Raw genomic sequence first — 56,942 nt, 5'->3', positions numbered from 1 at the left:
GCGGCACGGAAAGCTGTGGCACCTCGGCCCCCTGTGGTTCATGTCCAACGCGCAGATCGCCACACTGGCGGTCGGCCTCATCAGCATCACCGGGGGCGGCAACCTCCTCTGGTCGCTGATCGCGATCGCCGCGGGCACCATCCTCGGCACGTTCTTCATGGCCTTCCACTCCGCGCAGGGACCGCAACTCGGACTGCCGCAGATGATCCAGTCACGGCCGCAGTTCGGCTACGTCGGAGCCCTGCTGGTGTGGCTGTTCGCCTATGTGCAGTACGCCGGATTCAACGTCTTCAACACGATCCTCGCCGGTGAGGCCCTGCACAGCACGGTGCACGGCGGGGTCAAGCCGTGGGTCGTCGTCGTCACGCTCATCGCGTTCGTCATCGCGCTGGTGGGCTACGACGTCATCCACCGCGCCGAACGGGTCCTCACCTACGCCTTCCTCGTCATCTTCGGCGTCTTCACGGTGGGCATCCTGGTCACCCTGCACTATCCCGCCGGCTCCTTCGACCTCGGCGGCTTCAAGTGGACACCCTTCCTCGCCCAGTTCGGCGTGGTGGCCGGCTACCAGATCAGCTGGGCCATCTACGTCTCGGACTACTCCCGCTATCTCCCGCCCGATGTGACCGTCCGCAAGACGTTCTACTGGACGTACTTCGGGTCGGCGCTCGGCGGTATCTGGCTGATGACCCTCGGCGCACTGCTCGCCGGATGGGCGGGCAAGGACTTCGAGACGATCCGCTCGATCAACGCGGCGGGCGACAAGGTCTTCAGCGGGTTCGGCGCGATCGTGCTGCTGTTCGCCGCCCTCGGCCTGATCTCGGTGACCGCGCTGAACATGTACGGAGGGTCCCTCACCCTCATCAGCGCCATCGACTCGTTCAAGAGGGTGCGTCCGACCGTCGCCGTACGGCTCGTGACACTCGGACTCACCGCCGCGCTCTCCGTGGTGGGCGCGCTGGCCGCGACCGCCCACTTCCTGGAGAACTTCAACGACTTCCTCCTGCTGGTGCTCTACCTGTTCATCCCGTGGACGTCCGTGAACCTGATGGACTACTACGTGGTGCGCCGCGGCCACTACGCGGTCGCCGAGATCTTCAACCCCCGTGGCATCTACGGCCGCTGGGGCTGGCACGGGATCGTCGCCTACCTCGTCGGCTTCGCCGTCATGGTGCCGTTCTTCTCCGTCGGCACGCTCTACGTCGGGCCCGCCGCGCACGCCCTCGGCGGCGCGGACATCTCCTTGTTCATCGGGCTGCCCGTCGCCGCGGTGCTCTACTGGCTGTTCACCCGCGACATCGACGTCGAGGCCGAGACCCGCCTCGCCGAACAGGAGCTCACGGCACTGGAATCGGCGGCCCACGACCACCGGGAGCCATGACCTCGGGGACCATGACCCGCGCCTTCGACCGCCGCCGACGCGTCAGCTCCTCGCCGTCCTCGCCCCCCCGATTTCCGGGAGACGACGCCTGCGCTATGCTCGGTCTTGAGCTTCCCGGCCGAACTCCGGTCGCGGCTCGATGCGTTGGTGGTCCAAGGAAAGATGCCCCGCTTCCTGCGGGGAGATGCAGGTGCGAGGCCTGCCCGGCGCTCCACACGACCCCGTCTCCGGTGTTCCGGAGGCGGGGTTCTCGCTGTTCCCCGTTCCGGTCAGCCGGGTCGCCACGGCGCGGGAGCCGAGCGGGTCCGCCCGTGCCGGTGTCGAGAATCATCGTGACGTCCTCCGGACTCAACCCCGGCCCGGAGCGCGCCAACACGGTCCCTGCGGGCCGTTCGGGTGGCGATGCGCGGGAGGCCGGACGCGCTCGCGCAGACTGGCCCCGCCGACCGCGACCGTTCGGCACACGACAGCCCCGAAGGAGCCTTCATGCCGCACGTCCCGAACGAGCTGAAGTACACCAGGGACCACGAATGGGTACGGGTGACACGTGACGGCGTGGTGCGTGTCGGCATCACCGACCACGCCCAGAAGGAACTCGGCGACATCGTCTTCGCGGAACTCCCCGCCAAGGGCACCGGCCTCTCCGCGGGCGAGCCGTTCGGCACGCTCGAGTCGGTCAAGGCGGTGACCGAGGTCTACGCGCCCGTGTCGGGCGAGGTGACCGCCCTCAACGACGAGCTCAACGACAGCCCCGAGATGGTCAACACGGAGCCCTACGGCGACGGCTGGCTCATCGAGATCGCGTTCACCGACAGAAGTGAACTCGACCGTCTGCTCGACGACGACGGCTACGAGAGCTACATCCGCGAAGGCGCCGAGTAGGTCCGCGGACGGACATGAGCGCGGTGACGGGCGCGCTGTACGGACGCGCGCGCGTCACCCGTGAACGTCACCGCTGCCGGCACCGCCCCGGCGGCCGTACGCGACGTACGCCGCCCCGGCGGCCGGCCGTACAGGGCCTACGTCGTCGCGACGCACGCTGCCGCCGCACAGTACCTGAGCGTCCCGAAGCGGACCGGGACCCCGGGCGGACGATCCGGGTCCGCCGATCACCGCGCGGGGTCCCCGTCCTTCTTCCTCAGGACGCCTCGACCGCGGCCTTGATCCGCTGTCCGAACGCGTCCGCGTCCTTGCGCGCCGCACTCAGCGCGAGCCCCACCAGAAGCTTCCCGATGCCATGGCCCTCCAGCACGTTGAAGATCCGCACGTGGGTCGTTCCCGCGCCGGTGGACTCGAGGTCGTAGCCACCCTGGTCGGCCGTCACGACGTTCTTCGAGGTCTCCGTCCAGCGGATCCGCCGCGGCGGGTCGAACTCGGTGATCCGGAACTGCCGTGCCGTCTTCATGCCCGCGTCCTTGACCGTGCTCGTGAAGACCGTACCCACCGCTGTGGGGCCCTCCGGCGTTTTCTTGATCTCCTGCACCCTGGGGCTGAACTTCGGGTCGTTCGTGCCCTCGCCCAGGAAGGCGAAGACCTCCTCGACAGGGCGGTTGATCTCGGCTGTCGCCTCGAACTGACCGGCCACGGTTCCTCCTGTGCTGCGATCGCCGGGGCTCCGGCTGAGTGCGCGCGAGCCTGCCGAGCGGCCTCAGCCTACGGGCCCGGTCCCACCAGCGCGTCCTGTTGCCGGAGCGAGCCCGTCGATCAATGACCCGGCGGGTCCGACACACCCGAGAGAGCCTGGTTTGACCCCCGGCCGGTCCGCAAAGGGTAGTAATGGCTGGATGCACGTATCTGGCTTCTGCCACACCTGTGACCGTCCTGTCCCGGACGCCGGCTCCCGGGCGGGCACGTCATGGCCGGGCCGGTGAGGCCGCCGGGCAGGGTCACGCCTCCCACGGACCGAGTGGAGCGCTCCGGGCGCGCGGAGGCTGGTGTGACGCTCCCCACGAGGCCGGAATGAAACATGACGAACAGGCAACGCTCCCCCTCATGCTTTCCACGAACACCGCTCGGCCGGTGACGCGATGACACCGGCGACCGGGACGACCCGGCCGCCGGCCCCGACAGCGACCACGGCCGAGTCCGCCTCCACGACTCGGCCGTCCTCACTGCCCTCGCTCACCGGACTGCGCTGGGTGGCGGCGTTGCTGGTCTTCGGACTGCATGTGCACAACTTCGGCTATTTCGGAGACACCGGCGGCCGCATCGTCGCCTGGGGATTCGGGGCGGGCGCCAACGGCGTCTCGTTCTTCTTCGTCCTCTCGGGCTTCGTGCTGATGTGGTCGGCACGGCCGCGCGATCGCGCGATGGCCTTCTGGCGACGGCGCGTCGCCCGGGTCTACCCGGTCCACCTCGTCACCGCCGCGATCGCGCTGCTCATGGGATTCACCCTGTCCCGCCAGATGAGGCCCACCCTGAACTCGGCACTGGCGAACCTGCTGCTGACGCACTCCTGGTGGCGCCCGTGGTGGCAGACGCTCGACCCCGTCAGCTGGTCGCTCGCCTGCGAGGCCTTCTTCTACGCGGTCTTCCCGCTGCTGGCCCTGGGACTGCGCCGACTCGGGGCGCGCGGAGCGACCGTCGTGGCCGGGCTGTCGGTGCTCGCGGTGGCGGCCCTGGCCTGGTCGGACGCGCACCACTGGCTGAGCCAGCCGGTGTACTCCTTCCCGGCGGCCCGCCTCCCCGAATTCGTCCTCGGTGCCGCCGTCGCCCGGGTAGTGTCCCTGGGAAGGTGGCGCGGACCCGGCATGGAGGCCTCACTCGCGCTGACGATCATCGGCTACTTCCTCGTTCCCCAGGTCACCCCGGGGTATTCGGCCACCACCTGCACCATCGTCGGCTTCGCCCTGCTGATTCCGGCGGCGGCCGTGGCCGACCTGCGGGGCCTGCCCTCGCTGTGGCGGCACCGCCGACTGGTGCGGCTGGGTGAACTCTCCTTCGCCTTCTACATGATCCACCTGCTCGTCCTGCGGGCCGGCATCAATCTGCTCGGTAAGTCCCCGCACTTCGGGGTGGCGGCCGGGCTGACCGCCACCGCCGTGGCGTTCACCGTGGCGCTGGGACTGGCCTGGCTCCTGTACGAGGGTGTCGAGTGCCCGGCCCGGGAACTGCTGCTGCGGCGCCGGAGCGGGAAGCCGCGGCCGCCCGTGACCGAGCGGGACAGGGGCGTCGTCCGCGGCTGACCGGGGACCGTCCGGGACGGACGGCCACGGTGGGACTAGACCGGCTGGGTGAAGCGGATGTTGTTGCCGAAGGGGTCACGGAGACCGCAGTCGATGCCGTACGGACGCTCGGTGGGCTCCTCGGTGAACTCGACGCCCCGGCCGAGCAGCGTCTCGTACGTCTTGCGGCAGTCGTCCGTGCTGAAGATGAGCGAACCGCCGGTGGCGCCCTTGGTCACCAGCTCCCGGACCTGCTGCGCCGTCTCCTCGGACAGGGCCGGGGGTCCCGGCTTCTCCAGCAGGATCTGTCGATCGGGGTGTCCCGGGACGTTGACGGTCAACCAGCGCATGAAGCCCAGGTCGACATCGGCGTTGACCTCCAGGCCGAGCTTGCCCACGTAGAAGTCGAGGGCCTCGTCCTGGTCGAGGACGTAGATCTGTGAGTGCGTGATGGCGTTGAACATGTGCGTCACGCTACCGGGCGGGCCGGACGAAAACTTGTCCAAAACTGCTCAGCCGGCGGGCCGCATCCACGCCATGGTGAAGCACGTCGGCACGTTCGCCGGGGTCGCTTCCCTGCGGTACGTCCTCGGTGACCGGCCGACGATGTCGCGGAACGTGCGGCTGAAGGTTCCGGGGCTGCCGAAGCCGACCGCGAAGCAGATGTCCGTCACAGCGCGGTCGGTCTCCCGCAGCAGGAACATCGCCCGCTCGACACGGCGGCGCTGCAGATAGCGGTGCGGTGTCTCGCCGAACGTGGCCCGGAAGGTGCGGGTGAAGTGGGCCTGGGACACATGGGCGATCCGGGCCAGGGCCGGGACGTCCAGCGGCTGCGCGTAGGCGCGGTCCATGGCGTCCCGTGCCCGCAGCATGCGGCGGTTGGTGTCTTCGGCGGCGCGGCTCACGGCGTCATCACACCACGATTCTCCGTCGTCCCTCACCTGTCCGGCGGCGGCCCCGGGCCGTCGGCCCCATCGAGGGGCGGGTCGTCCCGGCGGTCACTCCGGCCCCGCCAAGAGGTCCGGGCCGGCCGGCGCGAGGGCCGGCCGGCCCGGACATCAGGCGTCAGGTGCGCTCAGGTGTCAGACCAGATCGAACCGGTCGAGGTCCATCACCTTGCTCCACGCGGCGACGAAGTCGTTCACGAACTTCTCCTTCGCGTCGTCGCTCGCGTACACCTCCGCGAGCGCGCGCAGCTCCGAGTTCGATCCGAAGACGAGGTCGGCACGGCTGCCGGTCCACTTGACCTCGCCCGTGGCGGCGTCGCGGCCCTCGAACGTGTTCGCGTCCTCGGAGACCGCCTTCCACGTCGTCCCCAGGTCGAGCAGGTTGGTGAAGAAGTCGTTGGTCAGCGACCCGGGGGTCGTGGTGAAGGCACCGAGCGACGACTGCTGGTAGTTCGCGCCCAGCACGCGGAGGCCACCGACGAGGACCGTCATCTCGGGAGCGCTCAGGGTCAGCAGGTTCGCCCGGTCGAGGAGCAGGTACTCGGCCGGGAGCCGGTTGCCCTTGCCCAGGTAGTTGCGGAAGCCGTCGGCGGCCGGCTCGAGCGGAGCGAACGCCTCGACGTCCGTCTGCTCCTGCGAGGCGTCCGCGCGGCCGGGCGCGAACGGGACCTCGACGTCGAAGCCGGCGTCCTTGGCGGCCTGCTCGACGGCGGCGCCGCCGGCCAGCACGATCAGGTCGGCGAGCGAGATCTGCTTGTCGCCGGTCCGGCCCGAGTTGAAGGCGCTCCGGATGCCCTCCAGGGTGCGCAGCACCGTCGCCAGCTGGTCGGGGTCGTTGACCTCCCAGCCGCTCTGCGGTTCGAGGCGGATGCGTGCGCCGTTCGCGCCGCCGCGCTTGTCGCTGCCGCGGAAGGAGGACGCCGACGCCCAGGCGGCGGAGACGAGCTGGGCCACCGACAGGTCGGAGGCCAGGATCTCGCTCTTGAGGGAGGCGATGTCCGCGGCGTCGACGAGCTCGTGCGTGACCGCGGGCAGGGGGTCCTGCCACAGCAGCTCCTCGGACGGCACCTCGGGACCGAGGTAGCGCACGACCGGGCCCATGTCACGGTGGGTGAGCTTGAACCACGCGCGGGCGAAGGCGTCGGCGAACGCGTCGGGGTTCTCGAGGAAGCGGCGCGAGATCTGCTCGTAGGCCGGGTCGACGCGGAGCGACAGGTCGGTCGTCAGCATCGTCGGGGCGTGGGTCTTCGACGGGTCGTGGGCGTCGGGGACGGTGGTGGCGCCGGCACCGTCCTTCGGCCGCCACTGGTTCGCGCCCGCGGGGCTCTGGAACAGCTCCCACTCGTAGCCGAACAGGATCTCGAAGAAGCTGTTGTCCCAGGTGACGGGGGTGTTCGTCCAGATGCCCTCAAGGCCACTGGTGATGGCGTCGCCGCCCTTGCCGGTGCCGAAGGAGTTCTTCCAGCCGAGGCCCTGCTCCTCGAGCGGGGCGGCCTCGGGGTCGGCGCCGACGCTGTCCGCCGGGCCCGCGCCGTGGGTCTTACCGAAGGTGTGGCCGCCCGCGATGAGCGCGACGGTCTCCTCGTCGTTCATGGCCATCCGGCGGAACGTCTCACGGATGTCGCGGGCCGCGGCCAGCGGGTCCGGGGTGCCGTTCGGGCCCTCGGGGTTGACGTAGATGAGGCCCATCTGGACCGCGCCGAGGGGGTTCTCCAGCTCCCGGTCGCCGGTGTAGCGCTCGTCGCCCAGCCAGGTGGTCTCGGGACCCCAGTAGACGTCCTCGTCGGGCTCCCACACGTCCGCGCGGCCGCCGGCGAAGCCGAACGTCTGGAAGCCCATCGTCTCCAGGGCGACATTGCCGGTGAGGATCATGAGGTCGGCCCACGAGATGCTCTGCCCGTACTTCTTCTTGACGGGCCACAGCAGCCGGCGGGCCTTGTCGAGGTTGCCGTTGTCCGGCCAGCTGTTGAGCGGCGCGAAGCGCTGCTGTCCGGCACCGGCGCCGCCGCGGCCGTCGCTGATGCGGTAGGTGCCCGCGCTGTGCCAGGCCATACGGATCATGAACGGGCCGTAGTTGCCGAAGTCGGCCGGCCACCAGTCCTGCGAGTCCGTCAGCACCTCGGCGATGTCCCGCTTCACGGCGGTGAGGTCGAGGCCGTTGAACGCCTCGGCGTAGTCGAACTCCTCACCGAGGGGGTTGGCCACGGCCGGGTTCTTGGCGAGGATCTTCAGATTGAGGCGGTCGGGCCACCACTGGCGGTTTCCGCCGCCCTGGGTCGGGTGCGTGGCGCGTCCGTGTGCGACGGGGCAGCCACCTTCCCCCTCCGTCTTCGCGTCTACGACGATTGCATCATGGTTCTCAGACATGGGAATCCTTCCGGACCAGGCGGGTCGTTGTGCTCAGGCACTGCGGGTGGGGCAACGGTCGGGGCACGGGTCCGAGGGGACGACCCCGGGCCTCGTCGGGCGGGAGGCGGTGGTCGCCGTACGGGTTCGGGCGGGGCGCCGGCGCGTCGGCCGGTCCGATGGGACGGACGGGCCCTGTCGCGTCGAGGGCGGGGAGGTCTTCGCCGGCGGCCCGGGCGGAGGCGAGGCCCACGTGATCGCGCGTCCCGGTGGCGGCCGTCCCGATGCCGGGGCGGTCACCTGCCCGGACGGCCGCGAGCCGTGCGGCGCGGGCGGCACCCACCCGGGGGCCGGCACCGCGCGGCTTCACGGCGGTGGTCCCGTCACTTCTCAGTCTCATGCCGTTCCGGAGTCTTCCTGTCCCTTGGCCAGCGCCAGAACCGATCCTACGATGGACAGAGTCTTAGTCAAGAAGCGCGCCAAACCCGTATCCAATAGGAGCCCGGACGTTCACTGGTAAAATTCGGGTATCCCGCCGAACCTGAATAGGTGAACCGATATGAGTGACCTGCTGGAACGACTGCGAGCGCGCGGCTGGCGGATGACCTCCCAGCGGCGTGTCGTCGCGGAGGTCCTCGACGGCGACCACGTCCACTTCACGGCCGACGAGGTGCACGCCCGTGCCGCGCGGCGGCTGCCCGAGATCTCCCGGGCGACCGTCTACAACACCCTGGGCGAGATGGTCTCCCTCGGTGAGGTCATAGAGGTCTCGACGGACGGCCGCGCCAAGCGCTACGACCCCAACGCCCACCACGCCCACCAGCACCTGGTGTGCTCCCACTGCGGCACCATCCGGGACGTCCACCCGACCGGCGACCCGCTGGCCGACCTCCCGGCGGTGGAGCGGTTCGGCTTCCAGGTGTCCGAGGTCGAGGTCACGTACCGCGGGCTCTGCCCTTCCTGCGCCTGAGAGCTCTCCCGTGATCCACGGGGGCGCGGTGACGGCCCGTGGCGCCGCGCCGCGTCGTCGGGGCCGCGAACGGGCGGGTGTGTTGCCCGCGCCGCGCACTCGGCGCACGCTTGACGTATGGGTGCTCAGGACGGCCCCACGCTCATCGCGTCCGTGCAGAGAGCCTTCCGCCTGCTGGAGGCCGTGAGCGCGCACGAGAACGGCGCTCCGGCGAAGCAGCTGGCGCGGGCGACCGGTCTGCCGCTGGCCACGGCGTACCACCTGCTGCGGACGCTGGTGCACGACGGATACCTGCGGAAGCTCGAAGACGGCGGCTTCATCCTCGGTGACAAGCTCCAGGCACTGCACAGCACCGCTCGTGGCCAGACGCTGCTGAGCCGGATCCGGCCCACGCTCGCCGCACTGCGGGACGAGCTCGCGACCCCCGCCTACCTCACCTTCTACGAGGAGGGCGAGATCCGGGTCGCGGAGATCGTCGACGGTCCCCGGGCGCCCCGGGTCGACCTCTGGGTGGGATTCGAGGACGCCGGGCACGCCACCGCCCTCGGCAAGTCCGTGCTGCGGGAACTGGACGACGCCGGCCGCAACGACTACCTCTCCCGGCACTCCCTCGCCGACCTCACCCCGCGGACCGTGACCAGCTCCTCGGAGCTGCTGCGGCGGATCGACTCCTCACCCGTGGCTCCGGCCGTCACGGACCTGGAGGAGTACGCCCTCGGCACGGTCTGTGTCGCCGTGCCCGTGTACTGCGGGGACACCCTGGGCTCGCTCGGCGTCTCGCTGCCCGCGGAGCGCGTCTCCCGGCTCGGGGACGTCGCCGCACGGCTCCTCCCGACCGCAAACCGCATCAGCAGGAGCCTCTCTCTCACTATCTGAAATCCGTGTCCTTGTGGGGCCCGAGCGGAACGCGTTTCCTGGATGAAACGGACATACCGGGAATGCGATCCGGCATACAGGTGAGGACTGCGGACGAAACATGAGTCAGGCCCGAGACGATGCCGACACCCACAGGCCGTCGAGGCCGATCAGGGAGCGGGTCGCGCCCCTCAGGGCATTCGCCCAGCGGCGCGCCACCGCCCAGCTCGCCGCCGGAGTACCCGTACTGCCCCTGCTTTTCGTCTCCCTCATCGTGCTGGTCGACCTCGTCGGCGGAGCCGGCATGATCTGGCTGTCCCTGCTCGCGGCCGCTCCCGCGCTGGCCGCCACGACGAACGGGCCGCGCGGAGTGCTCTGCACAGGTGTCCTCGCGGCCGTACTGGGCGTGCGGCTCGGCATCAGGGACGGTGTGCCCTCCAGCGAACTGGCGGCCGTACTGTCCGCGCTGGCGGCCGTCACCCTGGCGAGTGCCCTGGCCAGCTCGCTGCGGGGACGGCGCGAGCGGGTGCTCGCCGCCGTCCGTTCGGTCGCGGAGGCCGCGCAGCACGCGCTGCTCACACCGATACCGGAGACCGTCGGCCCCTTCCGGGTCGCGGTCCGCTACAGCGCCGCCGCGGCGGAGGCCCGGATCGGCGGAGACCTCTACGCCCTGGTGTCCACCCCGTACGGCGTCAGGCTGATCGTCGGCGACGTGCGCGGCAAGGGACTGCCGGCCGTGGGAACCGCCGCGCTCGTGCTCGGTGTCTTCCGCGAGGCCGCCTACGACGAGCCTGATCTGCTCGACGTCGTCGCCAGGATCGAGCGGAGCCTGGCGCGCAACCTCGGCGGCGACGACTTCGTCACCGCGGTGGTCGCGGGATACGGGCGGGCGGGGCATCTGGAGGTCGTCAACTGCGGGCACGCTCCTCCGCTGCTGGTACGGGCGTCCGGTGACGTCGTACCGGTGGAACCCACCCACCCCGCCCCGCCCCTCGGGCTGCGCGCCCTGTCGGGCGAGGTCCCCAGTCTCCAGGTGCTGCCCTTCGCCGACGGGGATCAGCTGCTGCTCTACACCGACGGGGTCACCGAGGCCCGCAACCACGATCGTGAGTTCTATCCGCTGGCCGAAGGGCTGGCGCGTCACGTGTCCGACGAGCCCGCGCGCACCCTCGACGCGCTCCACGACGAGCTGCTGACGTACGTGGGCGGCCGACTGCACGATGACGCCGCGCTGCTCCTGCTGCGCAAGCCGGCCGCTTCCCGGACGGTGACCGCCGGGCGGGCCGCGCCGGATCCGGCCACCTCCGCCTCGGCCACCTCCGCCTCGGCCTCCTCCGCCTCGGCCTCTTCCGCCTCGGCCGTGACCGCTCGGACCGCGTCCACCTCTGCCGCGACGTCCCCGGCTTCGACCGCGTCCGTTTCCGCCGCGCCGGCTCAGGCGGCCCCGGCTTCGGCCGCGCCCGCTCAGCTCGCGCCGGGCGTGAACCGCACGTCCGGTCCGGCCGCGATCGGTCCGGCCGTGTCGGGCGCGCGGGTGTCGGATCGGGGTGCTTCGGATCTGGTGGTCCGCCGTCCCACGGGTGTGGGCTCGAACCGTTTCTGACCGTTCCGACCGCGCGGCCGTGTGACGCCGGGCGCGATCCTTCCCCTGTGCGTGAAGTGCGTGAAGTGCGTGAAGGTGTCGGGTGACGGGTGCGCGGTGGGCGGGGCCGTCGGCTGAGGGCGGTGGTGACGCCGTCGGCGGAGTCGTCGGCCGAGGGGCGCTACGCCGTCGGCGGAACCGTCGATCGAGCCGCCGGGTCGGAGGCGCGACACCGTCGTCGGAGGCCGGTCACGGGTAATCCATGGGCGCGGGCCCCGGGCCGCGCGCTCTCACGTACGCCCGCTCCTGTTCACTCCGCGACGAGATCGGCCCACCGGGTCACTCCACCGGGGTGGAACCGGATCCCGTACCGGGTCGCCAGGGCCTTGACGATCTCCTCGCCGCGGCCGTGCTCGTCGGGGTCGATCCCCTCGAGGTCCTGCCCCGCGGCGCGCGCGGGTCCCGCGTCGGTGACCTCGACGCGCAGGGTGTCGAGTCCGGCCTCCCGGATCCAGGACAGCCGCAGCTCCGCCGGGGGGAGGGCGTGCACGATCGCGTTGGTGAGGAGTTCCGAGACCACCAGCAGCGCGTCCTCGAAGATCCCCGGACAGACGCTCCAGTCGGTGAGGACCGTGCCCGCGCGTCGGCGGACGGCCGAGACGGCCCCGGCGACGGGCGGCAGCGGGAAGACGTACTCGACTGCCTCTCGAAGCCTTGTATCCCGAAGCCCCGTGTTGAGCTGTAGCGCCATCTCTTCTCCTCCGGGGTGAGCGCTGTCGGCCGGTGGCCGGAACCTCAGCGCGTTGCCGGGCCTCATCGCACGTTAAGGACCGAAATGAGGTGGGTCAATGAACGGCGGTCGGCATTACCGAACGCCCGATCCGGTGCGGCTCCGAACCGTCTCCCCGGCACGTCAAGCGGACCCTCCACAGCGGTAATAGGCTCGGATCATGGCCGGCCCAGTCCAGTCCATCGAACGGGCGGCTGCGATCTTGCGTCTGCTCGCCGGTGAGCCTCGCCGACTAGGGCTGGGCGAGGTGGCGGCCTCGCTCGGGCTGGCCAAGGGCACCGCCCACGGCATCCTGCGCACACTCCAGCACGTGGACTTCGTGGAACAGGACGCGGAGACCGGGAAGTACCAGCTCGGAGCCGCTCTGCTGCACCTCGGCACCAGTTACCTCGACATCAACGAGCTGAGGTCGCGCTCCATCAACTGGGCCGACGCGCTGGCCGCCCGCAGCGGGGAGTCGGTCCGCCTGGGCACGCCCCTGGAAGGCATGGTGCTCGTCGTCCACCACGTGTTCCGGCCGGACGACACGCTCCAGACCCTGGACGTGGGCGCGCTGCTGCCGCTGCACGCCTCCTCGCTCGGCAAGGTGCTGCTGGCCTTCGGAGCGGTGACCGTCGAACCGGTCCTGGAAGCCGGTCTCGAGGCGTACACCCGGCACACCCTGGTCACCCCGGAGAGGCTCACCCGGGCACTGGCCGAGATCCGGGACCTGGGCTGGGGCTCCGAGGTCCAGGAGATGAGCATGGGTGAGGCGGGCATCGCGTCGCCGATCCGGGGGCACGGCGGACTCGTGGTCGGCGCGATCGGCCTGTCCGGCCCGGTCGAGAGGATCTGCGACGGTCACGGCCGTCCCCGGCCGAGGCTGGTCACCCTTCTCCGGGAGGCCGCACGGGCCGTCTCCAGGGAGCTGGGGGCAGCTCGCTGGTGACACCACCGCCTGACCGACACATCGGAAGGCAGAACCCGATCATGGTTGAACGGTACGTAATGTCCATCGACCAGGGCACCAACTCCACCCGATGCATCCTGTTCGACCACCACGGGCGGTTGGTGTCGGTCGCCCAGCGCGAGCACCAGCAGCACTTCCCCCGCCCCGGCTGGGTCGAGCACGACGCCGTCGAGATCTGGCGCAACCTGCGGCGCATCGTCCCGGAGGCGCTGTCCGACGAGGGTGTCGCGGCGGAGGTGGCCGCCATCGGTCTCGCGAACCAGCGGGAGACGACGGTGGTCTGGGACCGGCGGACGGGCGTCCCGGTGGGCAGGGCGATCGTCTGGCAGGACACCCGTACCGCGCCGCTCGTCGACGACCTCAGAAGCGACCCCGGAGACGACTTCTTCCTCGAGCGCTGCGGTCTGCCCCCCTCGACCTACTTCTCCGCGCTGCGGATCCGCTGGCTGTTCGACCATGTCAACGGGCTGGAACGGCGCGCCGAGGACGGTGAGGTGCTGTTCGGCACGATGGAGAGCTGGCTGATCTGGAACCTCACCGGAGGCGTGGACGGCGGCCTGCACATGACGGACGCGACGAACGCCAGCCGCACCATGCTGATGAACATCCGCACGCTGGAGTGGGACGACGAGCTGCTGGCGTTCTTCGGGGTTCCGCGCCCCATGCTCCCGGAGATCCGGTCCTCCGCGGAGAACTACGGCGAGGCCCGCTCACTGCTCCCCGGCGTCCGTATCACGGCCGCTCTCGGTGACCAGCAGGCCGCCCTGTTCGGCCAGACCTGTTTCTCGCCGGGCGAGGCGAAGTGCACCTACGGAACGGGCAGCTTCCTGCTGCTCAACACCGGAACCGACGTCGTGCGGTCGCGGCACGGACTCCTCACGACCGTGGCCTACAAGATCGGGGACGAGCCTCCGGTCTACGCGCTGGAGGGTTCGATCGCGGTCACCGGCTCACTGGTCCAGTGGTTCCGTGACCGACTGGGACTGATCAGCAGCGCGCCCGAGATCGAGACCCTCGCGCGGACGGTCGAGGACAACGGCGGGTGCTACATCGTCCCCGCCTTCTCCGGTCTGTTCGCACCCCGCTGGCGCAGCGACGCGCGCGGGGTCATCGTCGGTCTCACCTCGTACATCACCAGGGGGCATCTGGCGCGGGCCGTCCTGGAGGCCACCGGCTGGCAGACGCGGGAGGTCGTCGACGCCATGAACGCCGACTCCTCGGTGGCCCTGAAGCAGCTCAAGGTCGACGGCGGTATGACCGCGGACAACCTGCTCATGCAGTTCGTGGCCGACGTGCTCGACGTGCCCGTGGTGCGGCCCATGGTGGCCGAGACGGTCTCGCTCGGCGCCGCCTACGCCGCGGGCCTGGCCGCCGAGTACTGGCCGGACCTGGAGATCCTGCGCCGCAACTGGCACCGGGCGGGCCAGTGGCTGCCGGACATGGACCCCGAGCGCCGTGACGCGGAGTACGACAACTGGCAGCGGGCCGTCGAGCGGTCGCTGGGGTGGATCAAACCACCGGGGTCGACTTGACGGAGGCCGGACGGACGCCACCGGCGGCCGGCGCGGAACCCGCCGGCCGCCGGCCCGTGTCACTTGCCGAGTCACCGAGTCGCTGTGCTTCCGAGGCACTGTGTTTCCGAGGCACTGAGTCAACGACCGGCTGCGGTGCCGGGTGCCGGGGTCCTGCTACGCGGTCTTCGGCGCCGCCTGCTGCACGACGTCGAAGGACCACAGCGTGGACCCGGCGGCGGCGGGCCTGGGGCGCTCACCGCTCTCGCCCGCGCCCTGGTGGGCCGCCTTCATGGGGCCCTCCATCCAGGCCTGGAAGGACGCCTCGTCGCGCCAGCGGGTGTAGACGAGGTAGCTTTCGGTGCCCTCGACCGGGCGGAGGAGTTCGAACCACTCGAAGCCGTCGGAGTTCTCCACGGCGTGAGCCCGGGAGGCGAAGCGCTTCTCCAGCGTCTCGCGCTGCTCGGCGGGGACGGTCAGTACGTTGATCTTGACTACGCTCATGACCTCATCCTGCCGCATCCCGGAACGGGCCTCGCCGTCGCCGCCTCGGTGTCGGTGTGGGTGTGGCTTGAGGCCGTTCGGTGTCCGGGCGGGCGCGGCGGCGGCTCTGGGAGGTGAGGGGCGGGCGGCCCGTCAGCTCGTCTGGTTCTGTCGACGGGACGGCGCGGGCCCCGACCAGGACGCGAGGAAGTGGAGTGCCTCCTGGGAGTCGGATCCGGCGGCCGCGGTCATGACCATGAGCTGCTGGTCGGGGTCGGTGGTGCAGCCGAGCATCTCCCAGTCGACGGTGAGGGCTCCTACGACGGGGTGGTCCAGTGTCTTGGTGCCGCACGTCTTGTGCGCCACGTCGTGCGCGGCCCACCATTTCCGGAAGTCCGGGTCCTTGACCGAGAGTTCGCCGACGAGGGCGGCCAGTCGGGGGTCGTCCGGATGATGCGCGGCGTCCATTCTGAGGTAGGCCACACAGGTACGGGCCGTCGTCTCCCAGTCGGTGAAGAGGCGGCGGACGTCGGGATCGACGAATGCAAGTCGCAGGTAATTCCGTTCCTGTCGTGGCAGAGCGGTGAAATCCGTGATGAGGGCGGCGGCGAGTGAATTCCAGGCCAGAATGTCCATATGGCGTCCGAGGACCATGGCCGGGGCGTCGGTGAGCTGGTCCAGCACGCGCTGCAGCTGCGGGCGGACCGGCTGGGGAGCCTGTCGCGGGGCCCGACCCTTTCGCTCGGCGACGAGCCCGCGAACGTAGGCGGTCTGGTCCTCGTCGAGCCGCAGGGCCCGCGCCAGCGCGGTCAGTACGGGTGCCGACGCCTGGAAACGGCCCTGCTCCAGACGGGTGTAGTAGTCGGCGCTGATCGCCGCCAGCTGGGCCACCTCCTCCCGGCGCAGCCCCGGCACCCGCCGTGGGGCTCCGGAGTCCGGGAGGCCCACCTGGCCGGGGGTGAGCTCGGCGCGCCGGGCCTTGAGGAACTCGCCGAGCTCGTTGCGCTGTGCGTCTGCTCTACCCATGGGTTCAGTGTCGCAGGCGACCGGCGTTCTGTGAGGGGGAAGAATTCTACCCAGGAAGGGGAATTCCCCGGAAATACCTCACCCTTGTTCCTCCCCGCTCGCGGTGTGAGTGTGGACGACGGAAATCAGTGGAACGTGACGCCGGTATAGCGCCAGGCGTCGGAGAACAAGGAGAGAGATCGGTATGCAGTCTGTTTCCGTGACATTCAAGAGCAACGGACTTTCCCTCGCGGGGAACCTCTTCCTCCCCGAGGATCACACCGAGGGGGACCGCCGGCCCGCCGTGGTCACCTCGCATCCCTTCGGCGGGGTGAAGGAGCAGACGGCCGGTCTGTACGCGGAGAAGCTGGCCGCGGAGGGCTTCGTCGCGCTGGCCTTCGACACCGCCCACCAGGGCGACAGCGAGGGAGAGCCGCGGGGCCTGGAGAACCCGTTCGCGCGGGCGGAGGACATCAGGAGCGCCGTGACCTACCTGAGCACGTGCGAGCAGGTCGACCCGGAACGTATCGGCGCGCTGGGCATCTGCGCCTCCGGCGGATACGTACCCTTCGCGGCGACGACCGACCACCGGATCAGGGCGGTGGCCACCGTCAGCGCCGCGGACATCGGCGCCCTCTTCCGCGAGGGGCTGGGCGGCGGGCAGGACCCCCAAGTGCTCGCCGGCATGCTGGAGGCCTCGGCCCGGGCCCGTACCGCCGAAGCGGCGGACGGCGTCCTCCGGTACGACCCCGTGGTGCCCGAGACGCCCCAAGAGGCCGAGGGCGCGCCCACGCTGTACAGGGAGGGAACCGACTACTACCGTACTTCGCGCGCCCGGCACCCGAACTCGGCCAACCGGTATCTGTTCCGCAGCGTGGACCAGATGGCGCAGTACTCCTCGTTCGACCTCGTCCATCTCATCGCGCCACGACCGCTCCTGATGATCGCCGGAACCGAGGCGGACACCGCCTACTTCAGCCGTGAGGCCGTCGAGAAGGCGCGGGAGCCGAAGGAGCTCTTCTGGGTGGAGGGCGCCACGCACATCGACCTGTACGACAAGGACGCGTATGTGCCGACCGCCGTGGCGAAGCTGGCGAGCTTCTTCAAGGAGCACCTGGCGTCCGTCTGAGCGTCCGTCTGAGCCGGTGCCCTGGACGACGGCGGACGATGACGCGCGGCGGGTCGGGCCCGGTCCCCCCGGGGCGGGCCCGACCCGTTCTCCTTCTCTCGCGCCGTTCGGCCGAGGCCGGTGGAGAACTCCGGCGGACGCCGTCGCTCAGGACGTGTCCGGCTCAGCGGCTCCCGGCCGGCTCTTCCGGCTGCCGGGCCGCCGCTGCCTCTGCCGCCCGTGCCGTGACGTCGGCGGCCGCGCGTGCGGCGCGCCCGGTCACCTTCCAGCCGACCATGCGCAGGGCGGTGGCCGGGGCCGGCGGGAAGACGCCGAGCTGTCCGAGCATGGTGATGTCGTCCCGTACCGCCTCGTGTCCGACCACCTTGCCGTCCCGCAGGTCGAGCACGTGGATCTGTTCGAAGTTGATCTCGCGTCCGGTGGGAGGTATCGCCTGGTCGAGGGCACCGTCGCGGAAACGGACGAACGCGCCCGTGTGGCGGCCCCGCATACGCAGCCGTACCCAGACCTGCTCGTCGTTCCCGGCGGTGCCGATCACGGGGAAACGCAGGTCACTGAAGGCCGACCGCATCCACGCGCTGGAGGCGAGGACCCCCGCCGGTCCGGGGATCGAGCAGGCGGGGGGTGCCACCGCCGCCTCGCGGTTGTGGAAGTCCTCGCCCACCACCTCGGCGGCCAGTGCCGGGTCCCCGGTCTCGAGGATGCGGAAGAGCCCGCGGGCCAGGCCCGTGGTGTCCATGCCCATTGCGTCCGTACCTTTCGCCGGTTCTCACCGGCTGTGCGATCTGTGCGGCGACGTCAGTCGGCCCGGGGCCGGAGGCGGCGCGCGGTCCGCGCCGGGTGTGTCCGCCGAGCGAATATTGAGGTTACAGGGGACCTAATGAATAGGGAAACCGTGTCCTGACCCTGACTAGGATGTCCGAATGCCCTCCAAACGCCCCTATGTCTCTCCACTGCGGGAGCAGGCCGCCGCGCGGACCCGCGCGCTGATCCTGCGGCGCGCCGCCGAACTGTTCGCCGGACGTGGCTACGGGCGGGTGACCGTCGCGGACATCGCGACCGCGGCCGGTGTCGCCGCGAAGACCGTCTTCGCGAGTGTCGGCAGCAAGAGCGACATCCTGGACCGGATCGTCGACCGGGGCGTGGCCGACTCCGGTTACGAGCAGGCCATGCGGCAGGTGCTCGCCCTGCGGACACCCGAGGCGGTGCTGGAGGCGCTGGCGCGCGGTACGCGCCTCGGCAACGAGGAGCAGTTCACGGTGCACGAGGCGATCCGCAAGGCGCTGCCCGTCCACGAGAACGGTGAGGCGCTGTGGGAGCGCGCCACCGCCGACTACCGGCTCGCGCTGCGCGCCGCCGCCCGCCACCTGCACACCCTGAGCCCGCCGCCTCCCGGCCCGGTGGACGAGACGGCGGATCTGCTGTGGTTCTGGTTCGGCCCCACCGGCTGGCGCACGCTGGTGGTCGAGAACGGCTGGCCCTGGGACCGGGCCGAGGACGCGCTGCGCCGTACCGCGGTCGCCACCCTCTGCCCGGGCTGAGTGGCCTGCGTACGTGCGGTGGTGACGGATCGTCAGTGGCACGGACGCGTCGCGTGACGCGGGGCGCCGCGCTGATCCTGGGCGGCCCGCGAGGGGGCCCCGGTGAATGCCTTGACGGTTTCGACGTCCCGGGGACTGCCGCCGGTGAACGCCCTCGCCTCCGACGGCCCGGGGCCCGCCCCCGTCCACCCGACCGTCCGAGACGCTCGACTCGCCTGTCCCCGCCACCGTACGAGCGGTGTCCGCCGCTTGCCGGGCGCGGGGACAGGGTCCCGGCGTGGGCGACCACGCGGTGGGGCGGTTCAACCCGGACCGTCGGTCAGGACGTACGGTGCGGGCCCGCCGCGGCCGCCAGGTTCGGTTGGAGCCGGCGGGCGACATCGAGGTGGTCGGCGGTCCAGATGATGCGGACGGCCGTCGCGCTGGGCCGCCCCCGTTCGTCGGCCAGGTCGGGGCGCAGGGACTCGACGAGCCGCCCCTCGGCCGTGGGGTCGCGGGGGAGCGGCTCCGGGACGGGAGCGGCCCGGCCCAGCGCGGCGGCCAGATCCCCGTACCAGCCCGCCACATGGCCGGCGGCGCCCAGGATCACGAGGCGCGCCTCGGCCCGGTCGGTACCCGCGTCCCCGTCGTCGGCGCGTTGCCAGAGTTCCAGGACGGCGTCCCCGGCGAGGCGCAGCCCTACGATGCCGGTGACCAGGGTCGTCATGTCGGCGAGGGGTACCGGTTTGGCGCCGCGTTCGGCGAGGTAGCTGCGGAACGCGTCGTCGAGCCGCCGCGCGGAGGCGGCCGCCGCACGGCCTTCGTCCAGGGGAGGGCCGGCCGTGGGCGCCGGGCCGGACCCGCACCGGCCCACGGCGTACGCCACCGTTCCGGCCAGATAGCGGGCGCTGTCGGTGTACGCCTCGGCGAGAGCGCGGTCGACGGCGGCCGTGGCGCCGCGTGGCCAGAGGAACAGGGCCATCAGCACGCTCACGCCGCAGCCGACGGCGACGTCCTGGATGCGCAGCAGGACGATGTGCCAGTCGGGGTTCTGGCCGATGTTGAACAGGACGACGACGGTGACGGTGAAGGCGGCCTGGCCCGCCGCGAAGGAGATCGCGGCGGGGGCGATGCCGGCGATGAGCACGGCGAGAGGCAGCAGGACCCACAGCACGGTGCTGTGGTGGCCGATGAGCTGCAGCAACCCGGCTCCGATGACCGAACCCGCGAGGGTGCCCAGCACGGCGCGCATCGCGTTCTGGCCGGTGTTGAGGGCGTTCGAGCGCAGCACCGACAGGGTGCCCAGCAGGATCCAGAACGAGTGCTGGAGGCTGGTCAGGTTGGCGAGGGCGACCGCGATGCCGAGGCCGAGCGCGCCCCGGACACTGTTGTGCAGCCAGACGGACTGCGGCCGGAGGTGCGTGGCGGCCCGGTCGCGCGCCGAGACCAGCGGTTCGGTGAGGGTGCCGGGCTCGCGGCCGAGCAGCCGGTCGTGCCAGCTGCGCCGCTCCGCCGACGCGGCCAGATCCACGTTGTTCGCGATCTGCAGCGTCGCGAACCCCAGCTCCTGCGCGCGGAACGACAGATCCAGCATGCCGATGACCGGATGGACCTGGGACGGTGTCGCCGTTCCCGCGTGGTGCCCGCTCAGCCTGCCGGTGGCGTCGCGCTCCATGGCGGCCATGGCCGCCACCAGGTCGTCCGAGGCGGCGCGCAGCGCGTCCGGGGAGTTCATCGGGGCGTCGAGCAGATCGGCCGCCTTGTCCAGGACACGTGCGGCGGCCCGCCGTACCGCGTGGGCGTCGGCGTCGCACGCCGGGCGCTCGGCGAGAGGGGGCGCGCTGTCGGCGAGGATGCCGCTGAGCCAGGTCAGCTCGTCGACCAGACGGACGATGGCACGTGAACCGGTGGACAGACCGGTGGGCCGGTAGGGCGTGGTGTCGAAGACGCCGCGGAGGTCGGCGGCGGCGCCGGCAGCCAGATGGGCGGTGATCCTGCACCGGGTGGTGCTCGGTGTGTCCGGGTCGCCGGCCAGCCAGGACGCGTCGGCCCGCAGCTGCTCCGCCGCGGCGCGGCAGACCCGCGCCGCGGGCGCGCTGAGCGGGTCCGCGGTGGGCCGGGGCCACAGCAGGGAGACGGCGAGCATGGCCGCGGCCGCGGCCAGCCCCGCACCGGCGAGCCGGTCGGGGAGCTGGGACAGCGGGGCGGGCGAGGTCACGGGGAGGACGAAGGCCAGCAGCAATGCGGTGGACGCGCCCGCGAGGACCGAGCTGATGGCGCCCGCGAAGAGCACCAGGAAGCCGATCACCATCATGACGGCGACCGCGAGCCAGATCCGGTGGGCGACCAGCGTGCCCAGGCAGATGAGGACGGCCCAGGACACCGCGAGCCCCGCGTGCGCCTGGAGCCGCTGCACCATGGGCCCGGTGAAGTCCACGAGCAGGAGCATCGAGAACGCACCGAACGCCGCGAAGGTCGCCGTCACGGGCGAGCCGATCACCTGGCCGCACAGGGCGAAGAGGGCGGGCATCACGATCGCGGTGCGAGCGGCGCGACGGGTGGCCGCCAGCCCGGGATCGTGGGTCCGCAGCCAGAGCGTGGCGCGCCCGAGGGTGACACGGCCCGGTCTTCGCACGCGCCGCACCTCCCGTCGCCGAGGCAGTCCGCCTCAGCAAGTCTGACGGCTGTCCCGGGCGGAACGCCACGCGGAGGCGGAGGCGAGGGCGAAAGCAGCGACGGAGGCGGCGGCGAGGGCGAGCGCGGAGGGGCGGACGAGGGCGAAGACAGGGACGAAGGCGAGGACCACGGCGAACGGGCACACCGAGCAGGACCGGCCCGGCGGTGCACGGGCGTGATCGGCACCGTCGCGGGTGGATGCGGGCGTCCGCGACGACCGCGGTCCGCGCGGAGCCGCGACAGCCGGCCACGCTCCGGCGTCGCCGCTCGGCTCCTCACCGGGCGAGGGCGCCCACAGCCCCGCGTCAGTCGGTGCGGGCGCCCCCGAGGCGTTCCAGGAGCAGTCCCTCCCGGGTGGACCAGGGGCAGATGGTGACGCTTTCGACCCCACAGGTCTCCATGAGGGCCTCGGCGATCAGGGCCCCGGCCAGCGACTGCTCGGCGCGGTGCGGGGAGATGCCGGGCAGCCGGCCCCGTCGCTTCGGGGTCGAGGCGGCCAGCAGCGGAACCGTCGTCCGCAGCGCGGGCAGTGTCAGGCGCTGCGGCGTACGGGGCGGCCGGTTCTTCCCGGCGGCGGCGAGCCGGGACAGCTGGGTGAAGGTCTTGGAACACGCCAGCACCTGTCCGCCCGGCTCCGCCTGCGGCAGGTCGGGGAGCGTGCTCAGGGAGTCCCGCAGATGCCGTCGCAGCTCGGCCAGCCGGCGCTTGGAGGGCGCGGTGCCGCCGGGAAGCCACTCACGGGTGACGGTCCGGGCTCCCAGCGGCAGCGACAGCACGGTACGGGGCTGGGCCGCGGTACCGGAGGCGATCTCCAGGGTGCCGCCGCCGATGTCCAGGACGAGCAGGGGGCCGCCCGTGGGCGCCGCCCATCTGCGGGCCGCCGCGTACGCCAGCCGTGCCTCCTCCTCGCCGGGCAGCACCCGCAGGCGGATGCCGGTGGCGTGGGCCACCCGGTCGATGACCTCGTCGCGGTTGGGCGCGTCCCGGATGACGGACGTGGCGAACGCGAAGACCTCGGGCAGCCGCTGCTGGGGGTCCGCCGACGCGGCCTCCGTCACCGCGCGCTGCACACTCCTGACCCCCGACTCGCGCAGCCGCCCGTCGGGGCCCAGGCTCTGGTGCAGCCGCAGCCGCACCTTCCGGGACAGCACGGGTTCCAGCGTCCCGCCCTTCGGTCGCCGCGCCACCGTCAGCAGCGCGCTGTGGCACCCCACGTCGAGGACCCCTGCCTGCCGCATACGCCTGCCTTCCCCCATCATGCGTTCTCCCCCCGGGCCGGACCGCTTCCCGGCGGCTGTGACCGGGCGGGACAGCGGTGGGCGGCGCCACGCGGATACGGGCACCACCGGGCCATCTTCTCACTGCCGGTGTTTTCCATGATCGGGCACACCCCCTCCGACCCGCGTGCGTACCCGCCGACCCGGTCCGGACGGAGGGGGTGGTCGACCCGGTGAGGACGTGGTGCCGGGCAGACCGCCGACCGTGCGGGGCCCCCGGGCGTACGTCGTCGGGCATGGTCACAGCTCCTGACGCAGCCACGGCGGCCCCGGTTCGCCGAGCGATGACGCCCGCCGAGGCGACGCCCGCCCAGGCGGCGGCCGGCGTCGTGACGCCCGTCGACGAGGAGCGCGCGCGGGGAGGCACGCCCCCTGGCGGGGACCTGAACTCCACGCGGTGGTGCCGTACGTCCTTGTGATGCCCCGAGCACGACGTCGGAATGCCGCCGGACTCCTCGGAGTCGGCGGGAGAGCATCGACAAGTCAGCCGACGTGAAACGGAGTTGAGTGAGGACATGACGGGGACGCTTGCAGGCAAGGTGGCCATCGTGACGGGCGGGAGCCGGGGTATCGGTGAGGCCGTGGCGCTCAGGCTGGCCGAGGACGGCGCCGATGTCGCCCTGACCTACCGGGACAGCGCGGACCGCGCGGCGGAGGTGGCCGACCGGATCAGGGCCATGGGCCGCCGGGCCGGGGCCGTCCGGGCCGACGGTGCGGACCCGGCGGCGGTGCGCGAGGCGGTGGACCGGGTCGCCGCGGAGTTCGGACGGCTCGACATCGTGGTCAACAACGCGGGGATCGGGGTGCTGGGGCCCGTCGAGGACCTGTCGCTGGAGGACATCGACCGGGTCCTGCACGTCAACGTGCGGGCGCCGTTCGTCGCGTCCCAGGCGGCGGTCCGGTACATGACCGGGGGCGGCCGGATCATCAACATCGGCAGTTGCATGGCCGAGCGGGTCGCCTTTCCCGGCGGATCCCTGTACGCCACGAGCAAGACCGCGCTGGTCGGCCTCACCAGATCACTGGCCCGCGAGCTGGGCCCGCGGGGCATCACCGCCAACCTGGTCCACCCCGGCCCGACGGAGACGGACATGAACCCCTCCGACGGTCCGGGCGCCGACACACAGAAGGGTCTCACCGCGCTCGGGCACTACGGGCAGCCGTCGGACGTCGCCGCGACCGTGTCCCACCTCGCGGGCGACGCGGGCCGGTACGTCACCGGTGCCACCATCGCCGTGGACGGCGGATTCGCGGCCTGACCCGCGGGTGGCCGGCGGCACGGGCGCCGGCCACCCGCGGGAAAGCCGCCGGGACGGAGGTCATGCCAGGGGGTGCGCCGAGGCGAACGATCCGTTGTGGTGCACGAGTGCCGAGGTCTCCGCGGCGGTCGCGCCCGCGTCGATCTCGCCGACGACCAGCAGGTGGTCGCCGACGGTCTGACGGAGCGTGATCCGGGCGGAGAGCCACGCGGTGACACCGTCGAGCACGGGCAGACCGTCCGCCTGGGCCCGCCACGGCACACCGGCGAAACGGTCCACACCGCTGCGGGCGAACCGGCTCGCCAGACCGGCGTCGGCCGCGCCGAGCACATGGACCGCGAACCGTTCCGCGCGGCGAGCGGCGGGGGCGCTGGAGGCGTCGACGCCGACGTAGAACGACACCAGGGCCGGGCGCAGCGAGACGGAGGTGAACGAGGTGGCGGTGAAGCCGGCGGGGCCCGGGAAGGTGATCACCGTGACCCCGGCCGCGTGCCGGCGCAGCGTGTCGCGGAGAAGGTCCGCGCTGTCGGGAGTCACCGGCGACGGAGGCGCGTCGTGGTGCGCAGGGGCGGTCATGTCGTTTCCTCTCGGCGGGTCGGGGTGGCGGAACCGGGCCGCCCGATGAGGTGGCCGGGCCGCGCGGCACGGCGTGGGGTCGTGGTGGCGGGCCACCGGTGGCGGTCACCGGCGGAGCCGGCCGTCACCACGTGCTCGACTCCACCGCGACGACGGGCACCAGTGCGTCGCGGACCGTCTCCAGGAACGTGACGACCTCGGCCGCCACCGAGCGGTGCTGCAGGTCGTTGAGGACGTCGTGGTGGGCGTCACGGACCACCGCCAGACGGGAGTGCGACAGGGACTTCGCGGTACGGGCGAGAGCGTCGCGGTCCGCGAGCGGATCGGCGTCGCCGACGAGGATGAGCGTGGGGACGGCGATGGCGCCGTGGTGGGCCGCGTCGAGGAGCGCGTCCGGCACCGCGATGCCGAGCGCCCCGCGCTGTGTCCCGGAGTCCTCGGTGAGGACTCCTCGGTGGGCCGGGCAGAAGGTCCGGACATCGAGTTCGTCGTCCCACGACGCTCCCCCCGCACCCCCTGCGACGCCGTTCCGCACCGGGGCGCCGTCGCCGGCGCCGCGTCCCGGCAGACCCGCGAGGACGACGGCCTCCGGGAACGGGACGACGGACGGCTCCTCCCGGCCGAGGAGCGCGGCGACGGCGGCCGCGCCGCTGTCGGCTCCGACGAGGACGACAGGTCGGACCACCCCGTCCTCGGCCGCGGCGTCCTCCACGGCCGCGGCGAGCCCGGCGCCGAACCGCGCCAGCGAGCCGCTCAGGTCGCCGGCGTCGATCCGCGGGGTGTCGACGACGCGGACTCGGTAGGCGTCGGCCGCGAGCCGCCTGCCGAACCGGGCGTAGGCGGCCCGGCTCTCACCCCGGCCGGGCACCACGACGACCGTGCCGCGGGTCCGGAGGCCTTCGGGACCGTAGTGGTCGGTGTACTGGGTCATCTCACGCTCCTGCGAGGTCGGGCACGGTCGCCGGCTTCCAGCCCAGGGCGGGCGCCACTTCGGTCGCGATGAGCTCAAGGGCACGGATCGCGGCGTCGTGGTCGGGAACGGCGGGGTTGAACTGGGTGATCAGGTCGGTCACGACCGGCAGCACCCGCTCCTCGCGGAGCGCGGCGGTGATCTCGTCGGGATGGCCGTAGAACGAGTGGAAGCGGCGCAGCGCCCCGTCCACGTCCAGGTCCTTCGGGAAGGCACCGCTCTCCCCGAGGCGGAGGGCGGCCCGGTGGACGTCGTCGCCGATCTGCCGAAGAGCCGTGCGCCTGTCCTTCGCGGGGAACACGAACCGGGACAGCCCGACGCGTGGACGGCGCGGCCGGTCCCAGGCGTCGAGGAACGCGTCCGCCCAGGGGCGCTGCACCTCGTCGGTGGGGGCGTCGAAGCCGTACGCGGCGCGGTTCAGCAGGAGGTTCGCCCCGCCGGCGGCGGCGTGCCGGGCGCCGGGGCCGCTGAAGACCCCCTGCCAGATCCGGTCCGTGAAGTCGCCGGGCGCCGGCTGGACGCGGAAACCGGGTGCGCGGACCTCCTCGCCGCTCAGCGCCCGGCGCAGCACGCTCAGCTTCTCGCTGGTCAACTCGCGCTTGCGGGTGATGTCCTGGCCGAACGCGGCGTACTCCGTGTCGCTGTAGCCGCTGCCCACGCCGATCTCGACCCGCCCGCCGCTGAGGGTGTCGACGACGGCGATGTCCTCGGCGAGCCGGACCGGGTCCTCCAGGGGGAGGACGGTGATGGCGGTGCCGAGCCGGATCCGGGTGGTGCGCGCGGCGGCGTGCGCGAGGAACGTCCACGGCGAGGAGAGGCCGCCACCGCCGGCCGGCACATGATGCTGGGCGACCCAGCCGGTGTCGAAGCCGAGTTCGTCGGCGACGACGAAGAGCTCCTGCGCGTCGCGGTACGTCCGGGCCGGGTCGTCGCCGCGGCCCTGGACGTGGGTGAGGAAACCGAGTCGGAAGCGCGGTGTCGCTGGGGTCATGGAGTGTTCGCCTTTCAGGGATCGGGCCGTGTCGTTCGTTCGCCGGTGGCGGGTGAGGGGGACGGATGCCGAGGTGACCGGGACCGTTCTCCGGCCGGCCGCCGTGCCCGCCGTGACGGGACCGGTCGCCGCGGTCCCGTCGCGGGCGCCGCCCGGTACGCGGTCGAGGGCCGCGCCCGTACCCACGTCGGCGCGTTCCGTACGGCGCCCGGGGACACGCTGGTCGGGGGGTACGCGGACATGGCCGGTGCCGTGGACCGGGCGGGTCTCGGGGCCGGCCGGGTGGATCGCGGTGAACGGCGGCGTTGGTGCCACCGTCTGCGCGCGGAGGCATGCTCGACGCCGCGGTCCCCGGTCAGGACGAGCGGGGCGGAGGTCCGGCCATGATCCCGTCCTCAGCCGTTCACGAGCTGGGGCGCGCGGGTGTGACGGTTGGCGGGGACCGGCAGGCCGAGGTTGCCGCGCAGGGTCTCGGCCTCGTACTCGGTGCGGAACAGGCCCCGCTTCTGCAGGATCGGCACGACACCGTCGACGAAGAGTTCCAGGTCGTCGTTGTTGCGGAAGGCGAGGTTGATGCCGTCGAAGGTACCCGCGGCGAACCACTGCTCGATGGTGTCGGCGACGGTCGTCGGCGCCCCGACGAACGGCGAGCGGCGGAACTCGCTGACGGACTGCGCTACCTGACGCAACGTCAACTGCTCGGTCCTGGCACGCTCGATGAGTTTCGCCGCGCCGGTGCGGCCGCCCTTCTCGGCGAGGTGCGCGACGTCCGGGAACGGCGCGTCCAGGTCGTGACCGCTGAAGTCGTAGGCACCGAAGGAACGGCCGAGGAGCGCGAGGTTGCGGTCGAAGTCGTTGTCCTCCTCGAAGATCTCCCGCTCGCGCCGCACGGCCGCCTCGTCGGTGGCGGCGACGACCGGCCCGCCGTGGATGAATATCTTGATGTGCTCGGGGTCGCGTCCGTACGACGCGGTACGCGACTTGATGTCGGCGTAGTACTCCTGCGCCTGTCGCAGGGTGCCGCCCGGCGCGTAGATGCCCTCGGCGACCTGGGCCGCGAGGTCCCGCCCCTCCTCGGAGACCCCCGCCTGGAAGATCACGGGCTGGCCCTGCGCGGAGCGGGAGAGGTTGAGCGGGCCGGCGATCTTGAAGTGTTCGCCCTCGTGGTCGAGCGCGTGCAGTTTGGCCGGGTCGAGGAAGACGTCGCGCGCCACGTCGGCCGGGAACGCGTCGTCCTCGTAGGAGTCCCACAGGCCCCTGGCGACCTGGACGAACTCCAGCGCGCGGCCGTAGCGGGTGGTGTAGTCGAGGTGCTCGTCGAGCCCGAAGTTCCGGGACGTCCCGGTGTCGAAACTGGTGACGACGTTCCAGCCGGCGCGACCGCCGCTGATGTGGTCGAGGGAGGCGAACCGGCGGGCGAGGTTGAAGGGCGAGTTGTACGTCGAACTGGCCGTGCCCACCAGACCGATGTGCCGGGTGTGGGTGGCGACCGCCGACAGCAGGGTGAGCGGCTCCAGCCGGTTCAGATAGTGCGCCGGGTAGGTGGAGTTGATGAACTGGCTGTCGACGATGAAGAGGGCGTCGAACAGCGCGTGTTCGGCCGCCTTGGCCTGCGCGATGTAGTAGTTGATGTCGATGCTCGCGTTCTTCGCGACGCGCGGGTCCTTCCACAGACCGTGCTGGCCGGGGCCGCCGACACCGTAGGGGTGCAGCGCGAGGTGAAGGGTGCGGGACATGAGGGTTCCTCTCGATGGTTCTGAGGTGCTGAGGTTGTGCGGAGGGCGGGTCCGGGAGACCGCTCGGTTCCAGGACCGCTGCCAGGACCGCTGGTTCCGGAGACAGCCGGTTTCTCGGGCGGTCGGTCGGGTGGGAGGCATCGCCGGTTCTGTGGCGTCGCGGGTTCTGCGCTGAGCTCAGGTGTGCAGCAGAGCGCGCAGCGCGTCGCGCTCGGCCCGGCCGGCCGAGGCCGCCCGCAGGGTGGGCGCGGAGCTGACGAGCAGACGGGTGTAGTCGTGCCGCGGGTGGGTGATGACGTCCCGGGCGGCTCCGACCTCCACCAGTTCGCCCTGGTGGAGCACCGCGATGCGGTCGGCGATCCCGGCGACGGACCCGAGGTCGTGCGAGATGAAGACGAGGGCCACGCCGGCGGCTCGGAGTTCCTTGAGAATCCGCAGGACCTGGACGCGGTTCGCGGAGTCCAGAGCGCTGACGGGTTCGTCGAGGAGGATCAGTCGCGGCTCGGTGACGAGCGCCCGGGCCACCGCGACACGCTGCCGCTGGCCCCCGGAGAGCTCGCCGGGCAGCCGGTCGAGCAGTTCCTCCGAGAGCCGCACACGGGCGAGGAAGTCGCGGGCCCTGCCGGCCGCCTCCGTCCGCTCGACACCCTGCACCAGCAGCGGTTCGAGGAGGGACTCCTCGACGGTGAGGTCGGGGTCGAGGCTGCGCAGCGGGTCCTGGAAGACGTACTGGACCACACCCCGCCGGCGCAGTCCTCGCCACTGCCGCGGGCCGTACGCGCTGACGTCCTCGCCGCCGATGACGATCCGGCCCGCGGACGCGCGCACCAGGCCGAGGACCGTGCGGGCGAAGGTGGACTTGCCCGAGCCCGTCTCGCCGATGATCCCGACGGTCTCGCCCGGCGCGACGCTCAGCGAGAGCCCGTGCAGGGCGCGACGACGCCTGCGGCGCCGGCCGTAGTGCACGTCAAGGCCGGTGACCTCGAGGACGGTGTCCGGACGTGTGCCGGTGCCGGCGGACTCGTCCGGGGGGCGTGTGGCGGTCATGAGGCCTCCGTCGGCGTGAGGAACTTCTCCAGGCCGTACTGCTCGTGTTCGGCGATGAGCAACTGGGTGTATTCGTGCCGTGGATGGTGGAGCACCGCCTCCGTCGGTCCGTGCTCCACGACCTCGCCGTCACGCATGACGAGCACCTCGTCGCACAGCTGGGCGACGACGGCCAGGTCGTGGGAGACGACCACCAGGGCGAGGCCGGTGCGCCGACGCAGCTCGGCGAGCAGGTCGAGGATCTCGGCCTGGACCGTGACGTCGAGCGCCGTCGTGGCCTCGTCGGCGATGAGGATCCGCGGATCGGCGGCGATCGCCGTCGCGATCAGGACACGCTGGAGCATGCCCCCCGAGAGCTCGTGGGTGTACTGGCCGTAGACCAGCTCGGGGTCGCGCAACCGCACCGCCCGCAGCAGTTCGACGGCACGACGGCGCGCCTCCCGCCGCTTCAGTCCCTTCTTGACGCGGACGACCTCGGCGATCTGCGGGCCCACACGGATCGAGGGATTGAGGTAGGACGCGGGATCCTGGAAGACCGCGCTGATCGTGGCCCCCCGCAGAGCCGTCCACTGCCGCGGGGTCAGGGTCTCGATGTCGGTGCCGGTGATCTCGATCGAGCCGCCGGTGACCTCGAAGTGCGGGGGGAGGATGCCGAGCGCGGCGCGGCAGGTGAGGGTCTTCCCGCTGCCCGACTCGCCGACGATGCCGACGGCCTTGCCGGGGGTGAGGTCGAAGCTCACCCCGTGGACGATCTCGCGGTCGCCGGCCAGATCGCTGACGCGTATCCCGCGGACGGCGAGCACGGGCGCGGCCGTCGCACCGGTCTTCTCCGTCGTAGCGGTCGTGGCGGGCGCACCCGTCGAACCGGTCGCGGCGGTCGGGTCGGCGGTCGCGGCATCGCGGGTCCTCGCGCGGGCGGTGTTCCGGGACAGCGTCGTCATCACGCACCTCCGGTGGGAACGGGATCGGACGTGCCGGGGCGGTTGGCGCGTGCCTTGCGGTCGTTGACGAACGCCCGGCCGGCCTCGCCGGAGACGTCGCGGATCGCGTCGGCGAGCAGGTTGCCGGCCCAGACCGTCACCATGATCAACAGCGCGGGGGCGAGAGGCGCCCACGGCTGGTAGCCGAGATAGCCCAGGTCCGAGGCGAGCAGGCCGCCCCAGGTGGGCGCGGGGGGCTGGACCCCGATGCCGAGGAACGTCAGGCTCGACACGATGATGAAGCCGACGCCGATGGTCTGGGCGAGCGCGACGGCGATCGGCGGGAGCACCTTGCCCCACACGTGGCGCCGTACGATCCAGCCGATCGAGGCACCGGAGATCAGCGCGGCCTCCACGTACGGCGAGCGGGCCACGGCCAGCGTGGCGGCGCGGGCCACCCGGTAGAAGAGCGGGGAGACCAACGCGCCCGTGACGAACATGGCTTGAGTGATGCCGTTGCCGAGCAGCGCGATCACGGCGACCGCGAACAGCAGGAACGGCAGCGCGACCAGGGTGTCGGCCAGGCGGAGGGTGACCCACTCGAAGACCCGGCCGAGGTAGACCGACAGGATGCCGGGGATCGCGCCTACCACCAGTGCCATCAGGGTGACTTCGAGCGAGCCGAGCACACTGACACGGGAGCCGTCGAGCAGCCGGCTCAGCACGTCACGGCCGAGGTAGTCGGTGCCGAGCCAGTGGGCGCCCGACGCCGCCGCGAGCGTGTGGTCACTGGTCGCGAGGGGATCCTGCGGAGCGAGCGACGGGCCGAGGACCGCGAGCAGGACGATCAGGGTCAGGACGGCGACGGCGATCCGGCCGGACACGAGTGAGAGGACGTGGCGCACCATGGTCATACCCCCCGCTGGGACGCCGGCGTCACACGCGCCAGCACCAGGTTGACGATCAGGTTGAACAGGACGACGAGGACGATCGACACCACGAGGACGCCCTGCACGGCCGGTACGTCACCGGCCTGGGCGGAGTCGTTGGCGAACCTGCCGAAGCCCTGCAGGCCGAAGATCCACTCGGTGACGACGGAGGCTCCGACGAGCGCGGGGAACTTCAGGCCGAGCGTGGCGAGCGCGGGCCCGATGCCATTGCGCAGCACGTGCACCAGGAAGATCCGGCGCGCCCCCAGTCCGCGTACCACCGCGCCCGTCACGTAGTTCTCCCGGTAGGCCGCGACGAGACTGCCGCGCAGTTGACGGGCGACGTCCGCGACGACGTCGAAGCTGAGCGCGATCGCCGGGAGGGTGATGTGCGCGAGCCACGGGCCGAATCCCTGCCGGACCGGGATGTAGCCGGCGGAGGGGAACACATGGAGCCCGACCGCGAGGACCGCGACCAGCACGATGCCGACGACGAAGGCCGGCATCACCGAGATGACCGTGACGAAGCCCGTGATCGCGCGGTCGACCCATGTGGTGCGCCGCAGCGCCGCCACCGTCCCCAGGGCGAAGCCGAGGAGTACGCCGATGACGAGCGCGAACGTCGCGACGGAAAGGCTCACTTCCAGGCCCAGACCGATGAGCGTGGAGATGTCGGCGCCGTTGGTCCAGCTGGTGCCGAGCTGTCCGTGCAGGACGCCGGTGAACCAGTCCCAGTACTGGACCAGGAAGGGCCGGTCGAGCCCCCACTGGGACTCGACCCGGTGGATCGCCTCGGGAGTCGCCTCTTCGCCCAGTTGGATCCGCGCCGGGCTGAGTCCGCTCAGCGACCGCAGCGCGAACGTCACGAACGTCGCGACCAGGAAGACGGGCACGAAGATCGCGATCGACCGGGCGAGGGCGACCAGGACGCGGCCCAGCGTGTGCCGCACCCTGGTCACGGCGACCCCGCGACGGCGGGCAGGCGCGGTCTGTACCGCTGTCGTCGTCATGGAGTTGCCCCCTCTCTGTAGTGGACGGATGTCAGTTGGCGCTGGAGATGGTCACGCCGGTCCAGTCGATGTGGGCCGGGTTCTTCGGCAGGTCCGAGATCGACGTGCTCTTGGCGATGAGGTTCGGCTGCGAGTACGTGAAGACGAGGGCCCCGCTCTTCAGCCCCGCCCGGGTCGCCGCCTGGAGCACCTTGGCGTAGTCCGGCGCGTCCAACGGGGTCTGACGGACCTTGGCGATCGCGGCCTCGAAACCGGCGGGCTCGTAGGGCGAGCTGAGGTTCAGCGGACCGTTGGGACCGAAGTGGGCGGTGAGGGTCTGCGCCGCGGAGTCGCGACCGGTGGTCCCGTAGAGCGAGAACTTCAGGTTCTTCGCGAAGAACGGGGTGGCCCAGTTCTTGTCGACCTTGATGGTGACGGTGATGCCGACCTTGGCCAGCTGGGACTGGACGATCTCGGCCTGCGGGTCGTCCGCGGGGATCACCAGGTCGAGCTTGATGGCGCCCGCCTTGTAACCCGCCTCGGTGAGCAGCTTCTTCGACTTCGCAGGATCGTAGGGGTGGTCGGCCTCGGACTTCGGGTCGTAGGCCACGTACCCCTTGGGGAACGGCTGGTCGGTGACCTCGCCGTAGCCGAACGTCAGCTTGTCCACGAACTCCTGACGGTTGATCGCGTACCGGACGGCGTCGACGACCTTGGCGTTGTCGAACGGCGCCTTGTTGATGTTCAGGCTGAGGTTCGAGGCGTTGAAGCCCGGCTGCACGAAGACGTCGAGGCCGGCCTTCTTGGCGGCCGACGCCTGACTCGGGTCCAGGTCGGCGAAGTTGTAGACGCCCGTCCGCAGACCGGAGACGACCGTGGAGGCGTCCGGAGCGGAGGTCAGCTCGACGTTGTCGATGTGGATGTTCTTCGCGTCCCAGTAGTCAGGGTTCTTCCTGAGGACCGCCTTGGTCCCCGGGATCAGCTGGGTGACGGTGAACGGACCGGCGCCGACGGGGTTCTGGTCCAGCTTCGCGGGATTCTTCGCGGCCAGCGGACTGGCGATCTGCAGCACACGCTCACCGAGCAACTGCGGGATCTGGTAGTCGACCTGGGTCAGGTGCAGGACGGCGTCCAGCCCTTCGGCGTCCACCGTCCTGATGGAGGTCAGGTCGCCGAAGAGCGCCGAGTTCTTCTGTTTCTGGGCCCGTTCGATGGCCGCCTTGACGGCGGCGGCGTCGACCGGCTGACCGTCACTGAACTTCAGGCCGGGGCGCAGATGGAAGGTGATCTCGTCACCCTTCTCGTTGTACTCCCAGCTCCTGGCGAGGTCCGGAACGGCCTTGCCCGTCTCGTCCGTACGGGTCAACGATGCGTAGGTCAGGGCGAGTTCACGGAACTGGGCGCCGCTTCCCCCGACCACCGGGTCCCAGTGGGCCGGGAAGTACGAGGACGTCCACTTCAATGTGGCTCCGCCACCCGCGGCGGCGGTGTCGCCGCCGCACGCGCTGAGGGCGGGTGCGAGCAGGGCGACGAGGGCGGCTGCGAGGGCGGCGGCCCGCGGGCCCCCGGTGCGTCGCGATGAGGGGTGGACCAGTCTGCGGCGGTGGGTGGTGAGTTGGGCGGGCATCGTTCTCTTCCTGTGGTGGGCCCCGGCCCGGACCGCGGCAGGGGGAGCGGAGCGCGACGGGTGGAGCGGAAACGGTGAGGGAGAGGGAGGGAGAAGGAGCGGGGACGGAGGAGCGGGGCGCGGGGCCGTGCTCGAAGCCCGTACGCGCCGTCGACCGTGACCCGGACGGGCGGTCCGGGGGAGGCGACCGCGCACACTCGGGGCGCGCGGCGCTCGGGGCAGGGGGTGTCGGGGGCCCATGGAGGCGGGCCGGGAGAGGGAGAAGGCGTGCGACGGTGCACGCGGGCGCTGGGCGGGGATGCGCTTCGGCGGAGGCGCGGACGCAGGGGGACGGACGCGGCTCGGGCGGGCGGCGGGCGGCCGGTGCCGGGAGCGGCGGTCAGGCGCCTGCGGGCCAGGGGCGGCGGAAGGTCAGCGACAGAGTGCGCTGCTGGTGCGCCGCAGGTCCACGTAGCGGCACACCACACCGGGGTGCGTCGTGAGCATGCTGCACATCCTGGGGGCAGCTTCGACCGGCTGTCAATGGACACCAATTGGTGTCTCATTCGGCGGGACGGTCACTGATCGCAGATCAGAGACCTGCCCGTCAGGGGGAAGTGCTCAGCGGCGGGCGGCGGGATGCGCCGCGGCCTCGTCGGGATGCAGCCACAAGGGGCCGTTGCCGGTCTCCACCCGCACGGCGTGCGCCGGCGGCCACGCACCGGCCGTGAGCAGCCGCCGCTCGGGATCCGTCAGGCTCCGGTAGCGCTCCAGCGCGTCGGCCGGGGAGAGCGGTGCGGGGACCCTCAGCAGCCCGGGACGGAGCGCGTCGACGGCGGCGGCGTACTCCTCGAAGGGCCGCCAGCCGGGCACCGCGCGACACCCCGCGCCCGACCGGACCAGCAGAGTCGGCAGCGCGTACCGGCGCCCGCCGCCGCCGGTCTCCTTGGCCGCGCCGGGATGCGGTGACCCGCCCCCCGGCACCAGCACCTCGGGAACCGGCCGGCGCGCCTCCGCCCGGTCGGCCCGCACCTGTTCCCGCACCGCCCCGGACGCGGCGTCGGTCGTCAGCCGCCGCAGGTCGAGCCCCGGTGTGCCGCGCACCGCGGACAGCGCCAGCGCGGCGGTGTCCGCCGGCTCCCCGAGTACGAACACGGTCTCCCGCAGCCGTCGCAGCACCCGCTCGGCGACGTCACCGCCCTGCCGTTCGGCGGCCTTGGCGACCAGGGAGGAGGGCCAGGAACTGGCCGCCACCCGGCTGAGTCGCCGGGCCCGCGGGGCGTGGCTGTGCGCGCTGATGTCCTCGACGTAGCGCGCGTACCAGGCGGTCTCCGCGGCCGGGTCGGGCGGCGGGTCGTCGTCGTGGTCGAAGAGGATCGCGTACACCCGCCGCCAGCGCACCCGGCCGGCCAGCGCCGCTCGCAAGGCGCGGAAGACGGGCTCGGATCCCCAGGCCCAGGGACACAACGGGTCGGTGTACTCCACCACTTCGACCGCCGGCGGCACCGGCGAGCCCGTCACGCGGCGCCCGTCCGGGCCAGCCCGCCGGCCGCTCCCTCGGGCAGCAGCGACCTCAGGGTCACCCCGCCCAGGACGGCGGCCGCACCCGCTTCGACCTCGCGCCACACCTCCGGCAGCCCCGCCGCGGGACCGGGATAGTCGAGGCCGTCCAGCGGCGCGCCGCGCAGGGTGATCAACTCGCCGTCGACAGCACGCGCGACGTCCAGCAGAGTGATCTCCTCCGCGGGCCTGCCGAGCCAGTAGCCGCCCTCGCAGCCACGCTGGCTGCGCACCAGGCCCGCTCTGCGCAGTTCGCCGACCACGGACTTCAGGAACCGGAACGGGATCTCCTGCGAAGAGGCGATGGCCTCGCAGGTCAGCGGACGGGCGGGTTCACGGGCGAGCTCCAGCAGCGCCCGCATGGCGTAGTCCGCCTTCGCGGAAATATGCATGCGCACATCATGCCTGAGGAGTGTGCGGAGCGAGGGGGCCGAACGGCTCGCGCCCTTCATTGCGGGAACGTTGCCGCAGGTGAACGGCAATGGACACCTCTTGACATCCTTTTCGGGACGGCCCTAGCGTCCCGGTCATGAGCGAGCCGTCGACGACCCCTGGTGAAGGCTTTCACCCGCATCTCCACGACGCCGCGGACCGCGTGGCCGCGCCGCTGCGCACCCGGCTGCACCACGTCCGGTCCGATTCCCTCGACGGTGACACCGCCCAGAGCGGCGGCATGCGCAGGTTCGCGGCCGTCAGCGGGAAGAACGTGGGCTCCGAGAAGCTGTGGATGGGCCAGACCCACGTGGCACCCGCCACCTCGTCGTCCGACCACCATCACGGAGAGTCCGAGACCGCCATCTATGTGGTGAGCGGACACCCCGAGTTCGTCTTCCTCGACGACTCCGGAAGCGAGCCGGAGGAGGTACGGCTGCGCACCTCCCCGGGTGACTACATCTTCGTCCCGCCGTTCGTGCCGCACCGGGAGGAGAACCCGGACCCCGACGACGAAGCGGTGGTCGTCATCGCCCGCAGCACCCAGGAGGCGATCGTGGTCAACCTTCCCCGCCTGTACGCGCTTCCGGCGGACGAGACGTGAACTCCCTTACACCCGACTACAGTCCGCGAGCCCGGCCCTCGGCCGAACGTCCCGGCCCGGGACTGTCGGCCGAGTCTCCCGGCCCCCGGATCAGCGGTCGGTGACACGGGCCAGGACGGCGGCGACCTGATCGCGGACCAACTCCGAGGCCGTGGAGTGGAGTGCGCCGATGTCCGTACGCTCCAGGGTGTGGAGGACCTGCGCGGTGTCCCTGTCGCACTCGACGCTCTCGCAGAGGACCTCGTAGCCGTCCCGGACCGCGATCCTCAGACGGTGGCGTCCGTCGTCGTCGGCGTGCACGGCGGTGGCGACGACGAGGGGCGGCGGTCCGCCCGCGTCGCCGGACACCTTGTGGTAGCCGCTGACCCTCGGTTCACGCCAGTTCAGGCTGAGCAGCAGATGGTGCTTGGCGATCACCTCGGCCAGGTCCGTCTCGTACACCCTGTCCGGTTCCAGCACGGTCGCGCCGGCGTCCAGGACGAGTGCCGCGGGCAGCAGGCAGCGCAGCGTGCTGCCGACGAGGTTGCCCCCCACCGTGGCCGTCCGGCGGACGGCTCCGGTCCCCACCGAGCCGGCCGCCCGCCGCAGTACCTCCGGCACACGGTCGTCGATCCGGTTCAGCACCACGGCGGAGCCCAGCGACCGGGGCCCGATCGCGTTGGCCTCCGGCAGGTTGCGCAGCGACATGGCCCGCTCGGGAAAGCCGTCCCGCTGCCAGGCGGCCCAGACGAGTGTCGCGCCGCCGATCGGCTCCGCCCCCTCGGCCATGCACTCCTGTGCTTCGGACACGGACGTGGGCAGACGCAGCAGCATGGCAGCCGACCCTGCTTTCCTGGGGAGTTGGCGATGGTGGAACGCGGCAGCTCAGCCGTACGAGCGCTGGCACTCGCGCATTCTCCCCACGGATGCGGGGGCGCATGCAGGGCTCATCGTTTCACCTCGTGCGCTCCTCACCCGCAGACGTACGGCGGCCCTTGGAGCGGCCGGTGCGGCACCATCGCGGGCAGAACGCCCGGAGGCCGGAGCCGTACGACCCACTACGGCTCCAGCCTCGCGTCCTTCCCCGCGGACGGGTTCTGTCGGCCTGCTCGGACTACGGGTGCAGCACGACCTTCGTGTAACCCTCGATCCGCTTGTCGAACTTGTCGTACGCCGACGGCGCCTGATCCAGCGGCATTTCATGGGAGACGACGAAGCTCGGCTTCGCCCGGCCCTCGATGATCATGTCGCGCAGGAAGCGGTTGTAGCGCTTCACGTTGCACTGGCCCGTCCCGATCCGCAGGCCCTTCTCGAAGAGCTTGCCGATCGCCACCAGGAGCATGCCGTGCTTGGCCTGTTCGTCCGGGCCGCCGGGGTCGGACGGGACATAGAGTCCGGGTACGCCGACCGCTCCGGTCGCCCGGACCGTCCCCACGAGCGAGTTGAGGACGGTCGCCGGTTCCTCGCGTTCCGTGCCGTGCGCCGTGGCCTGGTAACCGACGGCGTCCACACCCTTGTCCGTGCCGATGCCCTCGGTCCGGTCCTTGATCTGCTCGACGGGGTCGCCCTCGGCGAAGTTGATCGCAACCGCGCCGATCTCCTCGGCCTTCTGCAGCCGTTCGGCGACGCGGTCCACGACGAACACCTTCTTCGCGCCGCGTATCAACGCCGAGTAGGCGGCCATGAGTCCGACCGGCCCGCCGCCGTACACCGCGACGCTCTCGCCGGGCCGGACCTGCGCGAGTTCGCAGCCGTGGTAGCCGGTGGGGAAGATGTCGGCGAGCAGGATGAAGTCGCTCTCGTGTTCCTCTCCCGGTGGGAGCTTCAGGCAGTTGAAGTCGGCGTAGGGGACGCGAAGATAATCGGCCTGACCGCCCTTGTACGGTCCCATGGCCACATAGCCGTAAGCGCCGCCGGCGAAACCGGGATTGACGGTGAGACAGTATCCCGTGAATCCCTCGACGCAGTTGGTGCAGAAACCGCAGGCGACGTTGAAGGGCATGACGACGCGGTCGCCCTTCTTGAGCGAGGTGACGCCCTGGCCGATCTCCTCGATGATTCCCATGTTCTCGTGGCCGAAGACGATGCCGGGCTCGGCAGCGGTGCGACCCTCGTACATGTGCAGGTCCGAGCCGCATATCGCGGTGGAGGTGATGCGTACGATCGCGTCGTTCGGGTGCTGGATGCCGGGCCTTTCGATCTCTTCGACCGCCACGGTGAACGGTCCCTTGTACACAACGGCCTTCATGGCAGGTACCTCCGTCGGGAAAAGCGCGTCCGGTTGTCACCCCCGCCGCTTTCATCGCGTGACCCATCTCTCATGATTGTCCGGTCTGCCCGATCGGACAAGCCGGTAATGTCGGCACGAATGGCATTCCGCTGCCGTGGCGGGAGAATGGAAAGGGAGAGCGAAAGGTGTCAGCACAGAGACTCGGAACCCTGCTTGTCCCCGTACCGGGACTGTCGGGCACCACATACCCTCCCGGGACGACCGTGACGGTCCGCGGTCGAGGCGCCACGGTCGACGCGTTCATCAACGGTGACTGGCTCCCCCTGTCGTGGTGGGAGTTCTCCGACGGCCTCCGCGAGGACATCGCCGACCGCTGATCCCGGCCGCCGCCGACAGCACCCCTCCTGCTCCCGGCGCCGCCCGGGCACCCGGCGGCGCGCGTGCCACCGCACCCGCACACCCCTCGCGGACGGTGCCCGGCGCCGCCTTCGCACACGCCCTCACGGACGGTGCCCCGGTCCTCGCGCCGCCTCCGCACGTACCCCTCGCGGAAGGCGCCCCGCCCGTCGCACCGCATCCGTGTGCACGGTCGCGGACACGGTGCCCCGGTCGTCTCCCTCACCGCACCGGCGCGGATCCGTCGCGGACTTCGCCCCGGTCGTCGCCGGTGAGAGCGTCGGCCCCGGTGTCGGCCACGGCCGAATCGTCGACCTGTGGGTGCGAGCCCGCGTCGTGACCGGCCGGGACGACCGTGTCCGGAGTCAAGGGCGACGCTTCGACGCGCAGCAGTCTCGCGATCCCCGCGGGCAGCCACCAGTTGTACTTGCCGAACAGCGACACCATCGCCGGTACCAGCAGTGCCCGCACCACGGTGGCGTCGAGCAGGATGCCCGCGCCCAGAGCGGTGGCCAGGACCTTGATGTCGGTACCGGGGGCGGCGGCCAGCGCGGCGAACGCGAAGAACAGGATCAGCGCGGCCGAGGTGACCAGCCGCCCGGTGCGTCCCAGTCCGTGCTCCACCGCGTACGACGTCGAACCGGTGCGGTCGTACTCCTCGCGCATCCGGGCCAGGATGAAGACCTCGTAGTCCATGGACAGCCCGAACAGGAACGCGAAGATCAGGACCGGCAGCCAGAACGTCAGCGCGCCGGTCGCCGCGATCCCGAACAGCGCCCCCGAGCCGTGTCCGTCCTGCCAGAACCAGGTGACCGACCCGAACACCGCGGCCACGCTGACCAGGTTGAGCAGCACCGCCTTGAGCGGCAGCAGCAGTGAGCGGAACGTACGGACCAGCAGCACGAAGGTGACCAGGGCGATCAGACCCAGCACATACGGAAAGTTGTCGAAGACCGCCCGCTGGTAGTCGAGGACGACGGCGCCGCGGCCGGCCACGCCGATGTACCCCGGCAGGCCCCTCGTCGCGTTCCGTACCGCACTCACCACGGCCACACTGGTGTTGTCCACCGTCTCGTGCTCGGGCACCACGACCACCTCGGTGACACCGCCCCTCGCGGCCGGGGCGACGACCGCCATCCGGACGCCGTCCACGCGCCCGGCGGCCGTGGCGACCGCGGTGGCGTCCGCGCCGGACCGGACCAGCAACGGCATCGGCGTCAGCACCCCGTCGCCCACCCCGCCGGTACGGAGCGCCGCCAGCGTGTCGTGGGCCACGCCGTCGCGGGCCAGGGAGTCGGAACCGGACTGGCCGATCTGAAGCCCGAAGACCGGGACGATCGCCAGCGCGAGCGCGGCACAGGCGACCCCGGCGGCGGCCCAGCGGTACCGCACGACCCCCCGTGCCCAGGCCGACCAGGCCCGTGAGGTGTGTCCCTCCGTACGGAGCCGGGGCCGGTCGACGCGGGGGCCGGCCACGCTCAGCAGGACCGGCAGCAGGGTGAGTACGACCAGGGTGCTGATCACCGGGATCACCATGCCGCCGAAGCCCATGCTCCTGATCAGCGGCACGTCGACCACGACCAGCGCGACCAGGCTGATCGCGACGGTGATGCCGGAGGCGAGCACCGCTCGTCCCGCCGTCGTCACCGCCGTGACGACCGCTTCGTCGTTCGACCGGCCGCGGGCCCGCTCCTCGCGCCAGCGGGAGACCACCAGCAGTGAGTAGTCGATCGCGACGCCCAGCCCGACGAGAGCGATAAGGAACTGCACGACGAAGGACACGTCCGTGAACGTGGTCAGGCCGAGGACGACCAGGAACGTCGCCAGGATGGACACGCCAGCGATCAGCAGCGGGACCAGGGCGAGGAACGACGCGAACACGAAGACCAGCACCAGCAGCGCGCCCAGCGCGCCGACCAGTGTCTCGCCCAGCACGCTGAGCCCCTTGTCGCCGCCGGTGTCGCTGCCGGCCGCGAGCTGGTTGTAGCCGGTGACGGCGGCCGTCAGACCCCGCTCCCGTGCCGCCGCCCGGACCGTGCGGTCCACAGGATCGGCGAGCGGGTCGTCGAAGCCGGCCGGCTGCGGTCCGTAGACGAGCAGGAACGTACTGTGCCCGTCTTCGGTCAGGAAGTCCGGATCACCGGTGCCGCCGTAGTCGAGCACCTGGACGCCGCCCATCGCGCGGATCCGGTCCGCGACGGCGGTGACGTCCGCGCGAGCGATCGTGCGGCCGGCCGGCGCGGTGAGCACCGGCAGACAGCCCAGATCGGCCGAGACGCCGTAGGTGCGGGCGAGCTCGGCCTGGGTCTCGGAACCCTCCTGGCCGGGCAGCGAGAAGTCCGACGACAGCCGGTCCGGCAGCCGGCCGGCCGCGGTGCCCCCGGCCAGCAGGACGACCAGCCAGAAGCCGATCACCCACCGGCGACGGCGCAGCAGGAAGAGCGCGAAGGTCTGCACGGGTTCTCCTCAGCGACCGGTCCGGAAGGTGGCCATCATGGCCATGTCCTCGTGTTCGAGGTTGTGGCAGTGCAGCAGGTACCGGCCCGCGTAGTCGTCGAACCGGACGGCCACGTCGGCGTACTGCTTGGGCCGGAGATCGATCGTGTCCTTCCACCCGTGGTCGGCGGGACCGGGCGGGCCGCCGTCGCGGGAGAGGACCTGGAAGGGCGAGAGGTGGATGTGTACGGGGTGGTAGGCGTCGGTGGCCAGACGCCAGACCTCCACCTCCCCGAGGCGGGGGGCCGCGTCCACCCGCCGGGGGTCGAACTCACGGCCGTTGATGACCCAGCCGGCCGCGTCCGTCCCCATGCTCGTCACCCGGCCCTTGCGGAACATCCACGGCCGTCTCGTCGCCGAGGCGGTCGGCAGCGGCTCGATCGAGGAGAGCCTCGCGGGTATCCGGCTGTCGTCGGTCGCCCTGCGGGCGACGACGAACCGCATGATCTGCCCGGTCCCGCCCCCTCCCGCCCGGTTGGTGAGCGTCACCCTGGTGCCGACCGGCCAGCCGGAGAAGTCGACGACCACGTCGAACCGCTCCGCCGGGGCGATCGGAAGGGTGGTGTGCCGCAGCGGCGCCGCCAGCAGGCCCTGGTCCGAGCCGATCTGGGTGAACGGGCCGCCGCCGTGGGGTGCGGGGTCGAGGGCGAGCTCGTAGCGGCGGGCGTTGGACGCGTTGAGGATCCGGAACCGGTAGCGCGCCGCGTCGACCTCCAGCTCCGGCCAGGGAGCCCCGTTGACGAGGACGACGTCACCGGCCGCACCGGCCATGTGGTCCGCGTCCACGCCCGCCATGCTGATCAGGCGCGGATCCATCGAGGGGTACCGCAACGATCCGTCCGCGTCGAAGGCGCGGTCGGCGATCATCAGCGGGATGTCGCGCTCCGCACGGGGCAGCGGCAGCGCCGCCTCCTCGTCGTCGGTCACCAGCAGGAAGCCGGCCAGCCCGCGCCAGACCTGGGGACCGGTGAAGCCCATGCGATGGTCGTGGTACCACAGCGTCGCCGCCCGCTGGTCGAGGGGATACGTGTAGTCGCGGGTACCGGTACTGGTCCTGCCGCCGACCGCCTGCTCCGCGAACCGCGCGCCGCCGGTGGCGGGCAGTACGAGATCGGTCGGGAACCCGTCGCTCTCGGGCGGGGTGTGCCCGCCGTGCAGGTGCACGACGGTCGGCACGTCTAGCTGGTTGCGGTAGCGCAGTACGGTCCTGCGCCCGCGTCGCGTCGCGATGGTGGGGCCCGGGAAGATCCCGTCGTACCCCATGATGGCCGTCCGCAGGCCGGGCAGGATCTCCACGCGGGCCTCCCGCGCGGTGATGTCGTAGTAGTCGGTGTCCGCGGTGGTGCGCGCGGGCCGTTTCACCGGGGGGATCGGCAGCGGCGTGCTGAAGCGTTCGGGCAGCTCGGCGGCGGACGTCAGCGTCCGGCCCCCGAACTCGCCGCCGCCCGCGGCGGCGCCCGACTCCGATCCGGGTGATGTGCAGCCGGCGAGCGTGCCCAGCATCCCGGCGCCGCTGAGCGCGGCCGCGGTGCGGAGGAACCGTCGTCGGTCAAGTCCCGGTAACAGCCCAGGTAGTTCGGTCATGGCGCAGACGATCGGGGACGCGAGCCGTCATCGACGTCGTCCGGACGCGGTGGATCCGGCATACCGCGGACGCAGTAGCCCGGTGCGCCGTTCCGTACCGCGACGGGACGACGGCGGCGTGGACGGCCCTCCGATACCGTGCGGCCATGGCTGATGACCTGTTGTCCCGGATGCGCGCACGGGCCGCGTCCCATCCGCAGGGCGTGGACGCGGTGTTCGGCCTGGTGGTCGTCTGCGCGACCCTGTTCGCGGTGCGCTTCGGGCCCTCGGGCCGGGCGCTCGGTGCGGAGGATCTCGTCGCGGCCTCGCTGGCCTGCGCGCTGATCGCCACCCGCCGCCGCTGGCCGTTGCCCGTCTTCTGGGTGGTCACGGTGGTCAGCGCGGCGTTCAACCTGCACGCGGCGCTCGTCGCCCCGCTGCTCGCCACGAGTGTGATCTGCACCTACACGGTCGCCTCCAGGACCACCCGGAGGGTCGCCGTGGTGACCGGCGCCATCACCATACTGACCGTGTACGCCGCGGTCGTCATCGGAGCCGGCCGCAGCTGGACCGATCCGCAGAACGCCGCGATCGTGGCCTGGGGCGGCCTCGCGGTCGCCGTGGGCGGGGCCGTACGGAGCCGCCAGGCGGACCTGGCCGCCGTCGAGGAACGCGCCCGGCAGGCGGAGCACAACCGTGACGAGGAGGCGAGGCGCCGGGTCGTGGAGGAGCGGCTGCGCATCGCGCGGGACCTGCACGACGTGGTCGCGCACCACATCGCCGTCATCAATGTGCAGGTCGGCGTCGCCACCGCCCTCCTCCGGGAGGAGCCCGACGTGGCCGAGGAGGCACTGGCCCACGTCCGGCAGGCCGCTCGCACCGTACTCGCCGATCTCTCCACCGTGCTGGACGTGCTGCGCTCCGGGGAGCCGGGTCACGCGACCGAGCCGCCACCGGGTCTGAGCCGGCTGGCATCGATGCTGGACGCGCTCGGCGCCGCCGGACTGCGGGTCGAGCACCGGCAGGAGGGCGAGGCCCGTCCCCTGCCGTCCGCGGTGGACCTCGCCGCGTACCGCATCGTGCAGGAGTCCCTGACCAATGCCCACAAACACGGCAGTGAACCAGCGGCGCGGCTGCGGATCGACTACACCCCGGCGGGCCTCGCCATCGTCGTCGACAACGCCGCCGCGCACCGGAGGCCGGACGCCCACGGCACCGGGCACGGACTCATCGGCCTGCGGGAGCGGGCCGGTTCGGTCGGCGGGACGGTACGCACCGGACGGGACGACGGCGGCCGGTTCACCGTCAGCGCCTTCCTCCCCGTGACGCCCGACCTCGCCGACCTCGCCGACCGCCCCGACCGGCAGGAGACCCGCACATGACGATCAGAGTGCTGCTCGCCGACGACCAGACGCTCATCCGGGCCGGATTCAGGGTCCTGGTCGACCGCGCGCCCGATCTGGAGGTGGTGGGGGAGGCGACGAACGGCCGTGAGGCGGTCGAACTCGCCGCAGCCACCCGCGCCGACGTGATCCTCATGGACATCCGGATGCCGGAGCTGGACGGCATCGAGGCGACCCGGCTGATCACCGAGGACGAGAACCTGGCCGGAGTACGGGTGTTGATCCTGACCACCTTCGAACTCGACGAGAACGTCCTGCGCGCCCTGCGTGCCGGCGCCAGCGGATTCCTCAGCAAGAGCGTCGAACCCGCGGACCTCCAGGAGGCCATCCGCGTCGTCGCCGGCGGCGAGGCGCTGCTGTCGCCGAAGGCCACGCGCGGCCTCATCGCCCGTTTCCTCGACGAGCCGACGCCCGGGCCGCTGCCCAGTCCGGTGCGACTCGACGGTCTCACCGAGCGGGAGCGCGAGACCATGGCCCTGGTCGCCGCCGGACTCTCCAACGACGAGATCGGCGAGCGGTTGTACGTCTCCCCGCTGACCGCCAAGACACATGTGAACCGGGCGATGATGAAGCTCGGCGCGCGCGACCGCGCCCAACTCGTCGTCTTCGCCTATCAGAGCGGCCTGGTCCGGGCCGGTGACCTTCCTGTGCGGTGACCCCGACGAGGACGGCTCCGCGACGCCGGCCGCGCGGCGGGGCCGCTTCCCCGGTCCGGGCCCCGTGGACGCCGTGAGCCCGTGGCCCGCCACCAGGGCGGACCACGGCCTACGTCAGGCGTTCAACGGTTCTGATGGATCGTCAGGGAAACTGGGTGATCTTGGACGGGACGGTGTCCGTTCCCGAGGTCGGCGCGCCCGTGTTGTTGATGACGTGGGCGTACTGACCCTTGCCGCCGAGGGAGATCACCAGGATGTCGTGCATCTTGATGCCTGTCTTGACGGGGACCTGGAAGCCGTGTTGCTGGACGATCGTCGGATCGGACGTGAAGTTGCAGTAGCTGCCCAGCCCCCAGGCCTCGTGGACGTTGACACTGTCCGCGACCTTGTAGGCGGCGTAACCGACGATGCCGTCATGGGTGATGGCGGCCGCGTTCGGCACGTCGTAGGCCTTCTCGTTCTGGAAGAAGATCGTCCGGCCGCGTTCGCCGTTCCAGAGCACGTCGTACTTGTTGAAGTGCTCCACGAAGAGACCGGTGGTGAGGACGTCGTCGCCGTTCACCACCAGACCGTAGTCGGCCCGGTTGGTCTCCCAGCCGACTCCGGCGCCATGGTCGGCGCGCCAGATCCAGGTGTGGTCGACGATGGCGTCGTCACTGTTGACCACCACGGAGTTGGTGGCCAGACCGGGTCCCGCGCCGCCGATGCGGACGAACACGTCCTGCATGGTCGTCGGGTTGGCGGCGTGGTCGGCGGAGCTGCCCGCCGGGCCGATCTGCAGCAGGGTGTCGGACTTGGTGGAGCCCGCGTCGATGAGGAATCCGGCGAGCCGGACGCCGTCGACGTCGGCCACGTGCATGGCGTCGACCCCGTTGTCGGGAACGATGGTGGCCAGTCCCAGCCCGAGCACGACGGTGTTGGCGCGGGTCACGTTGATGGTCTGGTCGAGGTGGTACACGCCGGGCGTGAAGAGGAGGTTGAGGCCCTGGGCGAGCGCCGTGTTGATGGTCGCCGCGGTCGCGCCGGGCTTGACGACGTAGAACTGGTCCAGCGGCAGCGAGGTCCCGCCGGCGTTGGCGGGCCAGGACACACCGCGGGCGTTGGTCCGCTTGCCGGGCACGAACACCTTGTAGGTGTTGCCGTCCAGGTACAGGAACGGCTTCTCGCGGGAGACCGGTGTGTTGTCCAGGGTGGTGTACGGGCCGCTGTCGAAGTTGGTCGCCGGCGCGCCCTGGACACCGGAGAACGTCATGTTCCAGACGCCGTTCGTCCAGCCGCCGACCGAGCTGTCACGGGTGTACCACTGCTGCTGCGAATAGGGGCCGACCGTGCCGTCGATCTTCGAGTCGGCGATGTAGCCGCCGGACGCCCAGCCGTAGCCGTTCGGGGCGAGGTTGAGTCCGCCCTGGACGTGGATACGGCGGAACGGCGCCGCCTGGGCGACCGCCCAGCGGTCGGTGCCGTTGACGGGCCTGATGGCGAGGTTCTCCGCCGAACGCCAGAAGTTCTGGGTGGCGTTGCCGTTGAACCAGCCGGCGTCCACGGTGATGTCGCCGTTGATCTGCGTGTCGTCGGGGTTGAGTCCGAGCCCGGAGATCGAGGTGTAGAAGCCGAGTTGCGCGTTGATGCCGTTGTAGGTGCCCGGCTTCAGCAGGAACTGGTAACGGCCGGACCCGAACTGGCTGGTCTCCTGCTGGGCGAAGACCTGGTCGAACTTGGCCTGCAGATTGGGGGTGCTGGGATCCACGACGATGACGTTGGGACCGAGGTCCCCGCCGCCCTCGACCGGCGGAGTGCCGGTGGAGCCGGTGTGGACGGCGACCTCCCAGAGCGAGTAGCCGTAGGCGGTGCCGCGGACGGTCCCGTTGACGCGGAGGTAGCGGCCCGAGCCGGAGACGTCGTACGAGGCCGTGCCGCCGGTCCCGTTGGTGACGGACTTCAGAGTCGTCCAGTCCTGGCCGTTGGCCGACGACTGGATGGTGAACTCCTTGCCGTAGGCGGCCTCCCAGTTGAGGTCGACCTTGCAGATGTCCTGGACCGATCCCAGGTCCACCTGGACCCACTGGGGGTCGGACGCCTGGCTGGACCAGCGGGTTCCGGTGTTGTCGTCGAAGGCGCCGGAGGCGGGCGTGCCCGCGTTCTCGGTGGACGACGCGGTGGCGGGCCTGCCCTTGGCCGCGTTGGCCGTGTTGCAGTTCCCGGTCGGGGGAGTGCCGGTGTCGCTGGTGCCGAAGACCTGGAACTCCCAGAGCGAGTATCCGTACTGGGTGGCCCGGGTGACGCCGCTCATCCGCACGTAGCGGCCGTGGCCGGCCACGTCGAGGGTGTCGGTGCCGCCGTCGCCGCCGGTGACCGACTTGATGTCGGTCCAGGAACTCCCGTTGTCGGAGACCTGGATCTTGTAGTCCTTGCCGTAGGCCGTCTCCCAGTTGAGGACGACCTTGCTGAGGTTGGCGGCCGTTCCGAGGTCGACCTGCAACCACTGCGCGTCGGAGGCGGCCGAGGACCAGCGGGTGCCGATGTTGCCGTCGACGGCGTTCGCGGCGGGCGTTCCGGCGTTCTCGTCGGAGGAGGAGCTGGCTGTCCTGCCTTGGGAGAGGGGAGTCTCGGCCGCGGCAGCGGGCGAATGGGCGGGGAGGGCGATGAGCGCCGCCGCTGCGGCGAGCGCGATCCCCAAGGATCTGAGTCTCATGCGTTCACTCCGTTCGAAGGAGGGGACGGGCCGTGCGGGCCTCCCGAGGCCACGCACGACCCGTGACGGGGCACGCCCGGGCGACCTCCGTGCCGAGATCCGTGCTGCGGTCGAAGGGACCCGGAGGAGACGAAATGGCTTACTGGGCTGCTTAGTTCAGGCTTTGATTTAAGTCATGAGGCAATGCGCGGGCAACCCCTTGGACGCGTCTTCTTCACAGGCTCCGACGACGACGGGGATGCCGACGGCCCGGTCCGTACCGGGTGAGCTGCCCGGACGTGCCCGGCGTGGCCGGACGGCGGAGAGGGCCGCGATCAGAAGTTGAAGACGATGGCGACGCCTCGGAGGGCGTCCGCTCTGTCGGCTGCGGGCCTCTGTCGTGACAGGGAGTGCGAGGAGACGTCCCTCGGCGCCCTCGTCTGGGTGCAGAAGATGAACACAAGCGGGGAAGGGGGCGGCAACCACCCGTTCCTCCAAGGCTCCTGATGATCCGTCAATCCGGACTCGCGGCGGGCCGGCCTGGATCTCGAACTGTGCCACGACGTCGTCGACCGCGAGCCCGGTGACGATGCCCGTCAACGCGTCGGGCACGGAGGTGGGCGGCCCGCCGACTTCGGCGCGCTCGCCCTCCGCCGCACGCCGCTGGGCGAACCGCGCGAGCCCCGCGCCGAGCACCCGGTTCCCCGACCCGTCCCTGCCCAGGGGCAGCCGCCCCCGTCCGCCCGGCGGCGTGCGGTCTCCGGACGTACCCTCAGCACGCGCGCGGCCTGGCCAATGCTGTACGTCGGCACACGTCGGCACACGGGAACCCTGACGTGCGCCGCGGGACGGTGGCGCTTCCCCCTCCGTCCGTCCCGGGCAGGGCGGAGGAGGGCGGGTGCGCGACGGGTGGGCGGCGGGCAGGTCGTGTCAGGCCGGTTCGGCGTAGCGCGAACCCGCGAAATACCGTGCCGTCCGCTCCACCTCGTCGCCGTCGCGCAGCCGGCGCAGCTCGACGAGCGGGTAGGCCCGGTGTCCGTCGGTCAATTCGTGGGGCAGGTCGAAACCGTGGCCGGGGACCGGCCACAGCAACAGCCACAGGTGCTTCTCGGTCGCGCCGGGTCTGCGGGCCACGGCGACCGCCACCACCTGGTCCCAGCCGATCGCCACCTCAGGGACGTCGGCGCTCTGCACGGCCAGGCCGTCCGGTCCGATCCGCAGGCGCAGGGGCCGCACCCAGCTGCGGTAGGACAGCACACTCAGACACCACCCCAGCATCGCGCCCAACGGCGCGAGCGCGGCGGCCGGTTCGGGTCCCCAGGGGAGATGGCCGGTGAACAGCGGGACCGTCGCGGCCGTCCCGGCGACGGCGAGGGCGAGCGCCAGCAGCAGCCGAGCGCCGGTGTGGCGACGTGCGGTGAAGGTACGTGTCGCGACGGCGGGGTTCTCCGCGGCCCGGGGGGACGCGGCGGCGTCGGTCAGCGGCCCGAAGCCGGGGCCCTGCAGCGTCACGGGCCCGGGTGCCACCGCCCGGCGCAGCCCGTGCGGGGCCGCTTCGAGGCGCGGGCCCGCGTACCGGGTCAAGGCTTCGATCAACTGATCCAGACCTTGGTCGAGTTCGGCGGCGTCGGCCACGTCGTAGAAGCGCCGGCCGCCGGTGACGGATGCCCGCAGGCCCGGCAGTTCCGCGTCCTCAGTGGGAAAGACGTGGAGACGCGGGGGCGGCGGAGCGGTGGGGCCATCGTCACTGTCCACGTTGACCGCCGCCCTGTAGTGCAGGGCCACGCCCTCGATCTGTCCCCAGCCGAGACCCCCGTCGACCAGCGTGATGCCCTGCTCGTCGACGCGCAGGCTGAACGGGCGCGCCGCGCGGCGCAGTTCCCGGATCCCGGTGAGGACTCCCAGGGCGGCCAGGGCCATGAGGAAGTAGGCCGGGTCACGGTCCCGGCCGTTCGCCAGGACCGCCCACACGACCGCCCCGGCCTCGGCGGCGAGACCCCATCCCGTCCGGCGTCTTCCGCTCGCGCGCAGCCGTCCGCTTCTCGTGAACTCCATCATTCGCCCCCTTGCCGCTCTTGCGGCTCTCTGGTGGTCCCTCCGGCTCGTGGATCCACCGGGACCTCCGTCCGGCCCCGAGCCGCTTCGCCTGCTCTGCCCTCCAGGACGCCGCCGGACGCTCCGCAGAGGGGAACGGGGGATGAACAGACGGCGACCGTCGATGCTGCTCAGGCCGGTGCCGCTGAGGGGCGCGGGTGAGGAACGGGGTATGGGTGTTGAATGGGATACGGGGGTCTAAAGAGTGTCCTCACCCTCAACGGGCCCGGCGAAAGGTCCCTCATGACGAGCCTGACACGCGGACTGATGTACGGCGCCGCAGCGGGCGCCGCGGGAACCACGGTGCTCGACACCGTGAGCTACTGCGACATGGCGCTGCGCGGGCGTCCCGCCAGTTCCACACCGGAAGTGACCGTGCGCAGGCTCTCACAGGAGCTTCACGTCCCCATCCCGGGCGAAGGCGAGAAGCAGGACAACCGGGTGGCCGGCCTCGGCCCTCTGACCGGCTACGCCGCGGGTCTCGGCATGGGAGTGCTCCTCGGTGTCGCGCGCGCCGCCGGGTGGCGTCCGGCCTCCGCGACCCACTATGCGGTGGCCGCCGCCGGAGCCCTCGTCGCCACCAATGGTCCGATGACGGTTCTGCGGGTCACCGACCCGCGTACCTGGTCGGCCGTCGACTGGGCCTCCGACATCGTCCCGCACCTCGCCTACGCCGTGGTGACCGTGGGGGTCCTGGAGCGGATGATGCCGACGGCCGGCCGTCGGCGCGGCTGAGGGAGCGACGACAGCACCACGGCCATGGCACCGCGGACGGGGCGGCGGGGCGGCCTCAGTCCGTCCGGCTCGGTGAGATCGTCACCTTGAGGCTCTTCATCAGCGGCTGGTCGCTCTGGAGGCTGTAGTCGCTCGCCGAGATGAGGGCGTTCATCTCCGGCATGTAGCCGGCCGCGCAACTCCGAGGAATGTCGTAGGGCAGGGCGTGGTACTGGCGGAGCGTGCGCCGGGTGCCGTCCTTGGCCGTCGCCGTGATGTCGACGAGGCTTCCGTCCTTGATGTGCCGGGCGCGCATGTCGGCCCGGTTCATGAAGACCAGCGTGCGCAGGTTCTTGATGCCCCGGTAGCGGTCGTCGTCGGAGTAGATCGTGGTGTTCCACTGGTCGTGCGAGCGCATGGTCTGAAGGATCAGGGTGCCGTCCTGGGGGACGACGTCGGGCAGCGGGGCCGCCGAGAACTCGGCGCGTCCGGTGGGGGTGAGGAACACGAGTTCGCGGGCGGGCTGACGGATGCGGAAGCCCAGGGGGAGGCGGACGCGGCGGTTGAAGTCCTCGAAGCCGTCGAGCACCCGGGCCATGGTGTCGCGGATGCGGTCGTAGTCCTCGATGTAGTGCTCCCACGGCGTGGAGCTGTCGGGGAGGGTGGCGCGGGCCATGCCGGCGATGATGGCCGGTTCGGACAACAGGTCCCGTGAGGCGGGGCGCTTCATGCCCAGCGAGAGGTGGACCATGCTCATCGAGTCCTCGACCGAGGTGGCCTGCATGCCATGGCGCTGGTGGTCCTTCTCGGTGCGCCCCAGGCACGGCAGGATGAGGGCCTTCTTCCCATGGGCGAGATGGCTGCGGTTGAGCTTGGTGCTGACGTGCACGGTGAGGGCACAGCGGGCGAGGCCCTCGGCGGTGTAGGCGGTGTCCGGGGCGGCCAGGGCGAAGTTGCCTCCCATGCCGACGAACACCTTCACCTTCCCCTCGTGCATGCCCGCGACCGTGGCGACCGTGTCCAGGCCGTGCGGCCGCGGCGCGTCGATCCCGCAGACATCGTCCAGGCGCCGCAGGAACGCTTCGGTGGGCCGGTGGTCGATGCCGCACGTCCGGTTGCCCTGGACGTTGCTGTGGCCGCGCACGGGGGAGGGGCCGGCACCCTCACGGCCCAGATTTCCCCTCAGCAGCAGCACGTTGACGATCTCACGGATGGTGTCGACGCCGTGTTCGTGCTGGGAGACGCCCAGGCACCAGCTGATCAGGGTGCGGTCGGAGCGGGAGTAGATGTCCGCCGCCTTGAGGATCTCGGCGCGGGTCAGGCCGGACTGGAGCTCCAGCTCCTCCCAGGACGTGGCCTCGCAGACGGCCCGGTACGCGTCGAACCCGTGGGTGTGGCGGTCGATGAACTCACGGTCCAGGGCCTTGGGATCGTGCTCGGACTCCTCCAGCACGGCCTTGGCGATGCCTCGCAGCAGAGCCATGTCGCCGCCCGCGCGGACCTGGAGGTTGAGGGTGCTCGTCCGCGTCGACTTGAACAGCGCCATGTCCGTGATGTCGTGCGGCACGATGGTGCGGGTGGCGGCGGCTTCCACCAGCGGGTTGATGTGCACGATCTGCGCACCGCGCCGGTAGGCCTCGGCCAGCGCGGTCAGCATGCGCGGAGCGTTGGAGGCGGCGTTGACGCCCATGATGAACAGGGCGTCCGCGGTCTCCCAGTCCTTGAGGTCGGCGGTTCCCTTGCCGGTGCCGAGGGCGGCCTGGAGAGCGCGGCCGGAGGCCTCGTGACACATGTTCGAGCAGTCGGGGAGGTTGTTGGTGCCGAATTCGCGTGCCATCAGCTGGTACAGGAAGGTGGCCTCGTTGCCCAGCCGGCCGGAGGTGTAGAAGGCCGCCTGGTTCGGGCTCTCCAGTGCTCGCAGTTCGCCACCGATGAGGTCGAAGGCCTCCTGCCAGTCGATGGGGACGTAACGGTCGGTGGCGGCGTCGTAGACGAGGGGCTGGGTCAGGCGGCCCTGGTCCTCCAGCGCGAAGTCCGTCCAGGTGGAGAGCTCCGAGACCGTGTGGGCCGCGAAGAAGTCCGCGCCGACCCGCTTCGGGGTCATCTCCCACGTGACGTGCTTGATGCCGTTCTCGCAGATGTCGAGCTTGAGCCCCTTGGTGTCGTCGGGCCAGGCGCACCCGGGGCAGTCGAAACCGGTGTTCTCGTGGTTCATCCTGAAGATCGCGCGCGGGCCGTCGACCAGGGCTCTTTCCTTCACGAGGACGTGGGTGACGCTCTTGGCGGCGCCCCATCCGGCCGCGGGGTGGTGGTAGTGCACCTGCGACGGCTTCTTGTCCGTGCTCGGGCCCATGCCGCCGTCGGGCGTGCGGGGCGGTTCCTCATGTTCGGCAGGCGCCGACTCGTTCACGTCCGAGGCAGTCATATCCATCACCCTGCGATAGGTGGAAGGGGCGGGCTCCACAGGCTCCGATATTTCATGCTATGGGGCTATGTTCCGATTGTCCTGCGTGACCGGGCGCGACGGTCCGCCGCGACCGCCGCGCGGCCGGAGGCACCGGATCAGGCGTCGGCGGGCGGGCCGTCACCGCGCGCCGACCGTCGCCGTGCCACGGTCACCAAGAGCGCGGCGGTCACCAGGACGGCGGGAATCGCCGGCGCGAGGAGACGGGCCCAGCGCACCGCCGCACCACCCACCGCGGCACCGACCGGGAGCAGCAGGATGACCAGCGCGTTGTGCCGCTGCAGCTTCCTCTCGACCGTCGCCTGTGCCACGAGCCCCGTCAGAGCGCCGGTGATGTAGGCCGTCGTCACGCTGCTGCCGGCCACCACTCGGACGCTGCCGCTCTGGCAGCCCATCGCCGTGGCACCCACAGCGAGCAGGGCGCCACGGGCCGTCGTCCCCGGCGCACCGTCCAGAAACAGCCAGGCGGCGAACAGCGCCCACAGCAGCGCGCTCTCCGCCAGCAGTGCCCCGGCCACCCCGGTGAGCGGGGCAGGGCCCGACGTGGCGGTGATCCAGCTCCCCGCGGCGGCCCCCACCAGGTAGGCCGCGATGGCGAGCCCCGCGAGGTTGGCCAGCGAGAGGTGCCCGTTGCCCAGTGCCAGCCCCAGCAGCGCGGAGTTGGCCGTCATGACGCTCGTGAACACCCCGCCCAGCGCGAGGAAACTGACGGCGTTGACGGCGCCGCTCGCCAGCGTCAACAGGAACTGAGCCGTCCGCGCGTGTCCCGGCCACCCCCGCCCTCCGGACGCGCTCGCTCTCAACGCCATGCCGGTGAGGGGCGAAGCCGTGGCGGAGACGGACGGAACGAGGCCCACCACGGCCGGAACCGCGGCGGAGACGGACGCGACCGCGGCGAAGGCGACCGGAACGATGGCGAAGGCGGACGCGACTCCCGCGAGAGCGGACGGACCGGCGGCGAAGGCGGACGCGACCGCGGCGGAGACGGACGCGACCCCCGCGAGAACGGACGGACCGGCCCCGCACAGTCCACGTCCACGCCGCTCACCCGCCCTCGTCGGGATGGATGGTGCTCCGCCACAGTCTCGATGCCCTCAATCTAGGCGGACGCGGTGCCGTACGCATGCGCCGGCGGCCCGGGCGGGGGCACCCTGCGGCAGGCGGCCGAACCCCGTGTGGGCCCGGTCCGGGTCGGCCCGCGATCAAGGCCTTCGGGGCCGGCTCTTCCCCGGGCGGAGCGCCGCTGACTGAGTTGCCGGTGTCGTCGACCGGCGGCATTCTGGGAGGTAATCGTCCTGCGGCCCTCAAGAGTCGCGTAGGCACAGGGAATGGAGGGGCGGGGCCGGCCCCCCTCCCGGCCACGCGGTCGAAGCCGTTCGCAACGGACTGTCTGCCCTGGGGAACTGGAGGAGGCGGGCATGCAGGCGCACGAGACGTGGTTCACGCTCACCGAGGACGGCGGCGTCACCGACTGGACCCACGCGGCCACCGAGGCCACGGGAATGTCGGCACCCGAAGCCGAAGGCATCTCGGCGGGACACCTCCTCGGGCGGCTGCTCGGACCGGACGCGGACTGCGCCCTCAACCTCGAGGTGGGCCGCGACGCGGACGACGGCGACATCCGTGTGTGGGCGGTCCGGCACCGGGCCGAGGACACGATCGGTTCCATCTTCGATCAGTCCGTCGCGGGTCTCGAGATATACGACCTGAACCTGTGTGTACTGAGATCCAACCCCACCGCCCTGGCGATGCGCGGTCTGCCCGCCGACCAGGTCCTGCACCGACCGGTGGCGGACCTCGGCCCCGGCCTCCCCCTCGCCCCGCTCCTCGACCAGGTCCTCACCGGCTGTCTGCCGGCGGTCGGCGGAGAGATCCGAGGACGTGACCCCACGGGCGGCCCGCACACGTACCACGTGACCGCCTATCTGCTCCACGGGGTCTGCCACGAACCCGTCGGCATCGCCACCGTCATCCACGACATCAGCGAGCGGACCCGGACGCAGGCGGCGGCGGAGCTTCTCGCTCTGGCCCGTGGGCGGATCGGAACCACCCTCGACGCCACCCGCACCGCCCAGGAACTCGCCGCGGTCGCCGTCAAGGACTTCGCGGACGTCGCCTCCGTCGACCTGCTCGACGCCGTGCTGCGGGGGGACGACCCTCCCGAGCCACCCGTCGACGCCGATGTCCCCATGCGCCGGGCGGCGTTCGAGGGAAAGGACTGGATGACGGGCGTGTACGCGGTCGGTGAGCCCAGCCGATTCGTGTACCCCACCCCCTACACGCAGGTGCTCGCCGATCTCGCGCCGCGCCTGGTCGACCCGCACGCCACGCCGTCCGAGTGGCTGATGCACGACGGCGCGCGGGCCGGCGCGCTGCAACGCGCGGGCATCCACTCGATGATCGTCACGCCGCTGGCCGTCCACGGCCGGGTGCTGGGACTCGCGTGTTTCTACCGCGGCCCCCGGCATCCGGAACCCTTCACGACCGACGACGTCCCGCTGGCGGCCGAGTTGGGCAACAACGCGGCCATCCACATCGAGAACGCCCGCCGCTACGTCCGTGAGCACACCGTCGCCATCAGCCTTCAGCGCAGCCTCGTGCCCCGGGTGCTGCCGACCGTCTCCGCGATCAGCACGTGCCACTTCCACCTTCCGGGAATCGGCCAGGCCCTCTGGTTCGACGTCATCGAACTGTCCAGTGCCCGGGTCGGCCTCGTCATCGGCCGGATTCCCGATCAGGGGCTGGCCGCGGCGGCCACCGTGGGGAGGTTCCGTACCGCCGTGTCGACACTCGCCGCGCTGGACCTGTCCCCCGACGAACTGCTGGCCCACCTGGACGACGCCGCCCAGCGCATCGCCCGCGAGGGGTCCTCACCCGCGTCCTGCGGGGCGGCTCACGCGTGCTGCCAGTACGCCGTCTACGACCCCGTGGGCGGACACCTCACCATGGCCAGCGCCGGCTGGCCGCCACCGCTGATCACCCCGGCGGAGGGCGTGACCCCGGACAGCCTCCAGCGGATCGTCGGACCACCCCTGGGAAACCACGCCAGCTACGAGAGCGTCCACGTCCCTCTCGTACCGGAGAGCCTGCTCACGCTGTACTCCCCCTCGCTGCTGGGCACCGGACCGCAGGCCGACGAACGGCTCTCCCTGCTGCGTGAGATCAGCGGCCGCCCGGCCACCGACCCCAAGGCCACCTGCGACGCCGTCGTGTACAGCCTGCTGCGTGAACCGCCGGCGGACGGGGTCGCCCTGCTCGCGGTCCGCACCCACCGCCTCCCCCGAGACCAGGTCGCCTCATGGCGGTTTCCCCCCGAGGCGTCGGCCGTCGCCGATTGCCGGCACCGGGTCCGCGGTCAACTGGAGCGCTGGGGACTGGACTCGCACGCGTTCACGGCGGAGATGGTCGTCAGCGAACTCGTCACCAACGTCATCCGCCACGCCACCGGCACGGCCACCGTGCGGCTGATCCGGGACCAGTCGCTGACCCTGGAAGTCTCCGACGAGGCGACGACCGCCCCCCATCTGCGGCACGCCCGCATCCAGGACGAGGACGGCCGCGGCCTGCTCATCGTCGCCGCCCTCACCGACCGCTGGGGCACCCGCTACACCGAGGAGGGCAAGACGGTGTGGACCGAGGAGCCCCTGCCCTGACGGCCGCACCACGCCGCGGCCACCCGGGGGCCCGCGCGTAGCCCGTCCGGGTGGCACCCCGCGCCGCGCCGCACTCCGGACGTCCCGGATGTGCCGTCACAGCGCGAGCATGGACCGGGTGTCGCATCCAGTGAGCAAGGCCCTGGCGGCCGTCGGAGACCCGTCGCAGTTGCTCCCGGCCCGGGAGCAGATGGCGTTCACTCTCGGCTTCCACATCATCCTGGTGCCCTTCGGCGTCGCTCTGACCGCTCTCATGCTCATCGCCCACTACCGCGGCCTGCGCCATGGCGACGGGGACGCCCTGCGGCTGGCCAGGCGCTGGTCGAAGGTGGCCGCCGTGCTCTTCGCGGTGGGGGCGATCACCGGCACGGTGCTGTCGTTCGAACTCGGCATCCTGTGGCCCGGCCTGATGGGTGACT

Annotated in this window: 46 protein-coding genes, 1 tRNA gene and 1 pseudogene (2 of these 48 only partly in view); 19 read left to right on the top strand and 29 right to left on the bottom strand. The window is 71.5% G+C overall.

The window, feature by feature from the left end; translation table 11 throughout:
* From GFH48_RS03645 to gcvH, 3 genes are all read left to right on the top strand, one after another.
* Positions 1–1,381: the 3' portion of a purine-cytosine permease family protein gene (locus tag GFH48_RS03645; protein WP_153286853.1), read on the top strand. It extends 71 nt beyond the left edge of the window; the window shows 1,381 of its 1,452 coding nt (coding positions 72–1,452); the start codon falls outside the window, past its left edge; the stop codon is at positions 1,379–1,381.
* A gap of 141 nt (positions 1,382–1,522) precedes the next feature.
* Positions 1,523–1,595, top strand: a tRNA-Gly gene (locus tag GFH48_RS03640).
* A gap of 272 nt (positions 1,596–1,867) precedes the next feature.
* Positions 1,868–2,263, top strand: coding sequence for a glycine cleavage system protein GcvH (gene gcvH, locus GFH48_RS03635; protein WP_153286852.1), 396 nt, complete (start codon positions 1,868–1,870; stop codon positions 2,261–2,263).
* Positions 2,264–2,519: 256 nt separating this feature from the next.
* On the opposite strand, the gene GFH48_RS03630 is transcribed toward gcvH, so the two are convergent.
* A complete protein-coding gene (locus GFH48_RS03630; RefSeq protein ID WP_153286851.1) occupies positions 2,520–2,966 on the bottom strand; it encodes an SRPBCC family protein in 447 nt (148 codons plus the stop codon).
* A gap of 442 nt (positions 2,967–3,408) precedes the next feature.
* Between GFH48_RS03630 and GFH48_RS03625 the strand changes: the two genes are divergently transcribed.
* Positions 3,409–4,566, top strand: coding sequence for an acyltransferase family protein (locus GFH48_RS03625; protein WP_153286850.1), 1,158 nt, complete (start codon positions 3,409–3,411; stop codon positions 4,564–4,566).
* 35 nt (positions 4,567–4,601) lie between these two features.
* On the opposite strand, the gene GFH48_RS03620 is transcribed toward GFH48_RS03625, so the two are convergent.
* The 3 genes from GFH48_RS03620 to katG form a co-directional block, all read right to left on the bottom strand.
* Positions 4,602–5,009: a VOC family protein gene (locus GFH48_RS03620; RefSeq protein ID WP_153286849.1), complete on the bottom strand. Its 408-nt coding sequence runs from the start codon at positions 5,007–5,009 to the stop codon at positions 4,602–4,604.
* A gap of 48 nt (positions 5,010–5,057) precedes the next feature.
* On the bottom strand, positions 5,058–5,450 hold the full coding sequence (locus GFH48_RS03615; protein WP_194280484.1) for a helix-turn-helix domain-containing protein: 393 nt from the start codon (positions 5,448–5,450) through the stop codon (positions 5,058–5,060).
* A gap of 177 nt (positions 5,451–5,627) precedes the next feature.
* Positions 5,628–7,859, bottom strand: a complete 2,232-nt coding sequence (katG, locus tag GFH48_RS03610; protein WP_153286848.1) for a catalase/peroxidase HPI — start codon at positions 7,857–7,859, stop codon at positions 5,628–5,630.
* A gap of 538 nt (positions 7,860–8,397) precedes the next feature.
* On the opposite strand from katG, the gene GFH48_RS03605 reads away from it, so the two are divergent.
* The 3 genes and pseudogenes from GFH48_RS03605 to GFH48_RS03595 form a co-directional block, all read left to right on the top strand.
* Complete coding sequence (locus tag GFH48_RS03605; RefSeq protein WP_153286847.1) at positions 8,398–8,808, top strand: Fur family transcriptional regulator; 411 nt, start codon at positions 8,398–8,400, stop codon at positions 8,806–8,808.
* A 117-nt stretch (positions 8,809–8,925) separates the two neighbouring features.
* A complete protein-coding gene (locus GFH48_RS03600) occupies positions 8,926–9,684 on the top strand; it encodes an IclR family transcriptional regulator (protein ID WP_153286846.1) in 759 nt (252 codons plus the stop codon).
* Positions 9,685–9,784: 100 nt separating this feature from the next.
* Positions 9,785–10,951, top strand: a pseudogene (locus GFH48_RS03595) (PP2C family protein-serine/threonine phosphatase); the annotation flags it as partial.
* 604 nt (positions 10,952–11,555) lie between these two features.
* Here GFH48_RS03595 and GFH48_RS03590 read toward each other — a convergent pair.
* On the bottom strand, positions 11,556–11,996 hold the full coding sequence (locus GFH48_RS03590) for an ATP-binding protein (protein ID WP_153286845.1): 441 nt from the start codon (positions 11,994–11,996) through the stop codon (positions 11,556–11,558).
* 199 nt (positions 11,997–12,195) lie between these two features.
* On the opposite strand from GFH48_RS03590, the gene GFH48_RS03585 reads away from it, so the two are divergent.
* Positions 12,196–12,963: an IclR family transcriptional regulator gene (locus GFH48_RS03585; RefSeq protein ID WP_153286844.1), complete on the top strand. Its 768-nt coding sequence runs from the start codon at positions 12,196–12,198 to the stop codon at positions 12,961–12,963.
* Between the two features lie 41 nt (positions 12,964–13,004).
* Positions 13,005–14,516 (top strand): glycerol kinase GlpK, encoded by a 1,512-nt coding sequence (glpK, locus tag GFH48_RS03580; protein WP_153286843.1) that lies wholly within the window; start codon positions 13,005–13,007, stop codon positions 14,514–14,516.
* A gap of 156 nt (positions 14,517–14,672) precedes the next feature.
* Here the strand turns inward: glpK and GFH48_RS03575 are convergent, their stop codons facing one another.
* Both GFH48_RS03575 and GFH48_RS03570 read right to left on the bottom strand, forming a co-directional pair.
* Positions 14,673–14,999, bottom strand: a complete 327-nt coding sequence (locus GFH48_RS03575) for an antibiotic biosynthesis monooxygenase family protein (RefSeq protein ID WP_153286842.1) — start codon at positions 14,997–14,999, stop codon at positions 14,673–14,675.
* Between the two features lie 132 nt (positions 15,000–15,131).
* Complete coding sequence (locus GFH48_RS03570) at positions 15,132–16,004, bottom strand: helix-turn-helix domain-containing protein (RefSeq protein WP_153286841.1); 873 nt, start codon at positions 16,002–16,004, stop codon at positions 15,132–15,134.
* Between the two features lie 184 nt (positions 16,005–16,188).
* Here GFH48_RS03570 and GFH48_RS03565 point away from each other — a divergent pair, with 184 nt between their 5' ends.
* Entirely contained in the window at positions 16,189–17,112 is a 924-nt protein-coding gene (locus GFH48_RS03565; RefSeq protein ID WP_153286840.1) for an alpha/beta hydrolase, read from the top strand.
* Positions 17,113–17,275: 163 nt separating this feature from the next.
* Here the strand turns inward: GFH48_RS03565 and GFH48_RS03560 are convergent, their stop codons facing one another.
* The gene (locus tag GFH48_RS03560) at positions 17,276–17,857 is read right to left on the bottom strand and encodes an ester cyclase (RefSeq protein ID WP_153286839.1); all 582 of its coding nucleotides are present in this window, start codon (positions 17,855–17,857) and stop codon (positions 17,276–17,278) included.
* A 178-nt stretch (positions 17,858–18,035) separates the two neighbouring features.
* On the opposite strand from GFH48_RS03560, the gene GFH48_RS03555 reads away from it, so the two are divergent.
* Positions 18,036–18,653, top strand: a complete 618-nt coding sequence (locus GFH48_RS03555) for a TetR/AcrR family transcriptional regulator (protein WP_153286838.1) — start codon at positions 18,036–18,038, stop codon at positions 18,651–18,653.
* Between the two features lie 319 nt (positions 18,654–18,972).
* Here the strand turns inward: GFH48_RS03555 and GFH48_RS03550 are convergent, their stop codons facing one another.
* Both GFH48_RS03550 and GFH48_RS03545 read right to left on the bottom strand, forming a co-directional pair.
* Positions 18,973–21,267 (bottom strand): FUSC family protein, encoded by a 2,295-nt coding sequence (locus tag GFH48_RS03550; RefSeq protein ID WP_228120330.1) that lies wholly within the window; start codon positions 21,265–21,267, stop codon positions 18,973–18,975.
* Positions 21,268–21,613: 346 nt separating this feature from the next.
* Positions 21,614–22,546, bottom strand: coding sequence for a Ppx/GppA phosphatase family protein (locus GFH48_RS03545; RefSeq protein WP_153286837.1), 933 nt, complete (start codon positions 22,544–22,546; stop codon positions 21,614–21,616).
* A gap of 554 nt (positions 22,547–23,100) precedes the next feature.
* On the opposite strand from GFH48_RS03545, the gene GFH48_RS03540 reads away from it, so the two are divergent.
* Positions 23,101–23,844, top strand: a complete 744-nt coding sequence (locus tag GFH48_RS03540) for an SDR family NAD(P)-dependent oxidoreductase (protein WP_153286836.1) — start codon at positions 23,101–23,103, stop codon at positions 23,842–23,844.
* Positions 23,845–23,904: 60 nt separating this feature from the next.
* Here GFH48_RS03540 and GFH48_RS03535 read toward each other — a convergent pair whose 3' ends face one another.
* The 11 genes from GFH48_RS03535 to GFH48_RS03485 all read right to left on the bottom strand — a co-directional run bounded on the left by GFH48_RS03535 (position 23,905) and on the right by GFH48_RS03485 (position 35,560).
* On the bottom strand, positions 23,905–24,420 hold the full coding sequence (locus GFH48_RS03535; RefSeq protein WP_153286835.1) for a flavin reductase family protein: 516 nt from the start codon (positions 24,418–24,420) through the stop codon (positions 23,905–23,907).
* A gap of 124 nt (positions 24,421–24,544) precedes the next feature.
* A complete protein-coding gene (locus GFH48_RS03530; RefSeq protein WP_153286834.1) occupies positions 24,545–25,351 on the bottom strand; it encodes an alpha/beta hydrolase in 807 nt (268 codons plus the stop codon).
* 1 nt (position 25,352) lies between these two features.
* Positions 25,353–26,381, bottom strand: a complete 1,029-nt coding sequence (locus GFH48_RS03525; protein WP_153286833.1) for an LLM class flavin-dependent oxidoreductase — start codon at positions 26,379–26,381, stop codon at positions 25,353–25,355.
* A gap of 395 nt (positions 26,382–26,776) precedes the next feature.
* Complete coding sequence (locus GFH48_RS03520) at positions 26,777–28,117, bottom strand: LLM class flavin-dependent oxidoreductase (protein ID WP_153286832.1); 1,341 nt, start codon at positions 28,115–28,117, stop codon at positions 26,777–26,779.
* A gap of 177 nt (positions 28,118–28,294) precedes the next feature.
* Positions 28,295–29,164 (bottom strand): ABC transporter ATP-binding protein, encoded by an 870-nt coding sequence (locus GFH48_RS03515; RefSeq protein WP_153286831.1) that lies wholly within the window; start codon positions 29,162–29,164, stop codon positions 28,295–28,297.
* On the bottom strand, positions 29,161–30,105 hold the full coding sequence (locus tag GFH48_RS03510; RefSeq protein ID WP_153286830.1) for an ABC transporter ATP-binding protein: 945 nt from the start codon (positions 30,103–30,105) through the stop codon (positions 29,161–29,163). The genes GFH48_RS03515 and GFH48_RS03510 overlap by 4 nt, the downstream gene beginning before the upstream one ends.
* Positions 30,105–30,992: an ABC transporter permease gene (locus GFH48_RS03505; RefSeq protein WP_153286829.1), complete on the bottom strand. Its 888-nt coding sequence runs from the start codon at positions 30,990–30,992 to the stop codon at positions 30,105–30,107. Before GFH48_RS03505 ends, GFH48_RS03510 begins: the two co-directional genes overlap by 1 nt.
* Positions 30,993–30,994: 2 nt before the next feature.
* A complete protein-coding gene (locus tag GFH48_RS03500) occupies positions 30,995–32,023 on the bottom strand; it encodes an ABC transporter permease (protein ID WP_153286828.1) in 1,029 nt (342 codons plus the stop codon).
* 31 nt (positions 32,024–32,054) lie between these two features.
* Positions 32,055–33,629, bottom strand: a complete 1,575-nt coding sequence (locus GFH48_RS03495) for an ABC transporter substrate-binding protein (RefSeq protein ID WP_153286827.1) — start codon at positions 33,627–33,629, stop codon at positions 32,055–32,057.
* A gap of 600 nt (positions 33,630–34,229) precedes the next feature.
* Positions 34,230–35,129 (bottom strand): DsbA family oxidoreductase, encoded by a 900-nt coding sequence (locus GFH48_RS03490; protein ID WP_153286826.1) that lies wholly within the window; start codon positions 35,127–35,129, stop codon positions 34,230–34,232.
* Entirely contained in the window at positions 35,126–35,560 is a 435-nt protein-coding gene (locus GFH48_RS03485; RefSeq protein WP_153286825.1) for an RrF2 family transcriptional regulator, read from the bottom strand. Before GFH48_RS03485 ends, GFH48_RS03490 begins: the two co-directional genes overlap by 4 nt.
* Positions 35,561–35,697: 137 nt before the next feature.
* On the opposite strand from GFH48_RS03485, the gene GFH48_RS03480 reads away from it, so the two are divergent.
* On the top strand, positions 35,698–36,204 hold the full coding sequence (locus tag GFH48_RS03480) for a cupin domain-containing protein (protein WP_153286824.1): 507 nt from the start codon (positions 35,698–35,700) through the stop codon (positions 36,202–36,204).
* 90 nt (positions 36,205–36,294) lie between these two features.
* Here GFH48_RS03480 and GFH48_RS03475 read toward each other — a convergent pair whose 3' ends face one another.
* Positions 36,295–37,017, bottom strand: a complete 723-nt coding sequence (locus tag GFH48_RS03475) for an FAD binding domain-containing protein (protein WP_153286823.1) — start codon at positions 37,015–37,017, stop codon at positions 36,295–36,297.
* 280 nt (positions 37,018–37,297) lie between these two features.
* Entirely contained in the window at positions 37,298–38,431 is a 1,134-nt protein-coding gene (locus GFH48_RS03470; protein WP_153286822.1) for a glutathione-independent formaldehyde dehydrogenase, read from the bottom strand.
* A gap of 167 nt (positions 38,432–38,598) precedes the next feature.
* On the opposite strand from GFH48_RS03470, the gene GFH48_RS03465 reads away from it, so the two are divergent.
* Positions 38,599–38,790, top strand: coding sequence for a hypothetical protein (locus GFH48_RS03465; protein WP_153286821.1), 192 nt, complete (start codon positions 38,599–38,601; stop codon positions 38,788–38,790).
* A gap of 241 nt (positions 38,791–39,031) precedes the next feature.
* Here GFH48_RS03465 and GFH48_RS03460 read toward each other — a convergent pair whose 3' ends face one another.
* The gene (locus GFH48_RS03460) at positions 39,032–41,266 is read right to left on the bottom strand and encodes an MMPL family transporter (RefSeq protein WP_153286820.1); all 2,235 of its coding nucleotides are present in this window, start codon (positions 41,264–41,266) and stop codon (positions 39,032–39,034) included.
* Positions 41,267–41,275: 9 nt separating this feature from the next.
* Positions 41,276–42,889, bottom strand: a complete 1,614-nt coding sequence (locus tag GFH48_RS03455) for a multicopper oxidase family protein (protein ID WP_228120329.1) — start codon at positions 42,887–42,889, stop codon at positions 41,276–41,278.
* A gap of 146 nt (positions 42,890–43,035) precedes the next feature.
* Between GFH48_RS03455 and GFH48_RS03450 the strand changes: the two genes are divergently transcribed.
* Both GFH48_RS03450 and GFH48_RS03445 read left to right on the top strand, forming a co-directional pair.
* A complete protein-coding gene (locus tag GFH48_RS03450) occupies positions 43,036–44,250 on the top strand; it encodes a sensor histidine kinase (protein ID WP_153286819.1) in 1,215 nt (404 codons plus the stop codon).
* The gene (locus GFH48_RS03445) at positions 44,247–44,927 is read left to right on the top strand and encodes a response regulator (protein WP_153286818.1); all 681 of its coding nucleotides are present in this window, start codon (positions 44,247–44,249) and stop codon (positions 44,925–44,927) included. Before GFH48_RS03450 ends, GFH48_RS03445 begins: the two co-directional genes overlap by 4 nt.
* Before the next feature lie 142 nt (positions 44,928–45,069).
* On the opposite strand, the gene GFH48_RS03440 is transcribed toward GFH48_RS03445, so the two are convergent.
* Together GFH48_RS03440 and GFH48_RS03435 are read right to left on the bottom strand one after the other, a co-directional pair.
* Positions 45,070–47,619, bottom strand: coding sequence for a discoidin domain-containing protein (locus GFH48_RS03440; RefSeq protein WP_153286817.1), 2,550 nt, complete (start codon positions 47,617–47,619; stop codon positions 45,070–45,072).
* Between the two features lie 909 nt (positions 47,620–48,528).
* A complete protein-coding gene (locus GFH48_RS03435; RefSeq protein ID WP_153286816.1) occupies positions 48,529–49,653 on the bottom strand; it encodes a hypothetical protein in 1,125 nt (374 codons plus the stop codon).
* A gap of 282 nt (positions 49,654–49,935) precedes the next feature.
* Here GFH48_RS03435 and GFH48_RS03430 point away from each other — a divergent pair, with 282 nt between their 5' ends.
* Positions 49,936–50,427: a hypothetical protein gene (locus tag GFH48_RS03430; RefSeq protein ID WP_153286815.1), complete on the top strand. Its 492-nt coding sequence runs from the start codon at positions 49,936–49,938 to the stop codon at positions 50,425–50,427.
* 55 nt (positions 50,428–50,482) lie between these two features.
* Here GFH48_RS03430 and GFH48_RS03425 read toward each other — a convergent pair whose 3' ends face one another.
* Both GFH48_RS03425 and GFH48_RS03420 read right to left on the bottom strand, forming a co-directional pair.
* Positions 50,483–52,831 carry an FdhF/YdeP family oxidoreductase gene (locus GFH48_RS03425; protein ID WP_153286814.1) on the bottom strand — a complete coding sequence of 783 codons (2,349 nt, stop codon included), beginning with the start codon at positions 52,829–52,831 and terminating at the stop codon, positions 50,483–50,485.
* Between the two features lie 137 nt (positions 52,832–52,968).
* The gene (locus GFH48_RS03420) at positions 52,969–53,679 is read right to left on the bottom strand and encodes a YoaK family protein (protein ID WP_153286813.1); all 711 of its coding nucleotides are present in this window, start codon (positions 53,677–53,679) and stop codon (positions 52,969–52,971) included.
* Between the two features lie 609 nt (positions 53,680–54,288).
* Between GFH48_RS03420 and GFH48_RS03415 the strand changes: the two genes are divergently transcribed.
* Both GFH48_RS03415 and GFH48_RS03410 read left to right on the top strand, forming a co-directional pair.
* Positions 54,289–56,523 (top strand): ATP-binding SpoIIE family protein phosphatase, encoded by a 2,235-nt coding sequence (locus GFH48_RS03415; RefSeq protein ID WP_194280483.1) that lies wholly within the window; start codon positions 54,289–54,291, stop codon positions 56,521–56,523.
* Between the two features lie 109 nt (positions 56,524–56,632).
* Positions 56,633–56,942, top strand: partial view of a cytochrome ubiquinol oxidase subunit I gene (locus GFH48_RS03410; RefSeq protein ID WP_153286811.1) — the start only. 1,118 nt of this gene lie beyond the right edge of the window; only the first 310 of its 1,428 coding nucleotides appear in the window; its start codon is at positions 56,633–56,635; the stop codon falls past the right edge of the window.

The organism is Streptomyces fagopyri (assembly GCF_009498275.1).
Classification (GTDB): Bacteria; Actinomycetota; Actinomycetes; order Streptomycetales; family Streptomycetaceae; genus Streptomyces; species Streptomyces fagopyri.
This window is presented reverse-complemented; position numbering and strand designations above follow the sequence as displayed.

Excerpts from the sequence above, each read along its gene's own strand:
- GFH48_RS03575 (WP_153286842.1), bottom strand. The coding sequence starts at position 14,999 with ATGAGCGTAGTCAAGATCAACGTACTGACCGTCCCCGCCGAGCAGCGC.
- GFH48_RS03565 (WP_153286840.1), top strand. The coding sequence starts at position 16,189 with ATGCAGTCTGTTTCCGTGACATTCAAGAGCAACGGACTTTCCCTCGCG.
- GFH48_RS03430 (WP_153286815.1), top strand. The coding sequence starts at position 49,936 with ATGACGAGCCTGACACGCGGACTGATGTACGGCGCCGCAGCGGGCGCC.
- GFH48_RS03420 (WP_153286813.1), bottom strand. The coding sequence starts at position 53,679 with ATGGCGTTGAGAGCGAGCGCGTCCGGAGGGCGGGGGTGGCCGGGACAC.
- GFH48_RS03555 (WP_153286838.1), top strand. The coding sequence starts at position 18,036 with ATGCCCTCCAAACGCCCCTATGTCTCTCCACTGCGGGAGCAGGCCGCC.
- gcvH (WP_153286852.1), top strand. The coding sequence starts at position 1,868 with ATGCCGCACGTCCCGAACGAGCTGAAGTACACCAGGGACCACGAATGG.
- GFH48_RS03505 (WP_153286829.1), bottom strand. The coding sequence starts at position 30,992 with ATGGTGCGCCACGTCCTCTCACTCGTGTCCGGCCGGATCGCCGTCGCC.
- GFH48_RS03440 (WP_153286817.1), bottom strand. The coding sequence starts at position 47,619 with ATGAGACTCAGATCCTTGGGGATCGCGCTCGCCGCAGCGGCGGCGCTC.
- GFH48_RS03435 (WP_153286816.1), bottom strand. The coding sequence starts at position 49,653 with ATGGAGTTCACGAGAAGCGGACGGCTGCGCGCGAGCGGAAGACGCCGG.
- GFH48_RS03540 (WP_153286836.1), top strand. The coding sequence starts at position 23,101 with ATGACGGGGACGCTTGCAGGCAAGGTGGCCATCGTGACGGGCGGGAGC.
- GFH48_RS03455 (WP_228120329.1), bottom strand. The coding sequence starts at position 42,889 with ATGACCGAACTACCTGGGCTGTTACCGGGACTTGACCGACGACGGTTC.
- GFH48_RS03560 (WP_153286839.1), bottom strand. The coding sequence starts at position 17,857 with ATGGGCATGGACACCACGGGCCTGGCCCGCGGGCTCTTCCGCATCCTC.
- GFH48_RS03415 (WP_194280483.1), top strand. The coding sequence starts at position 54,289 with ATGCAGGCGCACGAGACGTGGTTCACGCTCACCGAGGACGGCGGCGTC.
- GFH48_RS03425 (WP_153286814.1), bottom strand. The coding sequence starts at position 52,831 with ATGACTGCCTCGGACGTGAACGAGTCGGCGCCTGCCGAACATGAGGAA.
- GFH48_RS03600 (WP_153286846.1), top strand. The coding sequence starts at position 8,926 with ATGGGTGCTCAGGACGGCCCCACGCTCATCGCGTCCGTGCAGAGAGCC.
- GFH48_RS03500 (WP_153286828.1), bottom strand. The coding sequence starts at position 32,023 with ATGACGACGACAGCGGTACAGACCGCGCCTGCCCGCCGTCGCGGGGTC.
- GFH48_RS03515 (WP_153286831.1), bottom strand. The coding sequence starts at position 29,164 with ATGACCGCCACACGCCCCCCGGACGAGTCCGCCGGCACCGGCACACGT.
- GFH48_RS03450 (WP_153286819.1), top strand. The coding sequence starts at position 43,036 with ATGGCTGATGACCTGTTGTCCCGGATGCGCGCACGGGCCGCGTCCCAT.
- GFH48_RS03445 (WP_153286818.1), top strand. The coding sequence starts at position 44,247 with ATGACGATCAGAGTGCTGCTCGCCGACGACCAGACGCTCATCCGGGCC.
- GFH48_RS03510 (WP_153286830.1), bottom strand. The coding sequence starts at position 30,105 with ATGACGACGCTGTCCCGGAACACCGCCCGCGCGAGGACCCGCGATGCC.
- GFH48_RS03485 (WP_153286825.1), bottom strand. The coding sequence starts at position 35,560 with ATGCATATTTCCGCGAAGGCGGACTACGCCATGCGGGCGCTGCTGGAG.
- GFH48_RS03535 (WP_153286835.1), bottom strand. The coding sequence starts at position 24,420 with ATGACCGCCCCTGCGCACCACGACGCGCCTCCGTCGCCGGTGACTCCC.
- glpK (WP_153286843.1), top strand. The coding sequence starts at position 13,005 with ATGGTTGAACGGTACGTAATGTCCATCGACCAGGGCACCAACTCCACC.
- GFH48_RS03620 (WP_153286849.1), bottom strand. The coding sequence starts at position 5,009 with ATGTTCAACGCCATCACGCACTCACAGATCTACGTCCTCGACCAGGAC.
- GFH48_RS03525 (WP_153286833.1), bottom strand. The coding sequence starts at position 26,381 with ATGACCCCAGCGACACCGCGCTTCCGACTCGGTTTCCTCACCCACGTC.
- GFH48_RS03570 (WP_153286841.1), bottom strand. The coding sequence starts at position 16,004 with ATGGGTAGAGCAGACGCACAGCGCAACGAGCTCGGCGAGTTCCTCAAG.
- GFH48_RS03585 (WP_153286844.1), top strand. The coding sequence starts at position 12,196 with ATGGCCGGCCCAGTCCAGTCCATCGAACGGGCGGCTGCGATCTTGCGT.
- GFH48_RS03475 (WP_153286823.1), bottom strand. The coding sequence starts at position 37,017 with ATGCTGCTGCGTCTGCCCACGTCCGTGTCCGAAGCACAGGAGTGCATG.
- GFH48_RS03625 (WP_153286850.1), top strand. The coding sequence starts at position 3,409 with ATGACACCGGCGACCGGGACGACCCGGCCGCCGGCCCCGACAGCGACC.
- GFH48_RS03470 (WP_153286822.1), bottom strand. The coding sequence starts at position 38,431 with ATGAAGGCCGTTGTGTACAAGGGACCGTTCACCGTGGCGGTCGAAGAG.
- GFH48_RS03520 (WP_153286832.1), bottom strand. The coding sequence starts at position 28,117 with ATGTCCCGCACCCTTCACCTCGCGCTGCACCCCTACGGTGTCGGCGGC.
- GFH48_RS03590 (WP_153286845.1), bottom strand. The coding sequence starts at position 11,996 with ATGGCGCTACAGCTCAACACGGGGCTTCGGGATACAAGGCTTCGAGAG.
- katG (WP_153286848.1), bottom strand. The coding sequence starts at position 7,859 with ATGTCTGAGAACCATGATGCAATCGTCGTAGACGCGAAGACGGAGGGG.
- GFH48_RS03480 (WP_153286824.1), top strand. The coding sequence starts at position 35,698 with ATGAGCGAGCCGTCGACGACCCCTGGTGAAGGCTTTCACCCGCATCTC.
- GFH48_RS03495 (WP_153286827.1), bottom strand. The coding sequence starts at position 33,629 with ATGCCCGCCCAACTCACCACCCACCGCCGCAGACTGGTCCACCCCTCA.
- GFH48_RS03530 (WP_153286834.1), bottom strand. The coding sequence starts at position 25,351 with ATGACCCAGTACACCGACCACTACGGTCCCGAAGGCCTCCGGACCCGC.
- GFH48_RS03605 (WP_153286847.1), top strand. The coding sequence starts at position 8,398 with ATGAGTGACCTGCTGGAACGACTGCGAGCGCGCGGCTGGCGGATGACC.
- GFH48_RS03545 (WP_153286837.1), bottom strand. The coding sequence starts at position 22,546 with ATGCGGCAGGCAGGGGTCCTCGACGTGGGGTGCCACAGCGCGCTGCTG.